This window comes from Actinomycetota bacterium, from assembly GCA_035697485.1.
Lineage (GTDB): Bacteria > Actinomycetota > UBA4738 > UBA4738 > HRBIN12 > JAOUEA01.
Genome location: DASSCU010000037.1, coordinates 55,581 through 99,345 on the forward strand (window position 1 = coordinate 55,581; position 43,765 = coordinate 99,345).

Here is a 43,765-nt window from a genome sequence, read left to right on the forward strand (position 1 = left end):
ACGGTTGGGGGATCGCTTGAACCAGAGCCATGACGAGGCGATGCGTAGGCCGAGGAGCCTGCGCGCCCGGATTTCCTACGTCATCGGCACGGTCCCCTCGACGTTCATCGCTGTTACAGATGCGGGGTTGGCCTGCTGACCCGATGGATCCGGAGGGGGAGCGGGAGAGGCCTCGCGTCGGGGAGCGGCAGGGCCGTCGGCGTGAGCATGCCTTGAAGGGGCATCCCGCCGGGGCGGCGTTGCTGCGTGAGGAACCGGCCATGGGGAGGGTCAGGGGATGCGGGGTCGAGCTCGGCGATCGGTCGCACGCTCACTGAGCGTGGTTCTTGCCTTGGCGGTGGTCGGGACGGGCACCGCGCACGCCCTGATCAGCACGAGTCAGCCACAGCTCACCCTCAACCACCTGATCCGAACGTCGCCGTTCCAGGGATCCTCGACCTCGGTCCGTGACAACGAAGGCAGCGCGTACGTCGCGAGCGACGACGCCCTGTGGATGGCGTCCGACAACGACGACGCGCTGTTCGAGGTCGACCGCACGACGGGAGCGCTGCGCCGGAAGATCGCGCAGTCGGACTTCATCAACGCGCCTCGCTTCGGGGTCGGCGGCACGGCCGGTCAGGCGCGCACCGAGGACCTCGAGGCGCTCGCCTACGACGCGAACGCCGACATCCTCTACGCCTTCTCCGGGAGCACGAGCGCGACCCCGACCGTGTTCCGTCTGACACGAGGCGGCAACAACCGATTCCAGGTGCAGTCGTGGCAGCCGATGCCGTCGGAGTGGACCGGTGCGGGGTGGCGCTCGGCCGACGGCCTCACCTACGTGGCGAACGGCTCGACGATCCGCACCTATGACTTCACCACGAACACCTTCGGGCCCTCGTTCTCGATCTCGGGGCTCTCCAAGATCTTCGGCGTCGACTTCGACGACGCGACCGGCGACCTGCTGGCCGTCAACGGCAGCGAGCGCCTCTACCGGGCGTCGATGGCCACCAGGACGCTCCTGCCCGGTTGGAGCGGCATCAGCCTCACCGGTCTCGGCCTCCTCGACACCCGGGCGGTCGAGGTCATCGGCGAACAGGTGCTCGTCACCGACGGCGCCGACTCCAGCGCGCGGCCGACATCGGATCCCAAGTCCCACGCCGTCTTCGTGCTCGACGTGACCGGACCCGGCGGCTCGGCCCCGACCGCGAGCTTCATCGCCACGCCGACAAGCGGAGGTGCGCCTCTCGTCGTCAACTTCACGGACACGAGCAGCGGCTCGCCGACGAGCTGGGCTTGGACCTTCGGGGACGGCGGCACGTCGACCGTGCGCTCGCCCTCGCACACGTACAACACGACCGGGACATTCACCGCAACCTTGATCGCGACGAACGCCCTTGGGTCCAGCTCGACCTCGCAGACGATCACCGTCAGCACCGCGGCCGTCATCGCCCCTTCCGACGACGCCCAGGTCAACCTGTCGGGGACGGCGGTTTCGGGGTCCGCTCCGAGCTTCAGCGTGGACGGCTCGCCGGTGAGCGACGGCCTGCTCAAGTTCAACGTCAACGTCTCCGGCCAGATCACAGGCGCCAAGCTCCGCCTGTTCTGCGTGGATTCCTCCTCCGCGGGCGGCACCTTCTACGCCGCCGCCGAGACCAACCCACCGTGGAGCGAGGGCACGGTGACGTGGGCGACCGCCCCGGTCGCCGGTGCGAGCTACGGCTCCCTGGGCGCGGTCAGTGCGGGGACCTGGTACGAGGTCGACCTCACGGCCCTCGTGACGGCGAACGGCACCTACAGCCTCCGGATCAAGAACGCCTCGAGCAACGGCGCCGACTACGCCACGAAGGAGGGGGCGGCCGGATCCGCTCCCCAGCTCGTGGTGACGACCGCCTGATCAGCCTCGACTTCGTTCGGCCACGCGGCTCCTGGCCGCGACGGGGTCCGTCCAGCTCGCCTGAACCCGTCGCCGACGTTGACCACTTGGCACTCCCGTGGCTATCCTGTTAGCACTCACCCGGCGTGAGTGCTAACGAGACGGGACGGACCGCAGACCGCAAGGAGGAGACGAGTCAGATGGCGGACTTCAAGCTGAAGCCTCTCGACGACCGCATCATCGTGCAGGCCAACGAGGGTGACCAGACCACCGCGTCGGGCCTGGTGATCCCCGACACCGCGAAGGAGAAGCCCCAGGAGGGCACCGTGGTCGCGGTCGGCCCGGGCCGCTTCAACGAGGACGGCGACGAGCGCGTGCCGATGGACGTCGCGGTCGGCGACACGGTGATCTACTCGAAGTACGGCGGCACCGAGGTCAAGGTCGAGGGCGAGGACTATCTGATCCTGTCGGCCCGCGACGTGCTGGCCGTCGTCTCGTAGGGAACACACCGTTGGGAACCCGGGACCCGCACGCACGAGCGTCGGGTCCCATCCCGTCTGACATACGAGTCATCGAAGGCAAGGGAGGACTACCGTGGCGTCGAAGCTGCTGAAGTTCGGCGAGGATGCGCGGCGCGGCCTGGAGGCCGGCGTCGACAAACTCGCCGACGCGGTCGCGATCACGCTTGGCCCCAAGGGCCAGAACGTCGTGCTCGACAAGAAGTGGGGAGCCCCCACGATCACGAACGACGGTGTGACGATCGCGAAGGAGATCGAGCTGGACGACCCGTGGGAGAACATGGGTGCCCAGCTCACCAAGGAAGTCGCGACGAAGACGAACGACGTCGCCGGTGACGGCACCACCACCGCGACGGTGCTCGCTCGCGCGATGGTCAAGGGCGGCATGAAGAACGTCGCCGCCGGCGCGAACCCCATGGCGCTCAAGCGCGGCATCGAGAAGGCCGTCGAGAGCGCGGTCGAGTCGATCGCGAACGAGGCCAAGGAGGTCGAGTCCAAGGAGGAGATCGCCCAGGTCGCGGCCATCTCCGCGGCCGACCCGGCGATCGGCGAGACGATCGCCGAGGCCCTCGACAAGGTCGGCAAGGACGGCGTGATCACGGTCGAGGAGTCGAACACCTTCGGCATCGAGCTCGAGTTCACCGAGGGGATGCAGTTCGATAAGGGCTACATCTCGCCGTACTTCATCACCGACCCCGACCGGCAGGAAGCCGTGCTCGAGGAGCCGTACATCCTGCTCGTGAACAAGAAGATCTCGAGCGTGCAGGAGCTCGTGCCGGTGCTCGAGAAGGTGATGCAGGGCGGCAAGCCGCTCGCGATCGTCGCGGAGGACGTCGAGGGTGAGGCCCTCGCGACCCTCGTGGTCAACAAGATCCGCGGCACGTTCAACGCCGTCGGCATCAAGGCCCCCGGCTTCGGCGACCGCCGCAAGGCCATGCTGCAGGACATCGCGATCCTGACCGGAGGGCAGGTCATCTCCGAGGAGGTCGGACTGAAGCTCGAGAACGCCGACGTCGACCTGCTCGGCAAGGCCCGCAAGATCGTGGTCACGAAGGACACGACCACGATCGTCGAGGGACAGGGCAGCGGGGACGAGGTCGCCGGCCGCATCAACCAGATCAAGGCCGAGATCGACAAGACCGACTCCGACTGGGACCGCGAGAAGCTGCAGGAGCGGCTCGCGAAGCTCTCCGGCGGCGTGGCCGTGATCAAGGTCGGCGCGGCCACCGAGGTCGAGCTCAAGGAGAAGAAGCACCGCATCGAGGACGCCGTCTCGGCGACCCGCGCCGCGGTCGAGGAGGGCATCGTGCCGGGCGGCGGCGTCACGCTGATCCGCGCGGAGGCTGCGCTCGACAAGCTCGACCTCGAGGGTGACGAGGCCACCGGCGCCCGCATCGTGCGGAACGCGCTCAGTGAGCCAGCCCGACGCATCGCCCAGAACGCGGGCTACGAGGGCTCCGTGATCGTGCAGCAGCTCCGCAGCGAGGGCGACGGCGACGGCTTCAACGCCGCCACCGGCGAGTGGGTCGACATGGTCAAGGCCGGCATCATCGACCCGGCCAAGGTCACCCGCTCGGCGCTGCAGAACGCCGCGTCGATCGCCGCGATCGTGCTGACGGCCGAGTCGGCCGTCGTGGAGAAGCCCGAGGAGGAAGAGGCTTCGGCCGGCGACGGCCACGGCCACATGCACTGACCGACGCACGCGGCGGGCATCGGTGCCGCCGTGGGAAGCACCTCGTGGGGCGGGCCATCTCGGCCCGCCCCACGCGTGTTCCCTCAGGAATACACTCACCCCGATGTTCGAGGATCTGATCCGCGGGTGGGACGGCGAGCACGTGGTCGTGCGGTTCGACGAATCGTCGACCACGTGGATGCTCGTGGGGGTCCACTCCACCGTGCTCGGACCGGCGATGGGGGGCACCCGCATGAAGGCCTACCGAACGCCCGACGACGGCCTGCATGACGTGCTCCGCCTCTCGCAGGCGATGACCATGAAGCAGGCCGCCGCCGGGCTCGACTTCGGCGGTGGCAAGGCGGTGCTCGCCGTGCCGGAGGTGCCGGCGCCGGGCTCGGTGCGACGGCGCGACGTGCTGCTGCGGTACGGAGACCTCGTGGACTCGCTCGGCGGCAGCTACGTGACGGCCGCCGACATGAACACGGGCGAGGCCGACCTCGACGTGGTCGGCGAGCGGACCCCGCACGTGCTCGGGCGCTCGGTGGCCTGTGGCGGTTCAGGGAGTTCGGCCGGTGCCACGGCCCTCGGGGTCTTCCACGGCATCAGGGCCAGCGTGCGCCGCGCCTTCGGCGACGACGACCTCTCCGAGCGACACCTGCTCGTGCAGGGCGTCGGGGCGGTCGGGTCACGGCTCGCCGCGCTGCTCCACGAGGCGGGAGCCTCGCTCACGCTGGCCGACCTCGACGGCGAGCGCGCCGCCCGGGTCGCAGAGTCGCTCGGCGCCGGGTCGACGACGGCCCATCACGTGTTCGACACCGAGTGCGACGTGTTCTCCCCGTGTGCGACCGGGGCGCTCCTCTCGGCCGAGTCGATCCCGTTGCTCCGGTGCCGGGTGGTGGCCGGCGCCGCGAACAACCAGCTCGCCACGTCGTGGGACGCCGACCGCCTGCACGCCCGCGGCATCCTGTACGCGCCCGACTTCGTGATCAACGCGGGCGGGGTGATCCATCTCGCCGGCTACGAGCGGCTCGGCTGGGACGAGGCACAGATGACGACGCGGCTCGCCGGCATCGGCCAGACGTTGACCGATCTGTTCGATCGGGCGGAACGCGAGGGCATCACGCCGGCGGCCGCGGCGGATCGGCTCGCGACCGAGCGCATCGAAGCCGCCAGGGCCTGAGCCTCACACGAACGGCTTCTCCTGGCCCCCGATGCCCATGCCCACCAGCAGGCCGGCCCCGAACGCGCCGTTCACGGATGCGAGCGCCCAGAACGGCCACGCGTCGGCGCCCTCGGGCACACCGAAGATCGCGTTGATCGCGAACACGGTGGCGGTGCCGACCTCGAGCACCGCGAACGCCCACGACCACCACCAGAGCTCGTCGATCTTCTGAGCGACGAGCACCATCAGCAGGGCCAGCACCATGCCCATCACGGCCGCCGCTCGCACCCAGACGTAATCGGCGAGCACGGGTTGGCCGAAGAGATCCTCCATCACCCAGCGCGGGAACAGCCCGATCGCCAGGCTCCAGAGCAGCCACAGCGCGGCCTGCACCTTCAACAACCGTCGCAGAAGCTTCACGAGCGTCTTCCTGTCCTCGCGCCTGTGCAGGTGGGCCGGGGTTCGGCCGGTTGGTAGGATACGCCCACCGCGGAGCCGCCCCGCGCGCCAGCGCGTCTGCTCGCGACCTCCGCCCGTTCCGACACCCGAGAGGACGCACGCATGCAACGAGCGCTCAAGGACCGAAGGGGTAGCGCATGAACGATGGACCCAGGGTCGCGGTCATCGGCCTCGACTGCGGTGCACCGAAGCTCCTGTTCGAAGACCTCGCCGACGAGGTGCCGAACCTGCGGAAGATCTTCGCCAACGGCATGTACGGTGATCTCGCGAGCATCACGCCGCCGATCACCGTGCCTGCGTGGGCCTGCGGCATGACCGGGATGACGCCCGGCCAGCTCGGGATCTACGGGTTCCGCAACCGCAAGGACACGAGCTACGAGGGCCTGCAGGTCGCGACCTCGTTGAGCGTCAAGGAACCGGCGGTCTGGGACATGCTGGGTGCCACCGGCAAGCGGTCGCTCCTGATCGGGGTCCCCCCCGGATTCCCGCCGCCCAAGGAGTTCCCGGGCTGGCGTGTGGCGTGCTTCCTCACGCCTCCCAGCGCCGACCGGTACGCGTTCCCGGCCGAGCTGGAGACCGAGATCGAGGAAGAGCTGGGGGAGAACGAGTACATCTTCGACATCCCGAACTTCCGGCAGCAGGGTCCGGACTTCGTGATGGATCAGATCTTCAAGATGACGGAGCGGCGGTTCCAGGTCGCGCGTCGGCTGATCAAGACCAAGCCGTGGGACTTCTTCATGATGGTCGAGATGGGTCTCGACCGGCTGCATCACTGCTTCTGGCAGTTCTACGACCCGCGGCACCCGCTCTACGAGCCCGGCAACAAGTACGAGACGTCCTTCCACGACTATTACCGCTTCCTCGACCAGCAGATCGGCACGCTGCTCGAGGTGCTGCCCGAGGATGTCATCACGATCGCGATGAGTGACCACGGCGCCCGACCGATGATGGGCGGCCTCTGCTTCAACGACTGGCTGATCCAGGAGGGCTACCTGGTCCTCAAGGAGCCGGTGCGCGAGATCACACCGATCGCGAAGGCCGACATCGACTGGAACCGCACGGTGGCCTGGGGCGACGGGGGCTACTACGGGCGCTGCTTCCTGAACATCAAGGGGCGCGAACCCAAGGGCATCGTCGAGCCGGCCCAGTACGAGACGCTGCGGAACGAGATGATCACGAAGCTCGAGGCGTTGCCGGGACCTGACGGCGTACCGATGGGCACGAAGGTGCACAAGCCCCAGGACGTCTACCCCGAGGTGCGGGGCGTCGCGCCCGACCTGATCGTGTACTTCGGCGACCTCGACTGGCGCTCGGTGGGCGCGGTCGGCAATCCCAGCATCTTCACGTTCGAGAACGACACCGGCACCGACGGCGCCAACCACGACCGCACCGCGTTCTTCTCCATGGTGAACCTGCCCGGGCAGCAGATGGGCCGGGTGGACGGCATGAACCTCGTCGACGTGGGTCCGTCGATCCTGTCCCTGTACGACATCGAGGCGCCGGCCGGCGCCGCCGGAAGGAGCTTCCTGCAGTGAGCGAGCAGCAAGGATTCACCGTCTGGTTCACGGGCCTGTCGGGCGCGGGCAAGTCCACGATCGCCGAGATGCTCTACCACGAGTTCCAGTCGCGCGGGCTGAAGACCGAGATCCTCGACGGCGACGAGGTGCGCAAGAACCTGTCGAAGGGCCTGGGCTTCTCCAAGGAGGACCGCGACACGAACATCCTGCGCATCGGGTTCGTCGCGAACCTGCTCACTCGCAACGGCGTGGTGACGATCTGCTGCCCGATCAGCCCCTACAAGGAGACGCGCGACGCCTGCCGCGAGCTGATCGGCGAGTTCGTGGAGGTCTACGTGCACGCGACGGTCGACGAGATCGCCGCGAACCGCGACCCCAAGGGCCTCTACAAGAAGGCGCTCGCCGGAGAGATCACGGGCTTCACCGGGGTGGACGACCCCTACGAGGTGCCCGAGGACCCCGAGATCACGGTCGACACGCTCTCGCAGACGCCCGAGGAGTCGCTGCAGCACGTGCTCATGCGGCTGCAGGAGCTCGGTCACGTCGACGACGACACCGTGCACGTCACGGGTGACCGGGTGCACTCCGGCCTGACCGACCTGCGCGTGAGCGAGGCGGGCACGGTCGTCAAGGAGCACTGACCTCAGGGGTCGGCGACCCCGGCGACCCGCAGCGCCAGCTCGAGGTGCGCCGAGAGGAAGTGCGGGGCGAGGAATCGGCTGCGCACCCGCTGACGGGCGGCGTGGCCGATCTCGACCGCGAGGGGCTCGTCGCGCAGCAGCATCGAGAGCGCCTCGCCGAAGGCCGCCAGATCGGTCGGCTCGACGAGCAGTCCGCTCTTCCCGTGCTCGATCTGCTCGGCGATGCCGCCGAGGCGTGAGCCGACGACCGGGCGCTCCTTCCACATCGCCTCGGTCACGGTCAGGCCGAAGCCCTCGGCCAGGCTCTTCTGCACCACGACGTCGGCGCGTCGCTGCAGCGCGTTCACGACCACTGCGTTCTCCGTGAGGTCGTGCACCGGGAGGCTGGCGAGGTGGGTGCGAGCGCGGTCGTGGGGAAGCAATGCCTGCCACGCCCCACTCACCTCGGCCAACACCTCCGCCCCTTCCGGGTCGTCGGACACCGTCTGGACGTGGGGTCCGGCGAGCACGAGGTGCGCGCCTGTGTCGAGCGGCACCTCGGTTGCGAAGCCGGTGAGCACGCCGATCGGATCCTTCAGCCGGTCCCATCGGGAGACCTGGACCACGAGCGGGGCGGTGGCCGGCACCGGCGCGTCCTCGAGCATCGTGGCCTCTCGGGCGACGCGGATCGTGCTGCCGTCGGCCAGTCGCACGGTCGGGTCGCCGACGGGCGCCTCGATCACGCCGGCGGCGGCCAGCACCGCCTCGACCGTCGGATGCTCGATCGGCACGTTCTTCGGCGCCCCCGCATCGATGCAGGGCGGGATGATCGAGACGCGGGAGGGGTCGAGGCCGCTCCAGACGTACGCCGACCGGGTGAAGACCGTGGCGGCGGCCGCCCTGGCGTCGTCGAGCAGGAACTCCCAGGCGGTTCGGGCGAGGTCGTTCGGAAGGTCGATCCCGATGTGGCACACCCAGATCACGTGCGCCCCTCGGGCCACGAGCTGCGACGTGAGTCCGACCGTCTGGGGGTCGTGCAGCACCACCACATCGCCCGGATGCACCAGGGCCTCGATCGGCCCTCGCTCTCGCTCGAGCGCCGCGTCGTACACGGCACGCTCCTGCGGTCCGAGCGCTCCGCCGTCGCCCGGGTTGCCGTGCAGGCGGTTGTGGATGCGCTTGGTGACCTCGAAGAACGCCGGGTCGCCCTCGATCACCATCCACCTCGCGTCGATGTCGGACGCCACCACGTACCCGAGCAACGCGTGCAGCAGCTCGGCGACGCCGCCGCCCTCGGCGGTGGAGTTCACGTGCCACCACGTCCGACCGTCGAGCCCCGCGGCCGCATCGGCGAGTGCCCGGCGGTAGCGGCGCATGTCGTCGGGATCGATCAGCTCGGAGAACCCGTCGGGGTGCTGCGGTGCGATGGGGACCTCGTGCATCGGAGCATCATGTCAACCCGAGGCGACGAACGGGTGAACCTCGATGAAGTCCGCGGGCTACGCTGGGCGACGTGGACGGGTTCGACGCGATCGTGTGCGGGGGTGGGACCGCGGGCTCGGTGGTCGCGGCGCACCTCGTCGAGGCCGGGCGGCGGGTTCTCGTGCTCGAGGCGGGTCCCGACCACGGTGCGTTCAGCGACGGCCGATGGCCATCCGAGCTGCTCGACGCCCGTTCGATCCCGATCTCGCACGACTGGGGGTACGCGTCTGGCGAGGAACTGGCGGGCCGCTCGCTCGGCTACGAGCGCGCGCGGGTGATCGGGGGATGCTCCGCTCACAACGGGTGCACGGTCTCGTGGGGACACCGAGCCGACTACGACGGCTGGGCATCCCATGGGCTCGACGGCTGGGCGGCCGACGACCTGCTTCCTCTCTTCGTCGAGGCCTCGTCGCGCATGCGGGTCCGCCGGTTCGCCGACGACGAGGTCGCGCCGTTCCACCGAGGGTTCATCGAGGCGGGCGCGGCGCTGGGGTTCCCCGAGATCGACGACCTCGACTCGCTCGACGGCGGCATCGGGGTCTGCGCCGAGCCGTCGAACAGCCCCGACGGCGTGCGATGGAACGCCGCGTTCGCCTACCTGGACCCGGTCCGGGAGCGTCCCGAGCTCACGGTCTGGGGCGACACCGTCGTCGACCGAGTGCTCGTGGAGTCGGGTCGGGCGGTCGGGGTGCGGGTCGCCGGGCAGGAGGGGGCCGTCGATCTCCGCGCCGACCTCGTCGTCGTGAGCGCCGGAACGTACGGCTCGCCGGCTGTGCTCCTACGCAGCGGCATCGGCCCGGCCGACGATATCCGGAGGCTCGGCAAGGCCGTCGTCTCGGACGTGCCCGTCGGGCGGAACCTGCACGACCACCCCAGCTTCGAGCTCTCGTTCGCCCCGAGCGACGAGCTGCGTCGGCGGACAGCCGCGTTCGAGGCGGTCGGCAGGACGGTGCCCGACGAACAGGGGTTCGCGAAGGGCGAGAGCGGTCGCGCCCAGGCGGCGGCGGAGCCCTTCGACCTGCACGTGTTCCCTGAGATCTCGATGGACGGACGGCTGGGGGTGTTCACCGCCCTGCTCACGCCGCGATCCCGGGGCGCGTTGCGGCTCCGTACCCTCGATCCACAGGCCGCGCCCAGGTTCGATCACGGCTACCTCACCGACCCGGAGGGCCACGATCTCGAGGCGCTGATCGACGGCGTGGAACTGGCGCGGGCGTTCGCGGCGACCGAGCCGTTCGCGTCCCTGCTCGATCGCGAGGTGGAACCGGGTTCGGGGGCGCCGGCGCGACACGACTTGCGCGATGCGGTTCGCGCGGGCGTGATCCACTACTGGCACCCCGTGGGCACGTGCGCGATGGGGTCGGTCACCGACGCCGACGGGCACGTGCTCGGTGTCGACGGGCTCGTCGTCGCCGACGCGTCGCTGATGCCCGTCACCCCCCGGGCGACGACGAACATCCCGACGGTGGTGGTGGCCGAGCGTGTGGGGCGTGCCCTCGCCCGGGAGCCCTGAGGGCGTCTGCTACCCTTCCGTCATGTAGGGAGTGACGCCCATCGGGGAACCGGTGGGCGTCCTGCGTTTCTGGGCGAGACCAGGGGTGGGGGAAGGCATGGAGTTCGAGATCGGCATCGGCAAGTCGGCCCGACGGGCCTACGGGTTCGACGAGGTTGCGATCGTCCCGTCGCGCCGCACGCGCGATCCCGAGGACGTGAGCATCGAGTGGGAGATCGACGCCTACACGTTCGGGCTGCCGATGATGGCGAGCGCGATGGATGCTGCCGTCTCGCCGTCGACCGCGATCGAGATCGGGAAGATCGGCGGCTTGGCGTGTCTGAACCTCGAGGGACTCTGGACCCGGTACCAGGACCCCGAGCCCGTCTACGAGGAGATCGCGTCGTTGCCCGATGAGAAGGCGACGCGCCGCATGCAGGAGCTCTACTCCGAGCCGGTGAAGGAAGAGCTGATCGGCCGGCGCATCGAGGAGATCAAGGCCGGCGGAGTCACGAGCTGCGCCTCGCTCACGCCTCAGCGGGTGGAGCGGTACGCGAAGCTCGTGCTCGATGCGGGGCTCGACGTGCTGGTGGTCCAGGGAACCGTCGTCTCCGGCGAGCACGTCTCGAGCCAGCACGAGCCGCTGAACCTGAAGGAGTTCATCCCGGCGTTCGACATCCCGGTGATCGTGGGCGGTTGCGCGTCGTACGCGACCGCCCTGCACCTGATGCGCACCGGCGCGGTCGGCGTGCTCGTGGGCGTCGGGCCGGGGAACGCGTGCACGACCAGGGGGGTGCTCGGCGTCGGGGTGCCCCAGGCCACGGCGATCGCCGACGCCGCGGCCGCTCGCCGCGAGCATCAGCACGAGACCGGCCGGTACTGCCACGTGATCGCGGACGGGGGCATGCGCACCGGCGGCGACATCGCGAAGGCGATCGCCTGCGGCGCGGACGCGGTGATGATCGGGTCCCCGATGACCCGCGCCTACGAGGCCCCGGGACGCGGGTACCACTGGGGCATGGCGACGTTCCACCCGACGCTGCCGCGGGGCGCGCGCGTGAAGACGCAGCAGGTGGCCTCGATCGAGGAGATCCTCATGGGCCCGGCCCACGAGAACGACGGCACATTCAACCTGTTCGGAGCGCTCGCCACCTCGATGGCGACGACCGGGTACCAGACGATCAAGGAGTTTCAGAAGGCCGAGCTCGTGATCGCGCCGTCGATCAAGACCGAAGGCAAGACCTACCAGACCCAACAGCGCGTTGGGATGGGGCATTGACAGGGGTCGCTCCCTGGGACACCTGGGAGTGGACGGTCCCGCCGGGCACGACGGGGACGACGCTCGCCGAGCAAACGGATCGGGAGAGCGCCGCTCTGCAGGCGGCGGTGCGGTCGCTGTCGACCACCGCTCTCGATCGGCCCGCCGCATTCGACAGATGGTCCGCACACGACGTCGTGGCCCATTGCGTCGCATGGGCGGAGATCTGTGAGCGCGTCCTCCAGGAGCTCTCCGACGGCACGATCGATCTCGCTGACTACCGAGAGCTGCCCGTCGGCGAGGAAACGGGCGACGAGCTGAACGAGCGCCAGGTCGAGCAGCTCCGCGGCGTCTCCGTGGAAGCGCTGCTCGACCGGCTGGACGATGCGGCTCGCAAGGTGGCGGCCACCCTCCGGGGCTACCCTGGGTCACCACCGGCCGAGCTGGTGCTGCTCACCGTCGGCGACCACCTGGCCGAGCATGCGAACGATCTCAGGGAGCTGGCGGCCGCCGATGCCTGAGCGGGTGCAGGTCGACCCCCGTCTCGTCCTCGTCGTCGATCTGGGGGCGCAGTACGCGCAACTGATTGCGCGCCGTGTGCGCGAGGCGCACGTCCACTCGGAGATCGTGCCCCACGACGCCACGGCCGACGAGCTCCGCGCGAAGCGTCCCGCAGGCCTGATCCTCAGCGGTGGGCCGGCGTCGGTCTACGCGGGTGGCGCGCCGCAGGTCGATCCGGAGATGTTCGAGCTCGGGGTGCCGGTGCTCGGCATCTGTTACGGCCACCAGCTGATGGCCCGGGCGCTCGGCGGCGAGGTCGCCGCGACCGGTCAGCGGGAGTACGGCGCGACCTCGCTCTCGCTCGACGAGCGCGGTGCCGGGCTGTTGCTGCAGGACCTGCCGCCGACCGACACGGTCTGGATGTCGCACGGCGATGCCGTCACCCGGGCGCCCGAGGGCTTCCGGGTCACGGCAGCCACCGACCAGATCCCGATCGCCGCGATGGAGGACCCCTCGCGCGGCATGTACTCGGTGCAGTTCCATCCCGAGGTGTCGCACACGGCGCACGGGCAGGCGGTGATGAAGCGCTTCCTCTACGACGGGTGCGACCTGCTTCCCGACTGGACGCCGACGAACATCATCGACGACCAGGTGGCCCGCATCCGGGCGCAGGTCGGCGACGCCCACCTGCTGTGCGCGCTGAGCGGCGGCGTCGACTCCGCGGTCGCAGCGTTGCTCGTGCACCGTGCGGTCGGCGACCAGCTCACATGCGTCTTCGTCGACCACGGCCTGAACCGCGAGGGCGAGCCGGACCAGGTCGAGGAGACGTTCGCCCGGCACTTCCAGGTGCCGCTCGTGCACGTGAAGGCGGCGGACCGGTTCCTCTCGCGGCTCTCCGGCATCGTCGATCCCGAGGCGAAGCGGAAGACGATCGGCGAGGAGTTCATCCGCGTGTTCGAGGAGGTCGCGCGCGAACACGCCGACGCACGGTTCCTCGTGCAGGGCACGCTGTATCCCGATGTGATCGAGTCGGGCTCGAGGACCGCGGCCAACATCAAGAGCCATCACAACGTCGGCGGGCTTCCCGAAGACATGACGTTCGAGCTCGTGGAACCGCTGCGGGACCTGTTCAAGGACGAGGTGCGGGCGGTCGGCGCCGAGCTGGGACTGCCCGAGGAGATCGTGCAGCGCCAGCCGTTCCCGGGACCCGGGCTCGCCGTGCGCATCGTGGGCGAGGTGAGCGCCGAGAACCTCGCGAAGGTGCGAGGGGCCGATGCGGTGGTGCGCGAGGAGATCAGGCGGGCGGGCCTCGACCGGGAGACGTGGCAGGCGTTCTGCGTGCTGCTCGCCGACGTGCAGAGCGTGGGGGTCATGGGCGACGGGCGCACGTATGAGAACCCGGTGATCGTGCGCGCCGTCACGAGCGAGGACGCGATGACGGCGGACTGGGCGCGGCTGCCCGACGACGTGCTCGACCGGATCGCTTCGCGGATTGTGCGCGAGGTGCCGGGGGTGAACCGGGTGGCCTACGACATCACGTCGAAGCCTCCCGGCACGATCGAGTGGGAGTGATGTCGGCCGTCCCAGGCAGGCTCGGCCGATGCCGCGCGATCGTGAGGAGGAGGTGCCCCAAGCGATATCGGAATCGAGATCGAACCGGCGCCGCTGCAGCATCCCCACCCCCGACGTCATCGCTGGGAGCCGGTGAGATCGTGCTGGCCGCACGGGAACGAACCGGGTACTCGCAGCATCGGTCTGCATTCTCCCGGAGCTCCTGAGCCCTTCACGCTGGGAGCGCTGATCGCGGACGTCGCCGACGGGCTCGCGGACGACGTGCCCATGCGCACGCCGTCGCCCTTCGAGGGACCGCCGGATCGCTAGCTCGTCTCGACGCGGCGGGCGGTCACGATCAGGCGCTCGCTGCTCGAGTACTTGGGGTTGCACGTCGTGAGCACCAGGGTCGGGCGTGGCGTCTGCACGAGCACTCGGCCCGACCCACCCGAGGGGATCACGAACACCCGGTCGACCTCGTAGCGATACGTCCCGTACCTCGTGCGCACGACGATCTCATCGCCTCGCTCTAGCTTCTCGAGGTCGAAGAACGGCGCCTGGTACGTGGTGCGGTGCCCGGCGATGCCGACCCTGCCCGAGTCGTCCCATGGGTCGGCCGTGTCCGGGTAGTGACCGGGGCCATCCTTCAGGTCCTCGTAGCCGGTGCCCTGCACGACCATGAAGTTCACGTCGATCGCGGGGATCAGGAGCTGGGCGTACGCCCCGCCGAGTGGCACGAGGGTCTCGGCCGTCGGCTCGACCGGTTCAGCTCGGAGCTCTTCCTGGAACTCGGTCCGCAGCCGATCCTGCGCCTCCGCCGTGTGGAGCCCGGTCCCCCAGAGCGACCACGCGATGTAGCCGGCGAACCCGGCCGCCACCATGAGACAGGCCATGCCGAACCAGTGCACCAGCGTGCGCCAGCCACCGCGTGACGGCGGCGCCTCGGTCGTCGCCGACGCCCTGGCCTTCCCGGACTCGCTCCGCACCTGGGTCATGCCTTGAACGGTACCGCCGCTCGGGCCCCCCGTCGCCCATCCCTCCTACACTGCGTGGCGTGAACGCCGTCTCCCCCCTGCTCGAGGGCCTGAACGACATCCAGACCGAAGCCGTCCTGCACACCGAGGGACCGGTCCTGATCGTCGCCGGCGCCGGCAGCGGCAAGACCCGTGCGCTCACCCATCGCATCGCCTACCTGATCCGCGAGCGGGGCGTCTCGCCCTTCGAGATCCTCGCGATCACGTTCACGAACAAGGCAGCGCGGGAGATGGCCGAGCGTGTCGAGGGCATGCTGGGGGAGCGGGTCACGAGCGGCATGTGGATCCTGACGTTCCATTCGACGTGTGCTCGTCTGCTGAGGCGCGAGCACACCCACCTCGGGGTACCGAGCGGCTTCACGATCTACGACGACGGCGATACGGAACGGTTGATCGCCGGCATCCTGAAGGACCTCGACCTCGACCCGAAGCGGTTCCCGCCGAAGGGGATGGCGAGCGCCATCTCGAGCGCGAAGGACCGGGTGATCGGCCCCGACGACTTCGCGCGCATGGCGAGCAACTTCTACGAGGAGAAGATCGCGAAGGTCTTCCATGCGTACGAGCGGCGCAAGCGTGAGGCCGGCGCCCTCGACTTCGACGACCTGATCACCGAGACCGTGCGGCTGTTCCGCGAGCACCCCGAGGTGCTCGAGCACTACCAGGAGCGCTTCCCGTACCTGATGGTCGACGAGTACCAGGACACGAACCGGGCGCAGTACGAGCTCGTGAACCTGCTCGCCGCGAAGCACCGCAACGTGTGCGTCGTCGGCGACGCCGACCAGGGCGTGTACAGCTGGCGCGGCGCCACGATCCAGAACATGCTCGACTTCGAGCGCGACTACCCCGATGCGACCGTCTTCCTGATGGAGCAGAACTACCGGTCCACGCAGAACATCCTGGAGGCGGCGAACGCTCTGATCGAGCACAACCAGCAGCGCAAGCCCAAGGCGCTGTGGACCGAGGCCGGCTCGGGCGAGCTGATCGTGCGGTTCCGCGCCGACGACGAGCACGAGGAGGCGTTCTTCGTCGTCGACGAGATCGAGCGCCTGCGTGAGACGGAGGGCTACCGGCTCTCCGACGTCGCGATCTTCTATCGGACGAACGCGCAGAGCCGCGTGCTCGAGGACGTACTCATGCGAGTGGGCACGAGCTACCGGGTGTTCGGGGGCGTGCGGTTCTACCAGCGCAAGGAGATCAAGGACGTGCTCGCATACCTGCGCCTGCTGATCAACCCGCAGGACGTGATCTCGTTCCGTCGCGTGGTGAACACTCCGAAGCGCGGCATCGGCGACGCCACCGTCGCGGCGCTGGAATCGTTCGCCGACACCGAGGGCATCGACGTGCTGGAGGCATGCCGTCGCATCGACGAGATCGCCGTGCTGCAGACGCGGGCGAAGGGCGCTGTCGCGGGCTTCAACCAGGTGATGGAGGCGATCCGCCGCCACCACGACGACGGCGCGGGCCCGGCTCGCATGGTCGAGTTCGCCGCGATCGAGTCGAGCTACCTCGCCGAGCTCGAGGAAGAGCGCACGGTCGACGCGCAGGGTCGCATCGAGAACATCCAGGAGCTCGGTGGCGTCGCCGCCGAGCTGCTCACGCGCGAGCCCGACGCCGGACTCGAGCAGTTCCTCGAGCAGGTCTCGCTGATCGGCGAGCAGGACGAGTACGACGAGGACGACTCGAGCGTCACCCTGATGACGCTGCACATCGCGAAGGGCCTCGAGTTCCCGGTCGTGTTCATCGTCGGCATGGAAGACGGGATCTTCCCTCACTTCCGGTCGATGACCGACGCCGCGGCGCTCGAGGAGGAGCGGCGCCTCGCGTACGTCGGCATCACGCGCGCGCAGCAACGCCTGTACCTCACGCACGCGTGGAGCCGCACGATCTACGGGCAGACCCAGTACAATCCGCCGTCGCGCTTCCTCGGAGAGATGCCGGAGCACCTGTTCGACGTGCGGGAGAGCGAGGGAGCGGCCACCGGCTACGGAGGGCGGTACACGGGTGGGCGGCACGGCGGCCGCGGCACGGGCGCCGGTGGGTACCCGGCGGCCGGTCGTGGAGGGGGCCGGGTGATCGGGGGTCGGCGTGAGCACGACGACGACGACCGTCCACCGGGGGACTGGACCCCCCCGCAGCCCAAGGGCATCCCGATGCGCGAGGCTCCGGTGATCGCGGCCGGCGACACGGTCGTGCACGAGCGCTGGGGCGAGGGAGTGGTGCTCGCCGTGAGCGGTGCGGGCGACGGCACCGAGGCCACGATCTCCTTCTCCGAGGTGGGGGAGAAGCGCGTACTGCTCGCCTACGCGCCACTCATGAAGCCGGGGTAGGGCTCACGGACAGGTCTCGACGTGGAGATACTGCAGGCATTCCTCGTCGGAGAGCTCCCTGGTCACCTTGCGCTTGGCGATCTCGATGAGCTCGTCGAGATCGAGCGCCCAGACGCGGACGACGCCGTCCGGGCTTGCGGTCGCGAGCCATCTTCCGTCATCGCTGAAGCTGATGCCGCTGACGAGGTAGTCGTGTGCCCGGAGCACGAGCAGCCTCACGCCCGACGCTGCATCGAACAGCCGGACGGTCCCGTCCTCGCCGGCCGTGGCGAGGCGGGCCCCGTCGGGGCTGAAGCTCACGGCCCCGACGGCGTCGGAGCCGGCGAGGGTCACTTCGGAGGACCCCGAGCGTGCGTTGACGACGTCAACCGTGCCATCGTCGTGTGCCACGGCGACCAAGGGGTCGGAGGGGTGGAACGCGAGCGCGGCGACGCCTGCAGCCTGCGGGAAGCGTTCGATCTGCCGCTCTTCTTCCACGTCCCAGATCGTCATCCGCCAGGAATCGGGTCGATCGAACCGGCCGGCCGACGTGGCCAACAGGGTCCCGTCCCCGCTGAACACCGCGTCGGTGACCTCGACATCGTCCTCCCGGAGCACGGCCACCTCGCTTCCGTTCCGGTCGACGATCGTCGTCGAACCGGAGGAGGTGGCGATCGCGAGGAGGTCTCCTCCTGCGCCCCAATCGACCGCGGCCACCTCTCCCTCCACGTCCGCGTCGAACGATCGCGTACCCGCTTCCGGGTCCCACACGTCGACGACGTTCGCGAACAACCGCACGGTGGCGATGAGCTTCCCATCGGGGCTGGTGACGACCTCGGTGACGGGGAAGGTGGACCCTTGACCCGGACCAACCTTCTTCGCCCGTGCTCCGTTCTCCACGTCCCAGATCGAGGCGGAGCCTCGATCGCTGGGCGCCACGACCCGCCCGTCGGGCAGGAAATCGACATCGACCGGAGCAAGGGAGTCGGTGCGGAAGTTCGCCAGCTCCGCATTGCCGTCGATGCTCACGTCCCAGATCTTCACGGCGCTGATGTCCCAGGCCCCAGTCATCACGCCGTCCCCGTCGGGTGAGAAGACGGCGGTGACCCCCGATCTCGTGTCCTGCCCGGACAGGGAGAGGAGCTCTCGGGCACCGCCATCACCCACGTGCCAGATCTTCGCGGTCCCGTCGAACGAACCCGTGACCAGACGCCCGCCATCGGGGCTCCAGTCCACCGAGGCCACGCCTCCGGAGTGTCCGATCAGCTCGAAGGTCGAGCGGCCGGCGCGCGCATCCCAGATCCGAGCCGAAGAATCGTTGCCTGCCGTCGCGATCCATCGTCCGTCGGGGCTCCACGAGACGCGGTTCACCGGCCACGCGTGACCTCGGAGCTCGAACGTCAGGCGTCCTGATGCAACGTCGTAGACCCCGACTTCGAGAGAGGCTCCGCTCGACACCGCGACGGCCCCGCCACTCGGACTGAGCGCCGTCATGAACGGTGGCTCCGTGGTCTCGATCGTGCCGACGAGCCTGCCGTCCGACGTGTCGAAGACCCGCACGACGCCCTCGCCCTCCCATGCAGCGGACACCAGGGTGCCCCGTGCGTCGAACGACGGGCCCCAGACGCTCCCGGTTCCCGCCGACTGCCACAGCAGATCGCCGGTCACCGGATCCCAGACCTTCAGCGCCCCATCGTCCCCGCCCGTCGCGAGCATCGACCCGTCCGGCGAGAACCTGACATCGTTCACGTCGACGTCGTGGCCAGGGAACTCGATCACGCGCTTCCCCGACCCGGCATCGCGGAGGTCGATGATCCCGGAATCCTCCGGACCCTCCGTCACGAACACGCCGGCCGAACTCCAGTCGAGCGCACCGCCGAGTCCCGGAACAGACATCACGATGCGTGAAGCGGTCGTTGCCCGATGCAGCGCCTCTTCGGCCTCGGTCAGCACCGCACCATCGACTGACCTGGTTGCCTCGATCGCCTCGAGCGCGAGCAGGATGCTTCGCTCGGGGTCGACGTCGAGGTTCGCGACCGAAGCCGCCGCGAGCTCACGGGCTTGCGCGGTCCGTTCCTGCGACTGCGCCTCGCGTTGCTGACTCATGGCGAACACCGTGAGGGCACCGGCGATCACCGCGGCGACCCCCAGCACGGCGACGATCGCGCGCAGGCGTCGCACCGAGCGACGCTCGAGCTCCCGCTCGTGCTCTTGGCGCGATCGCTCCTCGGCCTGTGCCCGGTCCCGCTCCACGACGGACGCGTCGAGGAACTCGGCCTCCTCGGGCGTCAGCGCGAGCGGAGAGCCTGCGCGCCACGCCTCGATCTGCTCGAGGCGCGATCCGGCGATCAGGAACGACGGATCGCGGTCGGCCTCGGCCCACTCGCGAGCGGCCGCCGCGAGCCGGCGCTCGGTGCGGATGTCGTCACGGGCCGCGTCGATCCACCGTCCGAGCCGCGGCCACGCCGAGAGCATCGCCTCGTGCGCGAGCTCGATCGTGGGTTCCCCCGTGCGGACATCGCGGTCGAACGTGAGCTGGCGAGAGGTTCCGTACGTCTCGATCACCCACGACATCGCCTGCTGGTCGAGGTCGAGCGAGGTGATCTCGGCACGCGACACCCGCCGGCGCGTGTCCTCGGTGCCCTCTCCGAGGGCCACCAGGTGCAGGAACAGCTGTCGTGCGGCGTCCTTGCCGGCGCCGTCGATCCCGTCGTAGATCTCCTCCGCTCGACGGCCGAGTGCACCCGAGACTCCGCCGATCTCCCGGTAGGCGCCGAGGGTGAGCATGCGGCCCTCGCGCCGCTCGAACAGCTCGGTGAGCGCGTACTCGAGGAGCGGGAGCGCTCCCGGTTCCTCCGCCACGTCGGCGAGCATCGCGGCCACGAGGCCGGACTCGAGGGAGACGTCGGCCCGCTCCGCAGGCTTCGTGATCACCTGTTCGAGCTGCTCGGCAGAGAGCGGGACCAGCGATTCCACGCGCGCAGCGAAGAGGTCCGCGAACCCGCGATAGCGGAGGGGCCGATCGTAGAAGTCCGCCCGCAGCGTCACGACCACCCGCAAGCGGCTGTGGGGGTCGCTCACCGCGGCCTCGAGGCTGGCGAGGAAGTGCCGACGCACCTCCTCGTCGTCGACGAGCGTGAAGACCTCTTCGAACTGATCGATCACGAGCACGAGCTCGGAGCGGTCGGACGGCAGGACGCGGAGCACGGCGCGGTTGAGCCCGCGCTCGTCGGCCCGCAGCTGCTCGATCAAGCTGGGGGGTTGGTCCGCAGCGATCTTCAGCAGCGCCGCCTCGAGCCCGTCGAGCGGGTACGGTCCCGGGAACATGTCGGCGATCGGCCAGGCGTCGGACGCGGGGATCGCGCCGCGGCGGAGCGCCGGGATCAACCCGGCGCGGACGACCGAGGACTTCCCGCTCCCGCTCGGCCCCACGACCGCGAGGAACCGGGTCTCCGACAGGCGTTCGACGAGCTGCTCGATCAGAGCGCCCCGCCCGTGGAAGTCGGGCGCATCGCCCTCCTCGAAGGCGCGCAGCCCCTTGTATGGGTTGGCGACGATCGCGCCGGGGCCAGCCGGCTGGAGCCGGGCGCCCGACGCGCCCAGCGCGCGCCGGAAGGCGACGTCCTCGGCCGCGTCGTCGGCCTCCGCCTTCAGCCGCATCACGTGGACGGGGTTGGCGATCCCCTTGAGCTGCACGGTGCCTCGATCGACGGCCGCGACGCCGTCCACCTTCCGGGCCAGATGCACGACCTCGCGGCTCGCGAGGATCTCCCCGGGTCCCGCGATCGCGCACAGGCGCGCGCCGAGGTTGAGCGCGCCTCCCCGATAGCCCCCTTCGACGGAGACCGCCTCCCCGGCGTCGAGACCGATACCCACCGGGAAGGGGAGCGAGGGGTCGGCGACGGTCTCCTCCACGAACCGCCGCTGCAGGTCGATCGATGCGCGGATCGCCTGGCGTGTCGACGTGAAGACGCAGAGGGCGCCGTCGCCTTGGAGTTCGAGGAGCGTGCCGTCGCGTCGCTCAACCGTCCGGCGGACGATCTCGGCGTACTTCCCCGCGAGCCGGCCGGCGGCCTCGTCTCCGTGCTCCTGGGTGAAGGTCGTGTATCCGCGGATGTCGGCGAACAGGAACGTGCGCACATGGGTTCCGTCGCTGGCGAACTCGACGGCGGTCCGCTCCTTGTCACTGACCATGCGCGATGATGGCACCGTCGGGCGAAGGATGCCAGGTGACGAAACAGCGGGGTCGAAGTCTCCGCGTTCAGCTCGAGAGGCGATCGAGCACGTTGCGGGTCACGCGCGCGACGTCCGGGTCGCCGAGGCCGCACGACCAGTCGGTGACCCCCGCGTTGAAGACCGTACCGCCCCCGGGTTTCGTGAACACGCCGATGCAGGCGTGGTTGTTCGTGACCCGGTGTACCCGGTCGCGCCAGCCCGGCCCGAAGACCGCCGCCGCGGTGTTCTCGAGCTCGCCGGGCTCGTGCGCGTACCGGCTCGGCTGCTCGTGCTGGCTCCACAGGCGCGCCGGGGCGGTGGCCAGGATCTCGAGCCCGTCGGGCGCGCCGTCTGCCCCGGTCGGGACCGGCAGTCCGTCGGGGCCGGTGGCGAGCTCCACGCCGTCGACCTCGTAGGCCACGATCGCATCGGCCCGGCCGAGCTCGTCGCCGTAATGCAGGTCGGTGCCCTCGAACACCCAGTGCTCGGGCCTCCAAACGGTGTAGGCGCCGGAACCGGCCGGCACCCCGAGGCCATATCGCGAGTAACCGCCGTGGGTGAACGTCAGGCCGATCGTGCGGGTCTCGGGCCACGCGATGCGCCGGTCGCTCCACGGGCCGGTGACGAGCTGTTCCTCGGGGGTCCCGACGACCGGGTCCTCGTCGGCTCGGTACTTGAAGCAGGTCATCGAGCGCAGGTCCTCGTCGAAGCGCACCTGCCAGAAGCACGTGTTCCCGCTGAAGATCGCGGCGTTCCCACCGGTGTGCGTGAAGGCGTCGAGCGCAAGCCGCATCTCCCGTGACCAGTACTCGTCGTGACCGACGGAGAGGTACAGGCGGTGGCCGTCGAGCACCTCGGGATGCTGCTCGAGGTCCTCGCCGATCGCGACGTCGAGCTCATAGCCGTTCGACTCGGCCCAGCGGACGAAGTCGCGCTCCCACGTCGCCCAGCCGGCGCCGCCGCTCCACACCGAGAGTCCGAGCGGCTCGGCCCACTCGAAGTACCAGAGGGCCTCGCGGTCGGGCTCGGGTTGCATCTTCCGCCGCATCGGTTGCGGCTTGTCGAGGAAGCCGCGCGCGAGGGGCCGCTCGAACGAGACGCGCGTCCCCCCCGTATACAGGCTCGGCCCGCCCCAGTCGTTGTACGCGTTCCACGTGGTGGTCGAGAGCACCAGGATGGACCGAGCTCGCGGTCCGCCCGGCGCGGGGCGCACGACGAGGAACGCGTCGGCGCGCTCGTCGCCGGCGGTGAGGGTCACGGCGTAGTAGCCGCTGTGCCAGTCCGCGCCGATCGGTATCTCGAGCGCAGCCGGCCACCCGCATCCGCTCGCGGCGGCATCGTCGGGGATCGGGTGCGCCTCGCCTCTGACCCCGAGGGCGTGCCAGACGACCTGCCGTTCGGCGCCCTCCCTCGTCACCTCCACGTCGTACGTTGCCGCGTCGGTCGAGACGTGCAACGGGAGCGACTCGCCGGATGCGGCCGACCGCGGGAAGCAGTACCCCTCGAGCACGGGGCTACCTGTAGAGCGCGAAGTAGCCGGCGACGAGGATGATCACGCCCGCGACGAGCGGCGCGATCACCCATGCGAGGCCGAGCCTGCCTCGGTAGGGGCCGAGCGTGCCGACCTTCGTCGTCGGCTTGAGCCCCGGTGGGCGGATCTGCATCTTCTTGCGAGCCACGACCCCAGTCTACGGAGCGTTCAGCCGTCCACGACCCGGTAGAGGCGCCATCGATCGGGCACACCCTTCAACTCGTGCTCCCCCGCGTCCTCGAACGTGAGGCCCGCGCCCTGACATAGGAGGCGGGTCGGCTCCGAGACGAAGATCTCGTCGGCTCCAGCGGAAGCCATCACACGGGCGGCCGCGTGCACCGAGAGCCCTCGGAGGTCGTCACCCGCGCGCTCGACTTCACCGACGTGGACGCCCGCGCGGATGTGGAGGCCTTGCTGCTCGCCCAGCGAGCGGAGCGCGATCGCGCACCGGACCGCCGCCGCGGTCGCATCGAATGCCGCCAGGAGTCCGTCGCCGGTCGACGCCACCTGGCGACCCTCGAAGCGCTCGATCGCATCGGCGGCTTGGTGGTAGTGCATCGACAACACGTCGTGCCAGCGCCCGTCGCCGAGGCGAGCTGCGGTCGCTGTCGAGTCGACGATGTCGGTGAACAGCAACGAGGTGAGCATCCGCTGCTTGCCTGAGCCATCCACCCACCGGCGCATGCCCGACCACTCGAGCATGACGCACGGCTCGTCGCCGATCGTCCATCCGTCGTGTCCCGGCGGGATGTCGTACAGCTCTCCCGGACCCAACTCGAACTCGGTCCCGTCCGCGAGGCGGATGCCCTGGCGGCCTTCCAGGCCGATACCGACGTGGTGCGCCTCGCACCAGTCGCCCCCGACGAGCGGTTGGAAGTCCTTCCGCCAATGCCATCCCGGGGGCTGGACGCTGCGCGAGACGGTGAGGCCGCCGATCGAGATGAGCTGCTCGGTCGCGCCGCCGAACTCGACGACCTCGTCGGCCTCCGTCCATCGCCGAACGTGATCCATCGGGGGAGTGTCGCTCCCCGCCGCGCTCGGACGCAAACCGCTCCTACTCCACCGCCCGAGAGAGATGCCAGCGGTCCGGCACGCCCTTGAGCTCGTGTTCTCCGGCGTCCTGGAACGTGAGGCCCGACCCGGCGGTGAGGTCCTTCACGGTCTGGGAAACCAGCACCTCCGAGGGGCCGGCGAGCGCACCGACCCGGGCGCCGATCACGACCCCCATGCCGCCGACCTTCCCGTCGATCGTCTCGACTTCCCCTGTGTGCACGCCGGCGCGGATCTGCACGCCGAGCGGCGCGACGGCTTCGGCGATCGCGCGGGCGCAGCGCACCGCCCGCGCCGGGCCGTCGAACGTCGCGAAGAACCCGTCGCCCGCCGTGTCGACCTCGGTGCCGCGGAACCGCGCCAGCTGTCCGCGCACGCGCCGGTGGTGCTCCTCGAGCAGCTCCTTCCATCGGCGATCGCCGAGCTCGGCCGCGGTCTCGGTCGATCCCACGATGTCGGTGAACAGCACGGTGGCGAGCACGCGGTCGAGGCCGGCCTCGATCTCGCCCAGCTCGACGACGAACCGCTCGGTCGCGTCGAGGATGTCGTCCTGCGCGCCGATCCACGGGAAGTGCTCGTCGCCGGGGACCTCCACGAACGTCGATCCGACGATGCGCTCGGCCGTGCGGCGGCTCTCGTCGACCGGGAAGTCGAGGTCGTCGGTGCGGGCGATCGCGAGCGTCGGCACGTGGATCGAGCCGAGCGCATGGGTGGCGTTGATCTGGCGATTCATCCGCTCGAGCGCGATCGCGGCCGACGGGCTGGCCGACCGCCGCATGTACGACGCGAGCCACGCCACGAGGCGGTCGTCGTCCTCATGGCCCGGTGCTCCCCAGGCCGCGATCTCGTGTCTGGCGAACGCCTCGGTGCCCCACGCCGCTTCCATCCGTGCGAGGTACGCAGCGTCGTCCTCTTTGTAGGCGGGCTGGCGAGTCGTGAAGTCCGCGGCCGTGCCGTAGAGCACCAACGCGATCGTTCGCTCTGGGTACGTCGCGGCGAACAGCATCGACATCGGTCCCCCTTCGGACACCCCGAAGACGACAGCTCGCTCCGACCCCACCGCGTCCATCACGGCGCGCACGTCGTCCATGCGGGTCTCGAGGTCGGGGAGCCGGTCATCGGGCACGCGGTCGGACAGGCCCACGCCGCGTTTGTCGAACAAGATCAGTCGCGAGAAGGAGCTGAGTCGGTCGAGGAACCGCGCGAACGCCGGCTCCTCCCACATCACCTCGATGTTGGTCACCCAGCCCATCACGAACATGATGTCGACGGGCCCGGCGCCCACGACCTGGTAGGCGACGTGGACGCCGTCGGCGGTCTTCGCGTACCGGGTCTCGGGAACGCGCATCCTCACCCCACCACCCGGAAGAGGCGCCAGCGATCGGGCACGCCCTTGAGCTCGTGCTCGCCGGCATCATCGAAAACGACACCGGATCCGGCGGTGAGATCCTTCACGGTCTGGGAGACGAGGATCTCCGAAGGCCCTGCGTGCGCGGCGACCCGCGCTCCGATGCTGACCGCGATGCCGCCGGCCTTGCCATCGATCGTCTGCATCTCGCCGGTATGGATACCTGCTCGGACCTCGATGCCGAGCTCGCGCACGGCCTGCACGATCGACTCGGCGCACCGTATCGCTCGAGCTGGCCCGTCGAACGTGGCGAAGAAGCCGTCCCCCGCGGTGTCCATCTCGGTGCCTCGATACCGTGCGAGGGCTCCCCGGACGATGCGGTGGTGGTCCTCCACGAGTGAGCGCCACGCGGCGTCGCCGCCGGCGGATGCGACCGCGGTCGACTCGACGATGTCGGTGAAGAGGACCGTGGCGAGGTATCGATCCAGCTCCACCTCCTCCCGATGGAGCGCCGAGATGAAGCGCTCGACCTCGACCGGTACTTCCTCGCTCGTGTCCCACATGTGGTTGACGCCCGGGAGTTCCCTGAGCTCCGCGCCCGGGATGTGGGCCGCCAGGTATCTCCCGTGCTCGACCGGGGTGACGAGGTCCCCGGTCCGGTGGATGATCAGCGTGGGGACCCGGATCGAGTGCAGGATGTCCCGTAGATCCAGGTCGCGATCGACCGTCGCCCCGCGGATCGCGTCGCCTGGGCCGCCCACCGCCTGCATCCACCCGACGAGATCCTCGATCTCGAGCGGGTCGTCCATGGCGCTCGGGTTCAGGTCGGAGAGCCAGAGCCGGGCGGTCGCGGGCGTCCCCCATCCGGCCTCCATCTCCCGGACCTCGGCGTCGAATTCGCTCGCCGGCCTACCGAACGGGTAGTCGGGGGCCCACAGGGCGCGAGCCTGGGCTCCGTACGCGATCAGGCCCGCGGTCCGCTCGGGCAGGGTGGCCGCGAACATCGCCGCGACCGCGAAGCCCGTTTCCATGCCGAGCAGGACGGCACGGTCCGAGCCCGCGGCGTCCATCACGGCCCGGACGTCGTCCATCTGCGATTCCAGTGTCAGGTGCTGCTCGCTCTGCAGGATGTGGTCGGACAGCCCCGTGCCACGCCGATCCAGCAGGATCAGTCGGCTGAACGCCGCGAACCGTTGGGGGAAGTTCCACGCGTGACACGACGTCCAGATACGCCCGAGCCCGAGCGCAGACGCCATCACGACGAGATCCAGCGGCCCCTCCCCGGCCACCTGATACGCGATGTACACGCCATCGGCGGTCTTCGCGTAGCGGGTCTCCGGCACCTCGATCATGCCACCACCCGGTAGAGGCGCCAGCGGTCGGGCACACCCTTCAGCTCGTGCTCGCCCGCATCCTCGAACGTGATCCCCGAACCCGCGACGAGATCCTTCACAGTGGACGACACGAGTACCTCGCCGGCTCCGCAGAGCCCTCCGATGCGCGCGCCGATCACGACGCCCAGGCCTCCGATCTTGCCCGCCATGGCTTGGACCTCGCCCGTGTGCACACCTGCTCGGATCTCGAGCCCGAGCGGGCGGACCGACTCGACGATCGCCTGCGCCGCTTTCACCGCTCGGGCCGGGCCGTCGAAGCTCGCGAAGAATCCGTCGCCTGCCGTGTCGATCTCTTTCCCTCGGTATCGCGCGAGCATCGCTCGGACGACGGTGTGATGGCGCTCGAGGAGCTCGCCCCATGCGCGGTCGCCCAGGTCGGCGGCGCGAAGGCTCGAGTCCACGATGTCGGTGAACAGCACCGTGGCGAGCAGGCGGTCGAACGTCGCCTGCTCCTCCCGAACCTGCTCGATGAGGTCCGCGACCGCCTCGACGATCGCGGGAGCGCGCCCGTACCAATGGAACCAGCCGGTGTCCCCGGTGGTCACGGGCTCGAGCAGACGGGATCCGGGCACCCTGTCGGCGATGAACGCGGCGTTCTTCCGGATCATCCCGCTGTCGTCGAAGTCCGCCCGGTGGGTGGAGATGACCAAGGTCGGCACCTGGATCGAGGGAAGGACCTCTTGGACGTCGACTCCCGCGAACGAGCCGAACTCGGCCGCGAGCGCGCCCGGGGCCACGCTCGCACGCGTCCATGGCACGTACCAATCGAGGAACTCGCGTTCGTCGCCGATGTCGCCGCCGAGGTCGCCTGTCGCCTCTCGATACCCGGGTGTGCCCCACGATGCTCGGAGCTCGTCGTTGATCGCATCCCATTCGCGCCGCGTCCACATCCACGGGGTCTGGGGCGTCGCCAGGAAGCTGACGAACGGGTCGCAGAGCACGAGGCCGGCCGCTCGCTCAGGGATGCCGGCGGCGAAGAGCGTTGCCGTCGGGGCCGTGTCCCACGAGGCGAAGATGATCGCGCGCTCGGTGCCCGCCGCGTCCATGACGACGACGAGGTCGTCGACCTGGACCTCGAGCGGCGCGACGTCACCCGGCGAGAACCGATCGGAGCATCCCCAGCCGCGTCGATCGGTCATGATCACCCGGGCATGCCCTGCGAGCCCCCGGAGGAACTTCGCGAGGTACGGGCTCTCCCAGTTGAGATCCACGTGCGACGTGTACCCCTGCAGATAGACGAGGTCGACCGGTCCTTGACCGAAGACCTGGTAGGCGAGGGCAACGGGCCCGTTCCAGGCGTAGCGGGTCTCTGGCCGTTCGGTCATGCCGTGTCCACCCGGTAGAGGCGCCAGCGGTCGGGCACGCCCTTGAGCTCGTGTTCCCCGGCGTCGTCGAAGGTGAGCCCCGAACCGGCGACGAGGTCCTTCACGGTCTGCGAGACGAGGACCTCCGAAGGTCGTGCCAGCGCACCGACCCGGGCGCCGATCGCGGCGGTCGGTCCGCCGAGGTGGCCGTCGATCACCTCGCACTCGCCGACGTGCACGCCCGCGCGGATCTCGATGCCGAGGCCTTGGACCTTCTTCGAGATCGCTTCGGCGCACCGAACGGCCGCGGCCGGGCCCTCGAACGTGGCGTAGAAGCCGTCGCCCGCGGTGTCGACCTCGGCGCCGTCGAACGACGCGAGCTCGGCTCGCACGAGCTCGTGGTGTCGTTCGAGGAGCGCCTTCCATTCATCCACGCCGAGGCGGAAGGCCGTCTCCGTCGATCCCACGATGTCGGTGAAGAGCACCGCCCGCAGCGCACGCCCTGAGACGACCCCCGAAGGTGCCACCCCGATGAAGTCTCTGATCGCTGCAACGAGGGCGTCCTGGTCCCCGGCAGCCGAGTAGTGCTCCGAACCCGGCAGGGTCACGAGCGTCGCCCCCGGGATCGTTCGTGCGATGTACTCCGCCGCCTCGGTCCCTTCCTCGAACTCGCGGACGATGCAGAGCGTCGGCACCCCGATCGATGGCAGCACGTCGCGGATATCCGTCTCGTACGAGCGTCGAAGCAGCTCGACGGCGTCGCCCGGCGCGACCCAGTGGCGTTGGAGCCTGGCGTACCAACGGATCAACTCACGGTCACCCGACAGCGAGGGGGCGACGACTTCCATGAACTCGGCAGCATATGCGTCGGTTCCCCAGCCTTCGCGTGCGGCCCTGATGTCGGCCTGCGCCTCCTCGTCTGTCGCTCCCCACGGGTAGCCGGTGGCCACGGATCCACGAGCCTCCGGATCGAAGAGGCAGAGCGCCCGGACGCGTCGGGGGTACGTCGCAGCCACGAGGGGAGCGACCACGTTCCCGGCGCTGACGATGACCGTGGAACGAGAGCCCGCCGCATCGAGCACGGCGATGATGTCCCGAGCCTCCGTCTCGAGGTCGGGCAGACCGGCGTACCGATCCGACAGGCCGGTGCCGCGCATGTCGTGACGGATCACCCGTGCGAACGTGTTCAGCTTCTCGGTCAGTGCGGGGATGAGCGGGTGCTCCCACTGCAGCTCGAGGCCACCGTTGAAGCTGTGGATCCACAGGATGTCGACCGGACCGTCCCCGACGACGTGGTAGGCGATGTGCACCCCGTCGTCGGCGAGTGCGTACCGCGTCTCCGGCATCGATCGCATCACGGCACCACTCGGAAGAGGCGCCAGCGGTCGGGCACACCCTTCAGCTCGTGCTCGCCCGCGTCCTGGAAGCTCAATCCGCTCCCGGCCACCAGGTCTTTCACGGTCTGAGAGACCAGGACCTCCGACGGCGCAGCCGTCGCCGAGACTCGGGCACCGATCGAGACCGTTAGACCGCCGCACTTGCCGTCCACGACCTCGCATTCACCCGTGTGCACACCTGCCCGGATCTCGATGCCGAGTTGCCTGACCGCCGCGACGGCCGCGATCCCGCATCTGATCGCGCGAGCGGGTCCGTCGAACCGCGCATAGAAGCCATCGCCGGCCGTGTCCTGCTCGATGCCCTTGAAACGTTCCAGCTCGGCGCGGATCGTGGCGTGATGCTGCTCGGCGAGCTCCTTCCATCGTCGATCGCCCAGGCGGGCTTGCAGTTTCGTCGAGTCGACGATGTCGGTGAACAACACGGTCGCCAGCACCGTGTCACCCGGAGCAGGCGCGGCGGCGATGCCGAGGAACGAGCGAACGGCTGCGAGGACCGGTTCCGGATCGAGGATGCTCGATTTCGGTCCTGCCGGCAGCCGGTGCAGCACCGCACCTGGGATCCGCGTGACGACGTCCTCCGACTCGGCGCGTTCGCGTTCATCGAACGACTCCCGGTCGATCAGCAGCGTCGGGACTCGGATCGCCGGCAGGGACGTTCGGACGTCGCTCTCGGCCATGACGCGGTAGTACTCGCGCGCCGCCGCCGGTCCGCACGCGAGTCGGTGCATCCGAGCCGTGAACGATGCGAACCCCGGGAGCGCGTCCGGGTCCACCCCCGCGTGTCGCAGCGACTCGGCTGCATGTTCCTCGCTGCCCCACGTCGTCGCCGTGACCTCCGCGATCTCGTCGATCTCCTTGGGGGTCGCTCCCCACGGATGATCGGGGGCGTAGGCGACTCGGCCGGTGGCGGAGAACCACATCAAGGCGCGTGTGCGCTGCGGGTACATCGCGGCGAACAACGCGGCCACCATGCCGCCTTCGTACACTCCGTAGAGGGCGACCTGCTCAACGCCCGCATCGTCGAGCACCGCGAGCAGGTCGGCGACCCGCGTCTCGAGATCGGGCTGGCCACCTGCATCGGACAACCCCGTGCCGCGTCGGTCGTGCATCAGCAGCCGCGAGAAGGACGACCACTCACGCAAGTAGGCGGCGGCAGGCGCGTAATCCCACCACGCGTCGAGGTTCGAGACGAGGGAGTTCACGTAGGCGATGTCGATCGGGCCATCGCCGAAATGTTGGTACGCGATGTACCCCCCGTCGGTGGGCGCATAGCGGACCGTGGGACGATCGCTCACGGTCCGACCACCCGATACAGGTGCCATCGATCCGGCACGCCCTTCAGCTCGTGCTCGCCGGCCTCCTCGAACGTCAGACCCGACCCGGCGGTGAGGTCCTTCACCGTCGAGGAGACGAGCACCTCGGACGCGCCCGCGCGTGCGCCCACCCGGGCGCCGATCACGACAGCGATCCCGCCGATCTTGCCGTCGATCGTCTCGACCTCGCCCGTGTGGACCCCCGCACGGATCTCGAGACCGTACGCCTGCATGGCCTCGACGATCGCTCGAGCGCATCGCACGGCCCTGGCCGGCCCGTCGAAGGCCGCGAAGAAGCCGTCACCGGCCGTGTCCACTTCCTCGCCTCGGTAACGTGCCAGCATCGACCGGACGCTCGCGTGGTGTCGGTCCAGGAGTTCCTTCCAGGCACGGTCGCCGAGCGATGCGGCCACCGACGTCGAATCCACGATGTCGGTGAAGACCGCGGTCTTCAGGACGCGATCGAAGTCGGCCTCCTCGTCCCGCAGCCGGATCGCGAAGCGCTCGACCTCGTCGATCCATCGGTCCTGGTCACGGGCGACCCAGCCATGGTCGTCACCGGGGAGCTCGACCAGGGTCGCACCGGGGATGCGCTCCGCCAGGTAGCGCGCCACCGCGACCGGCTCGACGCGATCGCCGACCCGATGCAGGATGAGCGTCGGCACACCGATCGTCGGGAGCAGATCGCAGACGTCGGTCTCGACGTCTACCCTGAGCAGCTTCGCTGCATCTCCCGGGCTGACACACGCGCGGGTCCACGTCGCGTAGTCGCGGAACCATGCAGGGTCGGTCTCGTGGGGCCAGATATCCTTCGACCACTCGACCGCGAGCTCGAGGCTGCCCCAGCTCCGCTCGACCATGGCGAGCTCAACCTCCATGTCCTGGGGGGACCAGCCACCCGGGTATCCGTCCCGCTCGAGTACCGATGCCGTGGCACTCATACCGACGAGCGCCGCGGTTCGTTCGGGGTACGTGGCCGAGAACATGGCGCACAGGCCGAACCCGTCCTCGAGGCCGACGAGGACCGCCCGCTCCGAGCTCACGGCATCCATCACGGCGCGGATGTCGTCCATGCGCGCCTCGAGGCTCATCTGTTCGCCGCCGACGATGCGGTCCGACAGGCCGGTGCCGCGGCGGTCGAACAGGATCACGCGGCTGAACGCGGCGAGCCGCCGGAACAGGCTGGCCCACAGCTGCGGCCACCTCCAGACGGCCTCGACGTTGAACACGAAGCCAGGGCAGAAGAGGAGGTCGTGCGACCCGTCGCCGAACACCTGATACGCGATGTGGACCCCGTCCGTCGTGACTGCGTACCGGGTCTCGGGGACGTTCACGTCAACCTCCGAACCCGGTGCGGGCGGGAGCGTCGAGCACGTCCTTCAGCTCGTGGTCGGGCCCGAGGAGATCCATCGTGTGGCGATACTCCGCCCGGAGCCACCTGCGCCGCAAGCCGTCGTCCGGCGGCCCTCGCTAGACTCAGCCGGGATGGCGGCGACCTATCGCATCGTGGTGGCGAAGCCGGGACTCGACGGCCACGACCGTGGAGCGAAGGTCGTCGCGCGCGCCCTTCGCGACGCGGGGTTCGAGGTGATCTACACCGGCCTGCACCAGACGCCGGAGCAGATCGCCGAGACCGCGATCCAGGAGGACGCCGACGCCGTGGGGCTGTCGAGCCACTCGGGCGCGCACATGACGTTGTTCCCGAAGGTCGTGGCGCAGCTTCGCGAGCGTGGAGCCGGCGACATCCTCGTGTTCGGAGGTGGCGTGATCCCGGTCGACGACATCCCCTCGCTCAAGGACGCCGGCGTGGTGGAGATCTTCACGCCGGGCGCGAACACCGGCGACATCGCCACCTGGCTCCGCGAGCATCTCGAGGAGCCGGGCGCCAACTAGTCCAACAAAGCCTACTCACCTCCCAGGAGCCACATGGACCTGTACGAACACCAAGGCAAGGAGCTCTTCCGCGCCCACGGCATCGTGACGCCGCGAGGCATCGTGGCCGAGACGGGAGAGCAGGCGGCCGACGCCACGCGCGAGCTCGGCGGCCGGAGCGTCGTGAAGGTGCAGGTCCAGGTCGGCGGGCGCGGCAAGGGCGGCGGCGTGGTGCTCGTGGACTCGCCCGAGCGGGCCGCCGAGGAGGCCGCCCGCATGCTCGGCTCTGACTTCAAGGGCCACGAGGTGCGTCAGGTGCTCGTGGAGGAGCTGCTGCCGATCGCACGGGAGTTCTACACGTCGATGCTCCTCGACCGTTCCACCGGCGACTATCTCGCGATGATGACCGCCGAGGGTGGCATGGACATCGAGGAGCTGGCTCGCACCCGCCCCGAGGCGCTTCGCCGGGCGCACGTCGACGCGATGCTCGGGTTGCGGGCGTTCCACGTGCGCGAGCTGGTCGGCACGCTGCCGACGGACGCGCGCGAGGGAGCCTCCGACGTGCTGCGACGGATGTACGAGCTGCTGCAGGAACGCGACGCGACGCTCGTCGAGGTGAACCCGCTCGTACAGCTCGACGACGGCGTCGTCGTCGCCCTCGATTCCAAGGTCACGGTCGACGACAACGCGCTGTTCCGCCACCCCGACGTCGAGGCCTACAAGGATGCCTTCCCGATCGATCCGGTGCAGGCGCGTGCGAACGAGCAGGGGCTGCAGTACGTCAAGCTCGACGGCAACGTCGGCATCATCGGCAACGGCGCCGGGCTCGTGATGTCGACGCTCGACGTCGTCGCGCAGGCGGGTGCCAAGGCCGCGAACTTCCTCGACGTGGGCGGTGGGGCGAGCGCCGACCAGATGGCGACCTCACTCGAGGTCGTGCTCTCCGACCCCGCGGTCAAGGCCGTGTTCATCAACATCTTCGGCGGCATCACCCGGTGCGATCTCGTCGCGCACGGGGTGCTCGGCGCGTTGGACCGCGTCGAGGCAACGGTCCCGCTCGTCGTGCGCCTCGACGGCACGAACGCGGAGGAGGGCCGCGCGATCCTCGCGGAGGCCGCCCACCCCCGCATCGTGGCGGCCGCCACGATGCTCGAGGCGGCCGAGCGAGCCGCCGCCCTCGCGAACGGAGCGGCCGCGTGAGCATCCTCGTCGGGGCCGACACGAGGCTGGTGGTCCAGGGGCTCACCGGGAAGGAAGGCACGTTCCACACGCTGCGCAACCGTGCGTACGGCACGAACGTCGTGGCAGGGGTCACGCCGGGGAAGGCCGGACACGACGTCGAGGGCATCCCCGTCTTCGACACGGTCGCCGACGCGGTACGGGAGGCCGGCGCGAACACATCGATGATCTTCGTGCCGCCCCGGTTCGCGGCCGAGGCGATCCTGGAATCCGCGGATGCGGGCATCGGGCTGGCCGTGTGCATCACCGAGGGCATCCCGGTGAAGGACATGGCGTACGTGCACAGCTACCTGACGGGTCGCGACACCACGCTGATCGGCCCCAACTGCCCGGGTGCGATCTCGCCGGGCGTCTCGAACGTCGGCATCATCCCGCCCGAGGTGTGCATGCCGGGGAGGGTCGGGTTCGTGAGCCGCTCCGGCACGCTCGTGTATCAGATCGTGCACGAGCTCACCCAGCGAGGCATCGGCCAGTCGACCTGCGTGGGCATGGGCGGCGATCCCGTGCACGGCATCGGGTTCATCGAGGCGCTCGAGATGTTCGAAGCCGACCCCGAGACCGACCTGATGATCATGACCGGGGAGATCGGTGGCGACGACGAGGAGCGGGCGGCCGCCTACATCACGGAGCACGTGACGAAGCCGGTGGTCGCGTACATCGCCGGGTTCGAGGCGCCGCCGGGCAAACGGATGGGTCACGCGGGCGCGATCGTGACCGGGTCGAAGGGCACGGCGGCTGCGAAGGCCGAGGCGCTCGAAGCCGGCGGGGTGCGGGTCGCGAGGACCCCCAGCCAGGTGGCCGAACTGGTCGAGGTGGCTCTGGCATGACCCTCGCCGAGGTCGCCCACCGATCGGCGGCCTCGTTCACCCGCGACCTGCTCGGCGCCGCACCGGTGGCCGTGCTCAGGGCGATGGCCGCGGCCCTCGCCGTCGCGGCCCTCGGCCAGATCCCTCCCTCGCTCGTCAACGTGGCCGGCGGCGGGCTCGCAGCCCCCACGCAGCTCCGGGTGGGCTGGCTCTACACGATGGCGGGACATGCGGTCGCGATCACCGCCACGGGGTCCGGCGGGGCGGTGGAAGGGCTCGGCGTGGGCGTCGTCGGCGTCCGGCTGGGCATGCTCACGATCGCGGCGGTCGCGGTGGCGATGCTCGTGGTCGGTGCCAGGGCGACGGCCCGGCGGGTCCATGACGTCGGCGTGCGGCGCGTCGTGGCCGGCGCATCGATCGCCGTGCCGTACGCCGTCCTGATCGGGGTTGTGAATGCCTCGGTCGATCTGCGGCTGCGGACGGCGGGCGACTTCCTCCCGGGGTCGACCTCGATCACGGCACCGGCATGGGAGGGGTTCCTGATCCCGGCCGCGATCGCGCTCGTCGCGGGCGTGCTCGGCGGGTGGTCTGCATCGGCCTCGTGGCACCACGCGCCGGCTCGCGCGGTGCGGGCGGGCCTGCGCGCCTTCGTCTGGGCGACCGGTCTGTGCTTCGTCGGCCTGCTGGTCTTCGCCGCGCTCCGGCCGGAGGGCCTCGAGCGGTATTCCGTTGAGATGTGGTCGGGGGGATCGCAGCGCGCCGCCCTGTACATCGGACACCAGGCGCTCCTGATCCCCAACCAGGCGATGTGGGTGCTCGCCCCGTCGATGGGCGGATGCGTGTCGCTGCGAGCCGATGGCGCCGCGCGCGACCTGCTCTGTCTCGACCGCCTCCCGCGCGGCGCCGACCCGGCGACATGGCTGCTCTCCGAACTCGGCAGGGTAGAAGGCGCCCCCCCGACGTCGCCGATGCCCATCGTCGGGTGGCTGTTCGTGGCGGTCCCGGCCGCGGCCATCGTGATCGGGTTCCGGGGACTCGGGCGCACCGCGTCGTCGATCCCGCGGGCGATCGTGTCCGGAGCTTCGGGCGGAGTGGTGTTCGCGGCAGCGGTGATCGCCGTCTCGCTCGCCGGCTCACTCTGGATGTCGACGGGCGACGGAGACGTCGCGCGGCGCATCGCCATCGGGCCCGACCCGGTCACGACCGCGGCGCTGGCGCTGGCCTGGGGCGTCGCGGGAGGAGCAGCAGTGTGCGCGGCGAGCCCGGCATGGCGGCGGCTCAGCCGCCGAGCCCGACCTCGGTGAAGTTCGATTCGATCTGTGTGAAGCGACCCCACGCCGCGGCCCAGCCCGCGTCGTCGCGGGGGAACCTCTCCACGGGAGTCGCCGGCGCCTGTCGGTCCCAGATGCCGAAGAACGTACGCCCGTAGCCGAGCAGGTACCTCGTGCCCGAGTGCGTGTACTGCACGGCGGCGGTGTCGTCGGGGTCCATCGGGGTGGCGCTCGTCGGCGTCGACGTCGAGGGCTGGCCCTGGCCGGAAGCCGCCTGGTCGACGGCGGAGTTGTTGGGTTCCAGGGCGATGAAGCGGAGCCACGCCTGACGCCAACCCTCGTCGGTGCGCGGGAAACGTTCCGAGGGCTGGGCGGGCGACTGGCGATCCCAGATGCCGAACGAGTCGGCCGAGTAGCCGAGCACGTACCGGTAACCGGAGTGCGTGTAGCGCACGTCGCCGACGGATGCCGGTTGCGCGGTGGTCGCCGCTGCGGCTCCCTCGGCGACCGTCTGCTCGGTCGGCTCGACGGGTCCCTCGTCGGCGAGCTCCTCGGTGGTCGTGTCCGACTCGGCCCGCCTCTCCTCGGCGGGCGAGGACGGACCAGCGGCCGGGGTCGGTGATGAGGCCTGCACCGTGGTCGAGGGGGAGGTCACCCCGGCGGGGGCTGCGACCGTCGCCGTCGCGGCCGACCCGGGTTCCACCGTCAGGTCGCTGTGGCAGTAACGACACTTGATGGCCTCGTCCTGGATCATCTCGGCGCAGTACGGACACTTCTTCACGGCGTTCCCCTCGTCGGTCGGGATCGCTCCAAGGCTACCCCAAGCTCGTATCCGACCGTGCGGAGAGGCGGCGCCCGGGGGTTCGGTAGCATGCGGGCGATGGGGGAGCGCATCGCCGTCCTGGTGTCGGGAAACGGCACGAACCTGCAGGCGCTCCTCGACGACCCGTTCTGCGGCCGCCGCATCACGTTGGTGCTCGCGGACCGGCCGGCGATCCCCGCGCTCGAGCGGGCCGAGCAGCGTGGCGTCGAGACGCTCGTGATCGAGCCGTCGTCGTTCCCGGATCGAGGGGAGTTCGACGGGGCGGTGGCCGACGCCCTGCAGCGGCACGGGGCCGACGTCGTCGTGACCGCCGGCTACATGCGCCTGCTCGGACGCCCGGTGCTGGACGTCTACGGTGGCCGCTGGCTCAACACGCACCCGGCGCTGTTGCCCGCGTTCCCGGGCATGCACGGGGTGCGCGACGCGCTCGAGCACGGGGTGAAGGTCACGGGGGTGACCGTGTTCCTGGTCGACGAGGGCATCGACACCGGGCCGATCGTGCTGCAGGAGGCGATCGAAGTGCGCGACGACGACGACCGGGATTCGCTCGAGGCGAGGGTGCTCGAGGTCGAGCACCGGCTGCTGCCGCGGGCCGTGCGCGCGCTGGTCGAGGGATGCCTCGTCATCGAGGGCAGGCACGTGACGATCACGGAGGAGCACGATGGGTGAGGTGACGGCGGTACGTCGCGCGCTGCTCGCGGTCTACGACAAGCAGGGGGTCGTCGACCTCGGCCGTGCGCTCGTCGACATGGGCGTGACACTCGTGTCGAGCGGCGGCACCGCGGCGACGCTCGCCGACGCGGGGCTGCCGGTCACCCCGGTCGAGCAGGTCACCGGATCTCCCGAGATGCTGGGAGGAAGGGTGAAGACGCTGCACCCGGCGATCCACGGGGGCATCCTCGCCGACCGCCGCAAGTCCGAGCACGTCGAGCAGCTCGGCGAGCAGGGCATCGAGCCCTTCGATCTCGTGGTCGTGAACCTGTACCCGTTCCGCGAGACCGTGGCGAGCGGGGCCGGCTTCGACGACGTGATCGAGAAGATCGACATCGGGGGCCCGGCGATGGTGCGCGCGGCGGCCAAGAACTTCGAGTCGGTGGGCGTCGTCGTCGACCCCGGACGGTACGACGGCGTGCTCGACGAGCTCCGCGGCGAGGGGGGGTTGACGCGCGAGACGCGCCGAGCCCTCGCGGCCGCGGCCTTCGCCCACACCGCCGCCTACGACGCCGCGGTCGCGACCTGGTTCGCCGAGCAGAGCGGCGGCGAGGAGCTGGCGGCCTACGTGGGCCTCGTCTACGAGAAGATCGGCGACCTCCGCTACGGAGAGAACCCGCACCAGCGTGGCGCGCTGTACCGCGAGGCGGCGGGCGCCGGTGCGCTCGGCGGCGCCAGGGTGCTGCAGGGCAAGGACATGTCGTTCAACAACTGGCTCGACGCGTGGGCCGCGTACGAGCTCGCCGCCGCGATGCCCGAGGGCTCCGCGGTGATCGTGAAGCACAACAACCCCTGCGGCGCCGCGTCGAGGGGCTCACCGGCCGACTCCTACCGGGCCGCCTTCGCGTGCGACGAGGTCAGTGCGTTCGGCGGCATCGTGGCGTTCCGCGGTGAGGCCGACGTCGACGCCGCGACGGCGATGGCGGACGTGTTCACCGAGGTCGTGGTCGCGCCGTCGTACACGCCGGCGGCGAGCGCTGCGTTCGCCGAGCGTCCGAACCTGCGGGTGGTGGCGGCGCCGATCCCGGGTGGGTCCGGCCTCGACGTGCGCCCACTGCCCGGTGGCGCGCTCGTGCAGGATCGCGACGTGGTGAGCGAGACCCGCGCCGAGTGGAAGGTCGTGTCGAGCAGGGAGCCGACGGCTCAGGAGTGGGCCGACCTCGAGCTCGCGTGGACGATCGCCTGGCGCGTGAAGTCGAACACGATCGTGCTCGTGCGCGAGGGCGCTACCGTCGGGGTGGGGGCGGGGCAGATGTCGCGCGTCGACTCGTCGTGGATCGCGACCCGCAAGGCGGGCGATCGCGCGCGGGGCGCGGCGATGGCCAGCGACGCGTTCGTCCCGTTCCCCGACGCGCTCGAGGTGGCGGCCGACGCCGGGTGCACGGCGGTGATCCACCCCGGCGGATCGAAGGGCGACGAGGCCGTCCTCGCCGCCGCCGAGGAGCGCGGCATGGCCGTGGTGCTCACGGGCACGCGCCACTTCCGTCACTGATCGGGCGTCGGTCGCGATTTGGTCGGCCGTTCAGCCACCGGGGTAGGATTCGCCCCGTGACCGCCCGCATCCTGGACGGCAGGGCCGTCTCTGCAGCGATCCGCTCGGAAGTCACCGAGCGGGTGCGCGCGCTCTCCGACAGGGGCGTGACACCGGGCCTGGCCGCCGTCCTCGTGGGCGACGACCAGGCCTCCCGCATCTACGTCGGCGCGAAGCACAAGGCGTGCGCCGACGTCGGTATCCGCTCCGAGCAGGTCGATCTGCCCGCGTACGTGACCGAGGGCGAGCTGCTGGCGACGCTCCGGCGGCTGAACCGCGACCCCGACATCCACGGCATCCTCGTGCAGCTGCCGCTGCCGACGGGGCTGCGCGAGCTCGAGGTCCAGCGCACCGTGGCGCCCGAGAAGGACGTCGACGGCCTGCACCCGTGGAACGTGGGCATGATGGTGCGCGGCGAGGCGACGTTCACGCCCGCGACCCCGTACGGCATCGTCGAGCTCCTGCTGCGCGAGGGCATCGAGCTCGAGGGTGCGGAGGTCTGCGTCGTGGGTCACGGGGGCCTCGTCGGCGTGCCGCTCTCGATCATGCTCGCGCAGGACTCGATCCGGGGGAACGCGACCGTGACGAGCACCCACGTCAAGACGCGCGACCTCGCCGCGCACACCACGCGCGCCGACATCCTCGTGGCCGCCGCCGGCGTGCCGCAGCTGATCGGCGGCGACATGATCAGGCCGGGCGCGACGGTGATCGACGTCGGCGTGCATCGCACCGCCGACGGCCTCGTCGGTGACGTGGTCCACGACGAGGCGGCCGAGGTCGCCGGGGCGATCACGCCGGTGCCCGGCGGGATCGGGCCGATGACGGTGGCCATGCTCCTCGTGAACACCGTCTCCGCCGCGGAGCAGCAGGCGTTCGGGCGGTGAGCGGCGGGCGGGTGTCCGCAGGCGCGACGCCCGTGGGCGGCCGGCTCGCCGACGTGCTGCGATCGCGAGAGTTCGCGGTGACCGGCGAGATCGTGCCTCCGCGCGGCGCCGACGCCGCCGCGGTCACCACACACGCCAGGGCGCTCGTCGGATCGATCGACGCGGCGAACGTGACCGACAACCCCACGGCGACCGCCCACATGTCGGCCGTCGCCGGATGCGCCCTCGTCGCGCGGGCGGGCATCGAACCGACGTTGCAGATCACGTGCCGCGACCGCAACCGTCTGGCGATCACCGCCGACCTGCTGGGTGCCTGGGCGCTCGGCGCCCGATCGGTGCTGTGCCTGTCGGGCGACCCGATCCACGTCGGCGACGAGCCCGGCGCGGCGGCGGTGAACGACGTGTCGGTGCTCGAGGTCGTCGCCGCCGTGCGGCGGATGCGCGACGAGGGCGTGAGCACGAGCGGGATGGAGATGGACGCACCTCCTCGGTACATGATCGGGGTCGCGGAGATGCCGCTCGCCGATCCTTACGATCCGGCGCGCCTCGAGCAGAAGCTGGACGCCGGTGCCGATCTGATCTGGACGCAGATCGCGTACGACGTCGACCGGCTCGCCGCCTGGGCCGAGGGCGCCCGGACGCGCGGCGTCTTCGAGCGGGCCTCCGTGCTGGTCGGGGTGGTCCCCCTTCGCAGCGCCGCGGGCGCCCGCTTCATGGACGAGAAGCTCCCGGGGGTACGGGTGCCCACGGCTGTGATCGGGGCCCTCGAGACCGCCGGCGACGACGCGGCGGCGGTCGGTCTCGATCTCACGGTCGAGACGGTCCGGGGGATCCGTGCGATCGACGGCATCGGCGGTGTGCATCTGATGAGCATGGGCCACGACGACGCGGTGCGCGCCGTCGTGGAGCGCGCGGGGCTCTTCCCGCGCCCGACCGGGGCGCTCTGAGTGACCCCCGATCGAGGGCTCGCCACCCACGCCGGTCGTCCGCACCTCCCGGTCCTGCAGGCCGCGGCCGAGTCGCTGTTGGGGACGCCGGTTGACGTGATCGAGGCGCTCACCGGCGGGGTCCGTCGCGACACGTACCGCGTGGTCGACGACATGGGGGCGCGCTTCGTCCTGCGTCTCGATCGCGACGCGGCCTCGCTCGAGAAGGAGGTCGCGATCACGCATCTGGTCGGCGACCGCGTGCCCGTGCCGGCGGTCGTCGGAGCCGACCTGGCCGGGGAGCTCGCTGGTGTGCCGCTCACGCTGTCGGAGTACGCGGCGGGCGAGTCGCTCGACGAGGCCCTGGCGGCCGCGGGGGAGGAGGATGCGGCGGCGATCGGCGATGCGGTGGGACGGACGCTCGCGGCGATCGGCGGATTCACGTTCGACGCGCCGGGCCTGCTGGGTCCGACGCTCCGTCCCGAGCCGTTCGAGGCACCGCTTCCCGAGCTCCTGGTCGCGTTCGGGGAACGGGTCCTCGGCGAGCAGGAGGCCCGTGAGGCGCTCGGGGGGTACATCGCCGATGGGTTCCTGACGCTGCTCCGCGAGTCGCCATCGAGTCTCGAGACGGTGGCGACGGAGTCCTCGCTCGTGCACTCGGACTTCAACGGGAAGAACCTCGTGCTCGTCCGGGCGTTCCACGGCGCTCCCCGGGTCGAGGCCGTGCTCGACTGGGAGTTCGCGTTCTCGGGGCCGCCGCTCGCCGACGTCGGGAACATGCTCCGCCGGCAGGAGCGGATGTCGGCGGCGTTCGTCGACGGTTTCAGCGCGGGGTTTCACGCCGGCGGCGGTGCGCTGCCCCCCGGCTGGCGTTCGATCGCCGCAGCGCTCGACGCCATGGCGCTGCTCGACTTCCTGGACCGGGGCGCGAGGGGCGAACACGGCCCGATGTACGCCGAGGCGTGCGCGCTGATCGAGGAAGCCGTGACGCGCGGCCAGCTCGCGCCTCCGCCCCCGCTCTAGGCTGGACGCATGCCGGCGTCGCTGATCGTGCGGAACGCCCGCGTGTACACGGTCGACCCGGGGCGTCCATGGGCACAGGCGGTGGCCGTCGAGCGCGAGCGCATCGCGTGGGTCGGCTCCAACGCCGAGGCCGCGGCGCGCACAGGTCCCGGCACGGAGGTGATCGACGCCCGTGGGGCCACCGTGATGCCCGGATTCATCGACTCCCACAACCACGTGCGGCTGGGGTCCAACCCGCTCGAGGTCGATCTGGCGGGCGCGTCGACGCTCGAGGAGGTCAAGGCGCGGGTGCGGGCGCATGCCGACGCGCACCCCGAGCAGGACTGGATCGAGGGCGTGGGGTTCAACTACTCCGCGATGCCCGGCGGGCGCATGCCCGTGTGGCAGGACCTCGACGGTCTCACCGGGGGCCGGCCCGCGTTCGTGCTGACCTACGACGCGCACAACGCATGGCTGAACCGCGAGGCGATGGAGCGGTTCGGCATCGACCGCGAGACCGATGCCCTGGCGTGGGGGCACGTGCGGAAGGATCCTCGGAGCGGCGAGCCGACCGGGATCGTCGGCGACTTCGCGGTGATGGGCATCAGCCGCGCCGGTCAGCGGGCGCTGGAAGGGGTGCTGCCCGGCTACGAGCGGGCCCTGCAGTACGAGCGCACGCTCGAGAGCATCGACGCGGCCACGGCCTTCGGTATCACCACGATCGTCGAGCCACAGAACTCGCCCGACGACATGTGGATCTTCGAGCGGGCGCGTGCCGAGGGGCAGCTGCGGTCACGGCTCGTCGCGGCGATGTTCCACCCGGTCGGCACCACCGATGCCGAGCGAGACGAGTTCGATGCCATGCGGGCCCGATACGACGACGATCGTCTCCGTGTCGGCCCGATCAAGCTGTACATCGACGACGTCATCGAGCCCTGGACCGCCGCGATGCTCGAGCCGTACGCGAACCGGCCGGGGGAGCGGGGCGAGACGTTCTGGTCACCCGGCGAGTTCGCCGAGCTCGTGATCGAGCTCGAGCGCCGCGGGTGGTCGTGCCACGTGCACGGCACGGGCGACCGTGGGCTTCGGGTCGCGCTCGACGGCTTCGATGCGGCGCGGCGAGCGAACGGCGACGTCGGCGCACGCCACGGAATGGTGCACACCGAGTGCCTGCACGCCGACGACGTGCCGCGCTTCGGTGCCCTGGGCGTCACGCCGATCATGCAGCCCCGGCATTGCGCGCCCGAGATCGTCGCCGACTGGCGGGCGAACGTCGGTGAGGCCCGGTGGCGTCACGCGTGGGCGTTCCGTTCGCTCCGCGACGCTGGCGCGACGTTGGCGTTCTCGAGCGACTGGAACGTCGCCGAGATGGACCCCATGGTGGGCATCTATACGGCGATCACTCGAGCGAACCTCGATGGGTCCGACCCGTGGATCCCCGAGGAGACGGTCGATCTCGAGACGGCGATCCGCGCCTACACGATGGGCGGGGCCCACGTCGTGTTCGCCGACGACCGTCGAGGCTCGGTCACGGTCGGGACGCAGGCCGACCTGGTCGTGCTGAGCGACGACCTGTTCGCCGCCGCCGACGATCGTCACGTCGGTCGTCGTCGTGAGGAGCTCGCGAGGGTCCTCGAGCGCCATGATGTCGCGCGAGAGCAGCGCGAGGTCGGCACGCAAGCCAGGCGCGATCGAGCCGCGGTCCTCCTCGAGGAGGT

General features: G+C 70.3%; 36 protein-coding genes (1 of these 36 running past the window's edge). 22 read left to right on the forward strand and 14 right to left on the reverse strand.

Translation table 11 applies throughout. The features are described 5' to 3' along the window. The 5 genes from VFI59_11155 to VFI59_11175 all read left to right on the forward strand — a co-directional run. Nucleotides 1-20, forward strand: the 3' end of a protein-coding gene (locus VFI59_11155) for a sulfotransferase domain-containing protein (protein HET6714253.1). 889 nt of this gene lie to the left of the window's left edge; only the last 20 of its 909 coding nucleotides appear in the window; the start codon falls outside the window, past its left edge; it ends in the stop codon at nt 18-20. Between the two features lie 299 nt (nt 21-319). Beyond that, entirely contained in the window at nt 320-1,876 is a 1,557-nt protein-coding gene (locus VFI59_11160) for a DNRLRE domain-containing protein (GenBank protein ID HET6714254.1), read from the forward strand. Nucleotides 1,877-2,055: 179 nt separating this feature from the next. Further along, complete coding sequence (groES, locus tag VFI59_11165) at nt 2,056-2,355, forward strand: co-chaperone GroES (protein HET6714255.1); 300 nt, start codon at nt 2,056-2,058, stop codon at nt 2,353-2,355. 94 nt (nt 2,356-2,449) lie between these two features. Continuing rightward, nucleotides 2,450-4,066 (forward strand): chaperonin GroEL, encoded by a 1,617-nt coding sequence (gene groL, locus VFI59_11170; protein HET6714256.1) that lies wholly within the window; start codon nt 2,450-2,452, stop codon nt 4,064-4,066. A 103-nt stretch (nt 4,067-4,169) separates the two neighbouring features. Then, a complete protein-coding gene (locus VFI59_11175) occupies nt 4,170-5,228 on the forward strand; it encodes a Glu/Leu/Phe/Val dehydrogenase dimerization domain-containing protein (protein ID HET6714257.1) in 1,059 nt (352 codons plus the stop codon). Between the two features lie 3 nt (nt 5,229-5,231). Here the strand turns inward: VFI59_11175 and VFI59_11180 are convergent, their stop codons facing one another. Further along, nucleotides 5,232-5,630, reverse strand: a complete 399-nt coding sequence (locus tag VFI59_11180) for a hypothetical protein (GenBank protein ID HET6714258.1) — start codon at nt 5,628-5,630, stop codon at nt 5,232-5,234. 176 nt (nt 5,631-5,806) lie between these two features. Here VFI59_11180 and VFI59_11185 point away from each other — a divergent pair, with 176 nt between their 5' ends. Both VFI59_11185 and cysC read left to right on the forward strand, forming a co-directional pair. After that, the gene (locus tag VFI59_11185; protein HET6714259.1) at nt 5,807-7,204 is read left to right on the forward strand and encodes an alkaline phosphatase family protein; all 1,398 of its coding nucleotides are present in this window, start codon (nt 5,807-5,809) and stop codon (nt 7,202-7,204) included. Next, a complete protein-coding gene (gene cysC, locus VFI59_11190; GenBank protein ID HET6714260.1) occupies nt 7,201-7,827 on the forward strand; it encodes an adenylyl-sulfate kinase in 627 nt (208 codons plus the stop codon). Before VFI59_11185 ends, cysC begins: the two co-directional genes overlap by 4 nt. Before the next feature lie 2 nt (nt 7,828-7,829). On the opposite strand, the gene VFI59_11195 is transcribed toward cysC, so the two are convergent. Continuing rightward, complete coding sequence (locus tag VFI59_11195; GenBank protein HET6714261.1) at nt 7,830-9,248, reverse strand: glycosyltransferase; 1,419 nt, start codon at nt 9,246-9,248, stop codon at nt 7,830-7,832. A 71-nt stretch (nt 9,249-9,319) separates the two neighbouring features. On the opposite strand from VFI59_11195, the gene VFI59_11200 reads away from it, so the two are divergent. From VFI59_11200 to guaA, 4 genes are all read left to right on the forward strand, one after another. Then, nucleotides 9,320-10,801 carry a GMC family oxidoreductase N-terminal domain-containing protein gene (locus VFI59_11200; GenBank protein ID HET6714262.1) on the forward strand — a complete coding sequence of 494 codons (1,482 nt, stop codon included), beginning with the start codon at nt 9,320-9,322 and terminating at the stop codon, nt 10,799-10,801. Between the two features lie 97 nt (nt 10,802-10,898). Further along, the gene (locus tag VFI59_11205; protein ID HET6714263.1) at nt 10,899-12,059 is read left to right on the forward strand and encodes a GuaB3 family IMP dehydrogenase-related protein; all 1,161 of its coding nucleotides are present in this window, start codon (nt 10,899-10,901) and stop codon (nt 12,057-12,059) included. Then, on the forward strand, nt 12,056-12,559 hold the full coding sequence (locus tag VFI59_11210; protein HET6714264.1) for a maleylpyruvate isomerase N-terminal domain-containing protein: 504 nt from the start codon (nt 12,056-12,058) through the stop codon (nt 12,557-12,559). The genes VFI59_11205 and VFI59_11210 overlap by 4 nt, the downstream gene beginning before the upstream one ends. After that, complete coding sequence (guaA, locus tag VFI59_11215) at nt 12,552-14,111, forward strand: glutamine-hydrolyzing GMP synthase (GenBank protein HET6714265.1); 1,560 nt, start codon at nt 12,552-12,554, stop codon at nt 14,109-14,111. Before VFI59_11210 ends, guaA begins: the two co-directional genes overlap by 8 nt. A gap of 305 nt (nt 14,112-14,416) precedes the next feature. Here the strand turns inward: guaA and VFI59_11220 are convergent, their stop codons facing one another. After that, nucleotides 14,417-15,085: a sortase gene (locus VFI59_11220; GenBank protein ID HET6714266.1), complete on the reverse strand. Its 669-nt coding sequence runs from the start codon at nt 15,083-15,085 to the stop codon at nt 14,417-14,419. 59 nt (nt 15,086-15,144) lie between these two features. Here VFI59_11220 and pcrA point away from each other — a divergent pair, with 59 nt between their 5' ends. Continuing rightward, nucleotides 15,145-17,451 carry a DNA helicase PcrA gene (gene pcrA, locus VFI59_11225; protein ID HET6714267.1) on the forward strand — a complete coding sequence of 769 codons (2,307 nt, stop codon included), beginning with the start codon at nt 15,145-15,147 and terminating at the stop codon, nt 17,449-17,451. Between the two features lie 3 nt (nt 17,452-17,454). On the opposite strand, the gene VFI59_11230 is transcribed toward pcrA, so the two are convergent. From VFI59_11230 to VFI59_11275, 10 genes are all read right to left on the reverse strand, one after another. After that, nucleotides 17,455-21,624 (reverse strand): adenylate/guanylate cyclase domain-containing protein, encoded by a 4,170-nt coding sequence (locus VFI59_11230; GenBank protein HET6714268.1) that lies wholly within the window; start codon nt 21,622-21,624, stop codon nt 17,455-17,457. 67 nt (nt 21,625-21,691) lie between these two features. After that, nucleotides 21,692-23,155 carry a N,N-dimethylformamidase beta subunit family domain-containing protein gene (locus VFI59_11235; protein ID HET6714269.1) on the reverse strand — a complete coding sequence of 488 codons (1,464 nt, stop codon included), beginning with the start codon at nt 23,153-23,155 and terminating at the stop codon, nt 21,692-21,694. A 4-nt stretch (nt 23,156-23,159) separates the two neighbouring features. Then, complete coding sequence (locus tag VFI59_11240; GenBank protein HET6714270.1) at nt 23,160-23,324, reverse strand: hypothetical protein; 165 nt, start codon at nt 23,322-23,324, stop codon at nt 23,160-23,162. Nucleotides 23,325-23,344: 20 nt separating this feature from the next. Then, nucleotides 23,345-24,187 (reverse strand): adenylate/guanylate cyclase domain-containing protein, encoded by an 843-nt coding sequence (locus tag VFI59_11245; protein ID HET6714271.1) that lies wholly within the window; start codon nt 24,185-24,187, stop codon nt 23,345-23,347. 43 nt (nt 24,188-24,230) lie between these two features. Next, complete coding sequence (locus VFI59_11250) at nt 24,231-25,574, reverse strand: adenylate/guanylate cyclase domain-containing protein (protein HET6714272.1); 1,344 nt, start codon at nt 25,572-25,574, stop codon at nt 24,231-24,233. 2 nt (nt 25,575-25,576) lie between these two features. Next, nucleotides 25,577-26,926, reverse strand: a complete 1,350-nt coding sequence (locus VFI59_11255; GenBank protein HET6714273.1) for an adenylate/guanylate cyclase domain-containing protein — start codon at nt 26,924-26,926, stop codon at nt 25,577-25,579. Continuing rightward, on the reverse strand, nt 26,923-28,293 hold the full coding sequence (locus VFI59_11260; GenBank protein HET6714274.1) for an adenylate/guanylate cyclase domain-containing protein: 1,371 nt from the start codon (nt 28,291-28,293) through the stop codon (nt 26,923-26,925). Before VFI59_11260 ends, VFI59_11255 begins: the two co-directional genes overlap by 4 nt. Next, nucleotides 28,290-29,618, reverse strand: coding sequence for an adenylate/guanylate cyclase domain-containing protein (locus VFI59_11265; protein ID HET6714275.1), 1,329 nt, complete (start codon nt 29,616-29,618; stop codon nt 28,290-28,292). Before VFI59_11265 ends, VFI59_11260 begins: the two co-directional genes overlap by 4 nt. Before the next feature lie 8 nt (nt 29,619-29,626). Then, nucleotides 29,627-30,964, reverse strand: a complete 1,338-nt coding sequence (locus VFI59_11270) for an adenylate/guanylate cyclase domain-containing protein (protein ID HET6714276.1) — start codon at nt 30,962-30,964, stop codon at nt 29,627-29,629. Further along, nucleotides 30,961-32,316, reverse strand: coding sequence for an adenylate/guanylate cyclase domain-containing protein (locus VFI59_11275; protein HET6714277.1), 1,356 nt, complete (start codon nt 32,314-32,316; stop codon nt 30,961-30,963). Before VFI59_11275 ends, VFI59_11270 begins: the two co-directional genes overlap by 4 nt. Before the next feature lie 151 nt (nt 32,317-32,467). Here VFI59_11275 and VFI59_11280 point away from each other — a divergent pair, with 151 nt between their 5' ends. The 4 genes from VFI59_11280 to VFI59_11295 are packed head-to-tail and all read left to right on the forward strand — an operon-like array spanning nt 32,468 to nt 36,203. Beyond that, nucleotides 32,468-32,875 carry a cobalamin B12-binding domain-containing protein gene (locus VFI59_11280; GenBank protein HET6714278.1) on the forward strand — a complete coding sequence of 136 codons (408 nt, stop codon included), beginning with the start codon at nt 32,468-32,470 and terminating at the stop codon, nt 32,873-32,875. A 33-nt stretch (nt 32,876-32,908) separates the two neighbouring features. After that, nucleotides 32,909-34,054, forward strand: coding sequence for an ADP-forming succinate--CoA ligase subunit beta (sucC, locus tag VFI59_11285; GenBank protein ID HET6714279.1), 1,146 nt, complete (start codon nt 32,909-32,911; stop codon nt 34,052-34,054). Continuing rightward, the gene (gene sucD / locus VFI59_11290) at nt 34,051-34,920 is read left to right on the forward strand and encodes a succinate--CoA ligase subunit alpha (protein HET6714280.1); all 870 of its coding nucleotides are present in this window, start codon (nt 34,051-34,053) and stop codon (nt 34,918-34,920) included. Before sucC ends, sucD begins: the two co-directional genes overlap by 4 nt. Continuing rightward, nucleotides 34,917-36,203, forward strand: coding sequence for a hypothetical protein (locus VFI59_11295; GenBank protein HET6714281.1), 1,287 nt, complete (start codon nt 34,917-34,919; stop codon nt 36,201-36,203). Before sucD ends, VFI59_11295 begins: the two co-directional genes overlap by 4 nt. Here VFI59_11295 and VFI59_11300 read toward each other — a convergent pair. Beyond that, the gene (locus tag VFI59_11300) at nt 36,178-36,951 is read right to left on the reverse strand and encodes a hypothetical protein (protein HET6714282.1); all 774 of its coding nucleotides are present in this window, start codon (nt 36,949-36,951) and stop codon (nt 36,178-36,180) included. The genes VFI59_11295 and VFI59_11300 overlap by 26 nt on opposite strands. A gap of 99 nt (nt 36,952-37,050) precedes the next feature. Here VFI59_11300 and purN point away from each other — a divergent pair, with 99 nt between their 5' ends. From purN to VFI59_11330, 6 genes are all read left to right on the forward strand, one after another. Then, nucleotides 37,051-37,662: a phosphoribosylglycinamide formyltransferase gene (purN, locus tag VFI59_11305; GenBank protein HET6714283.1), complete on the forward strand. Its 612-nt coding sequence runs from the start codon at nt 37,051-37,053 to the stop codon at nt 37,660-37,662. Continuing rightward, complete coding sequence (gene purH, locus VFI59_11310; GenBank protein ID HET6714284.1) at nt 37,655-39,196, forward strand: bifunctional phosphoribosylaminoimidazolecarboxamide formyltransferase/IMP cyclohydrolase; 1,542 nt, start codon at nt 37,655-37,657, stop codon at nt 39,194-39,196. The genes purN and purH overlap by 8 nt, the downstream gene beginning before the upstream one ends. Before the next feature lie 56 nt (nt 39,197-39,252). Further along, nucleotides 39,253-40,119, forward strand: a complete 867-nt coding sequence (locus VFI59_11315) for a bifunctional 5,10-methylenetetrahydrofolate dehydrogenase/5,10-methenyltetrahydrofolate cyclohydrolase (protein HET6714285.1) — start codon at nt 39,253-39,255, stop codon at nt 40,117-40,119. An 11-nt stretch (nt 40,120-40,130) separates the two neighbouring features. Further along, complete coding sequence (locus tag VFI59_11320) at nt 40,131-41,066, forward strand: methylenetetrahydrofolate reductase (GenBank protein HET6714286.1); 936 nt, start codon at nt 40,131-40,133, stop codon at nt 41,064-41,066. Beyond that, nucleotides 41,067-42,068 (forward strand): phosphotransferase, encoded by a 1,002-nt coding sequence (locus VFI59_11325; protein HET6714287.1) that lies wholly within the window; start codon nt 41,067-41,069, stop codon nt 42,066-42,068. Between the two features lie 9 nt (nt 42,069-42,077). Continuing rightward, a partial coding sequence (locus VFI59_11330) for an amidohydrolase (GenBank protein ID HET6714288.1) occupies nt 42,078-43,765 on the forward strand: 1,688 nt, incomplete at its 3' end.

What these genes read in the sequence shown, in the direction of transcription:
- groES (HET6714255.1), top strand. Translation starts at nt 2,056, where the DNA reads ATGGCGGACTTCAAGCTGAAGCCTCTCGACGACCGCATCATCGTGCAG.
- VFI59_11175 (HET6714257.1), top strand. Translation starts at nt 4,170, where the DNA reads ATGTTCGAGGATCTGATCCGCGGGTGGGACGGCGAGCACGTGGTCGTG.
- VFI59_11185 (HET6714259.1), top strand. Translation starts at nt 5,807, where the DNA reads ATGAACGATGGACCCAGGGTCGCGGTCATCGGCCTCGACTGCGGTGCA.
- VFI59_11195 (HET6714261.1), bottom strand. Translation starts at nt 9,248, where the DNA reads ATGCACGAGGTCCCCATCGCACCGCAGCACCCCGACGGGTTCTCCGAG.
- VFI59_11205 (HET6714263.1), top strand. Translation starts at nt 10,899, where the DNA reads ATGGAGTTCGAGATCGGCATCGGCAAGTCGGCCCGACGGGCCTACGGG.
- guaA (HET6714265.1), top strand. Translation starts at nt 12,552, where the DNA reads ATGCCTGAGCGGGTGCAGGTCGACCCCCGTCTCGTCCTCGTCGTCGAT.
- VFI59_11220 (HET6714266.1), bottom strand. Translation starts at nt 15,085, where the DNA reads ATGACCCAGGTGCGGAGCGAGTCCGGGAAGGCCAGGGCGTCGGCGACG.
- VFI59_11230 (HET6714268.1), bottom strand. Translation starts at nt 21,624, where the DNA reads ATGGTCAGTGACAAGGAGCGGACCGCCGTCGAGTTCGCCAGCGACGGA.
- VFI59_11245 (HET6714271.1), bottom strand. Translation starts at nt 24,187, where the DNA reads ATGGATCACGTTCGGCGATGGACGGAGGCCGACGAGGTCGTCGAGTTC.
- VFI59_11250 (HET6714272.1), bottom strand. Translation starts at nt 25,574, where the DNA reads ATGCGCGTTCCCGAGACCCGGTACGCGAAGACCGCCGACGGCGTCCAC.
- VFI59_11255 (HET6714273.1), bottom strand. Translation starts at nt 26,926, where the DNA reads ATGATCGAGGTGCCGGAGACCCGCTACGCGAAGACCGCCGATGGCGTG.
- VFI59_11260 (HET6714274.1), bottom strand. Translation starts at nt 28,293, where the DNA reads ATGACCGAACGGCCAGAGACCCGCTACGCCTGGAACGGGCCCGTTGCC.
- VFI59_11265 (HET6714275.1), bottom strand. Translation starts at nt 29,618, where the DNA reads ATGCCGGAGACGCGGTACGCACTCGCCGACGACGGGGTGCACATCGCC.
- VFI59_11280 (HET6714278.1), top strand. Translation starts at nt 32,468, where the DNA reads ATGGCGGCGACCTATCGCATCGTGGTGGCGAAGCCGGGACTCGACGGC.
- sucC (HET6714279.1), top strand. Translation starts at nt 32,909, where the DNA reads ATGGACCTGTACGAACACCAAGGCAAGGAGCTCTTCCGCGCCCACGGC.
- VFI59_11295 (HET6714281.1), top strand. Translation starts at nt 34,917, where the DNA reads ATGACCCTCGCCGAGGTCGCCCACCGATCGGCGGCCTCGTTCACCCGC.
- purN (HET6714283.1), top strand. Translation starts at nt 37,051, where the DNA reads ATGGGGGAGCGCATCGCCGTCCTGGTGTCGGGAAACGGCACGAACCTG.
- purH (HET6714284.1), top strand. Translation starts at nt 37,655, where the DNA reads ATGGGTGAGGTGACGGCGGTACGTCGCGCGCTGCTCGCGGTCTACGAC.